Raw genomic sequence first — 55,901 nt, forward strand, 5'->3', positions numbered from 1 at the left:
AATTCCGTGGGCAGGCACCGGAGAATACAGTGAAGACGCCGAAAAGCCGGGCCGGTCATGGACCAGCCCGGCGTCTCCGGGGAGAAAACTACTTCACGTGCAGTGAGACGGCATCCGCCGCCTTCTTGGCCGTCTGACGCGCCAGGTCGGTGCTCTCGGCGGTCGTGAAGGCCACACCCATACGACGACGCTCATGGGCGACCGGCTTGCCGAAGATGCGGACGTCCGCCTCCGGCACGTTCAGCGCCTGGGCCAGGCCGGCGTAGGACGGGGCATCACCCTCCGTACCGCCGTAGATCACCGCAGAGGCACCCGGGGAGACCAGGGTCGTGTCGATCGGCAGGCCGAGGATCGCCCGGGCGTGCAGGTCGAACTCACTGAAGCGCTGCGAGCCCATGGTCACCATGCCGGTGTCGTGCGGGCGGGGGCTGACCTCGGAGAAGTACACGTCATTGCCCTTGATGAAGAGTTCCACACCGAAGACGCCGCGTCCTCCCAGTGCTCCGGTGATGCGGGCGGCGACGGAGCGCGCCGCACCCAGCGCCTCCTCGCTCATCTGCGCCGGCTGCCAGGACTCGACGTAGTCACCGTGCTGCTGACGGTGGCCGATCGGCTCGCAGAACCAGGTGGCGTCCTCGCCGGTGGCGGGGTCAACGGACCGGATGGTGAGCAGGGTGATCTCGTAGTCGAAGGGCACGAACTGCTCGATGATGACGCGCTCGGACCGGACCCGGCCGCCGCTCATCGCGTACTCCCACGCCGGGGCGATCTCCTCGGAGTCACGGATGTAGGACTGCCCCTTGCCCGAGGAGCTCATGACCGGCTTGACTACGCACGGGATACCGATCTGGCGGACGCCGTCCTCGAACTCCTCGTAGGTGGAGGCGAAGACGTGGCGCGAGTTCGGCAGGCCGAGCTCCTTGTCCGCCAGGGTGCGGATGCCTTCACGGTTCATGGTGAGCTGGGTGGCGCGGGCGGTCGGAACGACGGTGGCCAGCCCTGCGTCCTCGACCTCGGCCAGAGCATCTGTGGCCAGGGCCTCGATCTCCGGGACCACGAAATCCGGGCGGACCTGCTCGACGAGGGCACGGACCGCCTGCGGGTCGGTCATGTCGATCGTGTACTGGAAGTCAGCGACCCGCTGGGCGGGAGCTCCGGTGTACCGGTCGACGGCGTGTACCTCCACGCCGAGCCGCTGCAGGGCGATGGTCACCTCGCGGCCGAGTTCACCGGAACCCAGGAGGAGGACTTTCGTGGCGTTGGCGGCGCCCGGAGTGCCGATGGCGTCGGGAGTGTACACCGTGTTCCTTTCAGGAGGGTGGCAGTTGTCGTCACCCGAACGGTACCCCCAGGGGCTGGTCAACCACGAAACAAACAGACATTCCGGGCACCGACGGGGGATAGTTCCCCACACCCGGTCACAGCCTGTCGGGAATAGATCCGGGGACGCCAGAGTTGAGCGTGGTGTAATCAACTTCGACCGACGGTCCCGGGTTTTACCGGGACAGACAGGACAGCACCATGAGCACTCTCCGCCTCGACCCCTTCGCCCCGCTCGACCATGTCGCCCGCGGATTCTTCGGCACCCCCGCCGACCGCACCCCGCGCTTCATGCCGATGGATCTCGCGAAGTCCGAGGAGGGCTTCACCCTCACCGCCGACCTCCCGGGTGTGGACCCACACTCCGTCGACATCGACATCGACAACGGACTCCTCACCATCTCCGCGGCACGGACCACCGGCCCGGCGGACGCCGAGCGGGACGACGGCACCACCTGGCTCGCTGCCGAGCGCTTCTCCGGCACCTACCGCCGCCAGGTCGCCGTCGGGGACACCGTGGACACCAGCAGGATCTCCGCGGACTACGCCGACGGTGTGCTCACCGTGACCCTTCCGGTCGCCGAGCGGGCGAAGTCCCGCCGCATCGAGGTCTCCCACCGCGGTGACTCCCCCGCCGAAATTCCTGCCGGCGAGTAAGTAACACCCTCTGACGAGGTGCCGATAGTCCGGGTGAGACACACGACATCTCAGTGAACGACCCGGCCGCCCCCACAACTGCGGCCGGGTCTTTTTTTCCTGTTCAGGGCCGGTTCCGCAGCTCCACCGACACATCGCTGACCGCTGCGGCGAACTCCGCGTCGTGACAGGTCCACAGCACCGCCGGACGTTTCTCCCCCACCCCGAGAGCGCGGTGGTACTCCCCCGCCGCGTAGCCCCGCAGGACGCGGGCGAGCCAGCGGTGCCCCGGCGCATCCAGGCCGACGGTCGGCTCATCGACGAGCAGCAGCTCGGGCCCCCGGACCAGTGCGGCAGCCACCGCCACCATCCGTCGGGCGGCACTGGGCACGTCCAGGGGGTGGACGTCCGCCCACTGCTCCAGCCCCACCCATTCGAGGGCGGCGCGCGCATGGGCGGCATCCGTGCCCACCATGAGTTCCCGGAACACCGACCGCTTCGAGAACGCGGCGTCCATCCCGGTCGGCGCCCACCCCGGAGTCGGCGATGACGGCGCGACCAGGCGTCCGGTGTGCGGGAGCAGCCCGAGCACGGCGAGCATGAGCGTGGTCTTGCCTGAGCCGTTCGGCCCGGCGAGGTGGGTGACCTGCCCGGCGCGGGCGACCAGCGTCGCGTCCAGGATGAATGACCCGTTCGTTGCGGTGAACCCGGCGTCCAGCACCGGCTCCCCGGGGGACGCCGGTGTCATCTCCGGCAGCTCCGGTCCCGGTGCCGGGGCAGGCGTCAGTGTTCCGTCGACCAGAGCGAACTGCTCGTCAGCCAGGACCGCCAGTGGTGTGGCGACCCGGTCGTAGACGGTCACGTCCCCGGCGAACCGGCCCAGGGTCTCCACCAGCGTGTCCACTGCCGCAGCGTCCAGCCCGTCGGTCGGACAGTCGAGGACCAGCGCCCCGGGGTCGCGCAGCAGTGCCGCCGCGACAGCGACCCGGCGCGTCTGCCCGGTGGACAGTCGCGACGGGTCCCGGTCGATGATCTCCCCCAGCCCCCAGAGGTCCACGGCGTCGTCGATGCGGGACGCCATGACCTCGCGGGGAACCCCCTGCTGCTCCATCCCGAAGGCGAGCTCCTCGCGGACGGTCGGGCGCAGCAGGGTGATGTGCGCTGCGGCGTCATTCCCGACCCACGCGGCGCCGGACGACTCGGCCGCGGCCCAGGCGTGCTCGGACAGGCCTGAGCCCGAGGTCCCCCAGATGTAGCTCACTCGAAGCGGATCTCCTTGGGCACGGACTTCAGCGCATTGGAGACCGGGCAGGTCTCCTTGGCCCAGCGGGCCTTCTCACGGAGCGCGTCGTCGTCGAGACCGGGGACCTCACCGCTGACGATGAGGGTGATGCCGGTGATCCCGCCCTTGTCCGGGTCGAAGGTGACGGCTGCCCGGGCATCGAGGGTGTCGGCCGGGTGGCCGTCCTCGGCGAGTCCGTTGGACAGCTGCATGAGGTAGCAGGACGCCAGGGCGGCGCCGAGGAGTTCCTCGGGGTTGGTTGTGCCGCCGGTGGCCTCGGTGCGGGCCTTCCAGTTGATGTCGACGGTGGCGATCTTCGACGTGTCCAGGCTGGCCTTGCCGGAGCCGTTGAACAGGTCGCCTTCCCAGTGTGCGCTGGCCTTGCTGACAGTTGCCATGATCTGTCTCCCTCTGTGGTGTTCTCGGTGGTTACGTACCCTGACCAGGGTACGCGTCACATCACCGCGAGGACAGCGGCGAGGACGGACGCCACGATGAGCAGCCACCGGCCGATCCGTTGGACCGGCGGGTCGGCGACCGGGACGAGCACGGTGCGTGTCCCCGTCTCCCCGATGCCGGTGCGCTGCAGCGGGCGGGCGCGGTTGCCGGCGTCCACCACCAGACCGACGACCAGCGGGAGGACGCAGGACGTCCGGGCACGCCAGCTATCGGGGACGCCACGGCTGAGCTGGACCTGACGGATCGTCCGCCAGCGGTGCTGCGCCATGGGGAGCAGGCGCACCACCGAGCCGACCATGTAGACCAGCGGGGCGGGGATGCGCAGCTGCAGGTCACGCATGAGATCGTCGGCGTTGACGAAGGAGAGCAGCAGCAGGCCGGAGACCGTCATCGCGGCGAAACGCAGTGAGAGGTCGCCGGTGGTGGCCCAGCCGTCGTCGGCGAAGGGAACGTAGATCAACGCGTAGGAGACCGTCGCCGGCACGGAGATCACCAGGGCGGCGAGCAGGGCGCGGCGGTGGCGGCGTCCTGCACACAGGGCCATCACTGCGGCGGCGATGAGGAAGATGCCGCTGACCACGGGTTCATGGGCGACCATGACCACGACGACCGCGCAGATCGCGGCGGTCAGCGGGGTGAGGGGATTCATACGTCCGCCGGATCGAAGGTGCGTCGGGTTCGCAACGGGAGGGCACGGTAGACCGCGAAGACCAGCAGGAAGATGATGACCTTGTCGATCGGGTCGGAGGTCCAGGACTGCAGGAAAACGGCGCTGGTATTGGAGAAACCGAGGGATTCGTAGCCGGAGACGAGCAGGCCGGTGCCGGTGCCCGCGGTGCCGCCGAAGATGAAGTTCGCGACCGGTGCGGAGACCAGGCCGGAGAGGAAACCGAGGACCAGGCCGGTGATGACGACCTTCCACCAGGAGGACTTCCACAGCTGACGGATCAGGCCGACGGCGAAGCCCATCATCGCGTAGCCGGCGGCGAAGCAGATGATCGTCGGGTTGAACGCGCCCCAGACGAGGGACGAGAGACCGCCGGTGGCCAGACCCGCGGCGGGACCGGCGAGCACGGCGACGAGGACAGTGCCGAAGGAGTCCAGGTAGAGCGGCAGGGGCAGACCCATCGTGCCGACGACCTGGCCGACGACGATATTGAGCACCAGGGCAACCGGGATGATGCTCAGGGTACGCACCGGCAGGGTGGGGACCACCGCGATCAGGGAGAGGATCGTGGGAACCAGGAAACCGACGAGGGCGATGGCCGTGGAGCGGGAGTCCGCGACGGAGGAGAAGTCGGAGTCGTCCGGCTGGCTGAGGACGAGCCAGAGCCAGGTGATGACGAACAGGGCCACGCTGATGCTGATCAGCGTGATGCGGACAGGACGTGACAGAGGGCGCACAGGTGGGCTTCCTGGGTTCTACGACGGGGTTTCCGGCGCAGGGCGCCGGTGCGGCGCTCCCCTATGTCACCTCGGGGACGCCGCGCTGCTGTGTTGACGTGCTCATTCTGCCGAGTGCGGGTCACCAGGGCAAGGCGGCGGCGACCGGTGGGCAGTCGCAACCACCTGGACGCCGCCGGCCGCCGTCTCTGGACCGGTTAAGTCGATTCACCGTTACCCCCACTGACCTGTGCCTTCGCAGAAATCTTCCGGAATGGGCGGCAGGCGAACTTGACAGACCAAGCGGTCTACTGGTTCTCTTGGGCACCAAGCAGTCGACGAGAGTCGAAGTTCCCCTCCTGGAGCCCCGGACGAGGCGGAACCTGCGGGCAGGCCCCCACGGACCTGATTACCGCAGCATGCAGGCCTGTTTCACCAGACCATTCCCGGGGCTTTCGCATACCCAGTGCGAACCCCGGGGGCGGGCAGTCACGGACACGGCACGCATGTGACTCACGTATCGACGGCGAGACCCGTTCAACCACACGTGAAGGATCACAAGTGACCGCACAGATCAACGCCACCGTCGCCGGGGTTCCGCGCATCGGCCCGAAGCGCGAGCTCAAGAGGGCCCTGGAGACCTACTGGAAGGACGCCTCCACCGGGCGCAACCTCGCCACCGTCGCCACCCAGCTGGTCAACCAGCAGGCCGACCAGCTCACCGCCGCCGGCCTGGACTCCGTCCCGACCATCGGCCGCAGCTTCTACGACGCCATGCTCGACACCTCCGCCCTGCTGGGCGCCCTGCCGGCCCGCGTCGCCGACATCGACGACCACGACAACGACGGCCTGCCCGCCTTCGTCGACCGTCTCTTCGCCGCCGCCCGCGGTACCGCCGAGCTCCCGGCATCCGCCATGACCAAGTGGTTCGACACCAACTACCACTACATCGTCCCCGAGCTGGCCGCGGACACCGAGTTCCGTCTCGATGACGCCGCCCTGCTCGCCGACCTCCACGACCAGATCACCCGCGGCACCGCCGCCCGCCCGGTCCTCATCGGCCCGCTGACCTACCTGGCCCTGGCCCGCACCACCGACGGCTCCGACGCGCTGACCCACCTCGAAGAGGTCTTCGACGCCTACGCCCGCCTGCTCCCCCGCATCGCCGAGCGCGGCGCCGCCTGGGTCCAGTTCGACGAGCCCTACCTGGTCACCGACGTCGACGCCGACGAGGACCGCAAGGCTGACCTCCTGGCCCGCACCCGCGCGGGCTACGGGAAGCTCGCCGCCGCGACCGACCTGAACATCCTGCTGCAGACCTACTTCGGTGACGGCGACCTCGCCATCAAGACCCTCACCGGCACCGGCATCGCCGCCTTCGGTGTCGACCTGGTCACCGGCCGCACCGATGAGCGTCAGGCCGACGAGACCAACATCGCCGACGCCGACCTGCTCCCGTCCTGGACCGGTGCCGAGCAGCTGCTCGCCGGTGTCGTCGACGGCCGCAACATCTGGCGCACCGACCTGGCCCGCGCCCTGGAGACCCTCAAGGCCCTCGCCGCCCGCGGCCCGGTTGGCGTCTCCACCAGCGCGTCCCTGCTGCACGTCCCCTACTCCCTGGCCCAGGAGACCAGCCTCGACAACGATCCCGAGCTGCGCAGCTGGCTCGCCTTCGGCGCCGAGAAGATCGCCGAGGTCGCCCTGCTGGACCGCGCCCTGCGTGGCGAGGAGTCCGAGGGTGACGACGCCGCCGTCGCCGAGGCCCACGCCGCCGTGGCGTCCCGCAAGAACTCGGAGCGCACCCGCAACGCCGCGCTGCGTCAGCGCACCGCCGCCATCACCGAGGCCGACCGCCACCGCAATCCCTTCGACCAGCGTCGTGAGGTCCAGGAGCGCGAGCTGAACCTCCCGCCGCTGCCGACCACCACCATCGGTTCTTTCCCGCAGACCACCGAGATCCGTGGTGCCCGCGCCAAGCTGCGCTCCGGTGAGTTCACTGCCGAGCAGTACCACGACGCGATGGTCGCCGAGGTCAAGGACGTCATCGACCGTCAGGAGGCCCTGGGCCTCGACGTGCTCGTCCACGGTGAGCCCGAGCGCAACGACATGGTGCAGTACTTCTCCGAGCAGCTCGAGGGCTACCACTCCACCGATCTGGCGTGGGTCCAGTCCTACGGCTCCCGGTGCGTCCGTCCGCCGATCCTGTTCGGTGACGTCACCCGCCCGAAGGCCATGACCGTCGAGTGGTACAAGATCGCGCAGTCCTTCACCGACAAGATCGTCAAGGGCATGCTGACCGGTCCGGTGACCATGCTGGCCTGGGCCTTCGTCCGCGACGACCAGCCGCTCGGCGAGACCGCCGACCAGGTCGCCCTGGCCCTGCGCGACGAGATCGACGACCTGGTGGACGCCGGTGCGAAGATCGTCCAGGTCGACGAGGCCGCACTGCGTGAGCTGCTGCCGCTGCGCCGCGCCCAGCAGCCGTACTACCTGGAGTGGTCCGTCGGATCCTTCCGCCTGGCCACCTCCGGTGTCGAGGACGTCACCCAGATCCACACCCACATGTGCTACTCCGAGTTCAACGAGCTCATCGGCACCATTGCGGACCTGGACGGCGACGTCACCTCCATCGAGGCCTCCCGTAACGGCATGCAGGTGCTGCACGCCCTCAAGGACTCCGGCTTCGAGCTGGCCGTCGGCCCGGGCGTCTGGGACATCCACTCCCCGCGCGTCCCGGAGCAGGCCGAGGTCGACAAGCAGCTCGCCGACGCCCTCGAGGCCGTGCCGGCCCGTCAGTTGTGGGTCAACCCGGACTGCGGTCTGAAGACCCGCGGTTGGGAAGAGACCACCGCCGCGCTGAAGGTGCTCGTCGCCGCCGCGCAGAAGGCCCGCGCGTCCGTCAACGCGTAACGGCCGTTCGGCAGAACCCCACCGCTTCCGGTGGGGTTCTTCGTCGTCTTCGGGCAGGTCAGCGCGTAGCGTGGAGTGTGACGCAACACACTGGAGGTAGTCATGTCACTCGCCGACCGCATCATCACCGGCTCCACGCTCGACGCGGTGGTCTACGCCGACCATTCCGGGACCATCCGGCTGTGGAACGACGCCGCGGTCCACATGTTCGGCTGGTCCGCCGAGGACGCGGTCGGCCAGTCGCTGGAACTCATCATCCCGGAGAAGATGCGGGGCGCCCACTGGACCGGTTGGGACCGGGTCATGGAGACCGGCGTGACCAGGTACGGCCGGGAACCGTTGACCGCCCCTGGCGTCCGGAAGGACGGAACCCGCGTCTCCCTGGAGTTCTCCATCGTCATGCTGAAGGACGCCGAGGGTCGCGTCGAGGGTGTGGCCGCCGTGCTCCGTGACGTCACGGCACGGTGGGAGAAGGACAGGGAGCTCAAGCGCCGGGTCCGGGAGCTGGAGAGTCAGCTCGCCGGGCAGGGCAGCTGATCAGACCTCGAAGTTGCTGAACAGCAGTGTGGCGAGCGCCAGCCCGAGCACGATGTTGAACAGGGTGGCCGCAGCGAAGACCGCTACAGGCTTCATCCCTGCCTCCCGCAACGCCTTCGCCTCGAACTCGAGACCGACCGAGACGAAGGCGAGAGTCAGGAAGTAGTCCCGGAAACCCTTCACCGCACTGTCGACACCATCGAGGTCCGCCTCCGACAGGAACTCCGCCGCGACGGTCACGGCGACCGACGCTGCGATGAACCCCAGGACGAACTTGGGGAACCGGTGCCAGAAGTCGATGGCCCTGATCCTGGGAGCACTCTCATCGCGCTCCACCCTGAGAGCGAACCAGGCGGTGAGCGCGACCGCGACCACACCGATCAGGGCGTTCTGGGTGACCTTGACGATCGATGCGATCTGCAGCGAGTCCTCCCCCGCCGGTGCACCGGCCGCCGAGACAGCAGCCGTGGTGTCGATGTTGCCGCCGATCCATACACCCGCCACCGCCGGGGACAGCCCCAACAGGTCAGCCAACCAGGGCAGGATGGAGATCGAGGGCAACTCGAAGGCGATGACCATCGTGGCTGTGTAGGCGAGGTGTTCCTTCTTCGCTTTCACCGCGCCGGCGGCGGCGATCGCCGCGCTCACGCCGCAGATCGAGACCGCCGAGGAGGCCAGGGCGTAGTTGAGTGCGTTGGCGTTGCCGATCTGGCTGAGGCCGGTGTAGATGTAACTGCCGAGTCCGGGGCCCAGAGCGTAGGCGGCGATGGCCGCCACCCCCATGGACATGTGTGCGGACACGCGGATTCCCGTGATGATGACCGGCCAGGCGAGAGGAAGGCGGACGCGGAAGAAGACCGCCACCGAACTCATGCCCTGTCCCCGGGCAGCCTCGACCAGGTCAGGTGAGACCGCCTGGAGACCGACCACCGCGTTACGCAGAATCGGCAGGACAGCGTAGAACACGACGATGATCACCGAGGGCAGGGTGCCGATGCCGACGAGTGGGATCATCAGGCCGAGGAGGGCGAGCCCCGGATTGGTCAGACCGATCGCGGGCAGGGCGTTGGCCACCGGTGCCAGGGGCCGGTAGTTGGTCACCAGGACGGCGAGCGCCAGCGCGATCACGGTCGCCAGGATGATCGCCTGGACGACCAGACTCGTGTGTTGATAGGAGCGGAAGAGGATGTCCTGCCACCGCGCATCGAGGAATTCGCCCACAGGGTTCCTACCCGGGACTCGAAACAGACCGAACTGTCTCTAACCGGGAATCACCTTTCCCTGCGCCTGGCGCGGCACACGAGAGTTCCATTCAGCCTGAAAAGTCGCCCACTGCGGGCTGCGGCTGCTCCGGGGTCAGCGGTCGATGGCCGCGTCCACCGCTCTGGCGACCCGCACCGTGCGTTCGACGAGAGTGCGCAGGACGCCGACGTCCACCTTGGCGAGACGGGTGATGTGCAGACAGCCGGTCGTCGCACGGTGCGGGCCGGTGACGCGGTCGAGTACCTCGGCGTACGGGGTGTCCGACGGGGACATCGCGGGGGCCTTGACCTACATGGACGTCAGCGTCCTGCGAGGTTGGCGAGGTTCTCGCCGACGAGACGCTGCGTGGTCCATTCGTCCTGCGGCGCTGCACCGATCGACCGGTAGAAGGCGATGGACGGCTCGTTCCAGTCCAGCACCGTCCACTCCAGGCGGGTGTAGCCACGGTCGACGCAGATCCCGGCGAGTGCTTTCAGCAGTGCGGTACCGTAGCCGTGTCCACGGTATTCCTGGTGGACATAGAGGTCCTCCAGCCAGATGCCGTGGCGTCCGGTCCAGGTGGAGTAGGAGAGGAACCACAGGGCGATCCCGCGGATCTGGCCGCCCTGCTCCACCACATGCGCGAAGGCCTGCGGGGTCTCCCCGAAGAGGGTTTTCGTGAGCATCTCCTCGGTGTTCTCCACCGCGTCCGGCTCCTTCTCGTAGACGGCGAGGGCACGGATGCAGTCGAGGATGCCGGGGACGTCGGCCGGGCGGGCGCGGCGCACGACAGCGCCGTCGAGGAGGGTGGTGGGGGCAGTCATGTGGCTGATGCTACGCGTGGCGCGAGTGGGAGCAGCGGCGGGCTTTTGCGTGTTTTATACCCTTTGTACTTTTTATACTTTCTCACGGTGAATGATGTGCTCTGGTCGGCCTCGCGGGACGTCAACCGACAAGAGGCGGGAGAGGAGCAGGTAGAGACGTCAGACGCCCACAGTGACGGCGGCAGTCAACCGGTCCAGGTCCTGCTCCGTCAGTCCCAGACCGTCGGTGGCGTACCCGCGGATGCCGCCGAACAGGGTGTCGACCTCGGCGAGAGCGGTACGCAGGTACTCCTCCCGCACGCCCAGCACGGGCAGCAGTGCGTCGGGATCCCCGCCCTGCTCAGCGAAACGGTCGAGCACCGGCTGCAGTGCGGGCAGCAGGTCTGTGTTGGTGCGCAGGTAGTCCTCGGTGACGGCGTCCTCGTCCACCCCGAGCAGCAGCATCAGGGACGCCGCGGCCCAGCCGGTGCGGTCCTTGCCGGTCGTGCAGTGGAAGAGGACGCCACCGGTGTCCACGTCATGTCCGGTGACCTCGGCAGGTCCGGCGATCCCGAGGAACAGTTCCCGGTAGCTGCGCAGGGCACTCGGCAGGGTCACGATGTTCCGGTAGGTGCCGGTCATCCGCTCCACTGCCGCACCACCACCGAGAATCTCGGTGAGGCGACGGGGATCGGCCAGCACTTTCGCCAACTGTGCGCCCGTCGTTGCGCCGGAATCAGCCAGGACGTCGAGGTGGACAGTGGTCATCCCGTCCGGGAGCAGGTCAGGATGCTTCTCGATCTCGGCGGTGGTGCGCAGGTCAATGACGCGGCGGATGCCGAGGTCACCGAGAGCGTCACCACCGGCGGGTTCCAGTCGACTCAGGTCGACGGAGCGGAACAGCACCCCCGGCGCGATGACCGTGCCGTGGCCGGTGCGGTGACCACCGAGGTCACGGAAATTGGGGAGTCCGGGGATGTCCATCGGCGTCCTCTCTCGGGAATCAGGCACTGGGTCCGGAGCCTACCCGGGTGCACGACAGAGATGCCGCTCAGGCGCGGACCATCTTCACGATGCCCACGACCGTTCCGCCGAGCAGGAGGACCAGGCCGGGCAGAAGAATGACCAGGATGTTGATGTCGGTGAGCATGCCGGCAGCGATGCCGAGGTAACAGACCACCAGCCCGGCATTCAGCCAGACCATCATCTGTTCACCGACGCGGTACATCGCCTGGGCGTTGCCCTCCGTGAACTCCTTCGGATAGTTGAAGATCCGTGGGCGCGATGAGAGCCAGTGACATCCACCGATGCACGCCAGCATGATCAACGAGAGCCACAGGATCGTCGACTTCGATCCCCAGTCGTCGGCGTCCCCACCGGTGCCGAAGTGGACGGGCACCGTGTCCGGCATGCCCGGGTAGCGGACGAGCACCCACACGGTGACGGCTGCGGTGGCTACCAGGACCAGTCGGCGGAGCCATACAGTGACCGGCCCGGTGGTGTGCGTCCGCTCCGGGCGCCCGGACCCGTTCTTCACTTTCGCCGCTGCTCCGCTCGCCATATTCTCAGGCTAGCAGGGGGGATAGGAGGTCAATGGCTGTCTGACGGCTGCCTCCGGACCGCCCGGGCTCCCCGCAATGTCGGCATCTTGGGGTCTGAGGATGGAAATCCAGCGCAAAACCATCCTGCGATCCCAAGATGCCGACATCGGCGGAAGGGAGAAGCAAGCTAAGCACTCAGCGGTACGTCCCGCAGGTCCTTACGCAGGATCTTGCCGGTGCCGGACTTCGGGATGACGTCCGTGAACTCGACCATCCGGATCTTCTTGTACGGTGCGACCCGCTGCGCCACCCACACCATCAGCTCCTCCTTGTCGATCTCCAGTACATTGCCGTCCAGACCGACCTGCGGCACGACGAACGCCCTCGGTACCTCCTCACCGTCAGACTCCCTGCGGTAGCCGACGACCGCGGCGTCCGCGATGGCTTCGTGGCTCATCAGCAGCGCCTCGAGTTCCGCCGGCGCGACCTGGTAGCCCTTGTACTTGATGAGCTCCTTCGACCGGTCGACGACGTACACGTTGCCCTCGTGGTCGTACTGGACGATGTCACCGGTACGCAGCCAGCCGTCGCGCATGAGCGTGACCTCGGTGGCCTCCTCGTTGTTGAGGTAGCCCAGCATGACCTGCGGACCTCGGATCCACATCTCGCCGGCGTCGGACCGCTCCCCCTCGTTGCCCGGCGGCAGAATCTCGGCGAAGTCCGCATCGGTGAGGTCAACGACCTTGCACTCCGTGTTCGCGACCGGCAGGCCGATGGATGCCAGCGGAGTCTCACCGCGGGTGGACACGTGCGTCACCGGGGACGCCTCGGTCATCCCGAAGCCCTGCAGCACAGCGACCCCGAGCCGCTTCTGGACCGCATCGGCGAGCTTCTCGTCGAGCGCCGCCGCACCGGAGAGCACGGTGGTCAGCGAGGAGATGCCGTACTGGTCGACCAGCGGGTGCTTGGCCAGCACCACGGCGATCGGCGGGGCGACGAAGGTGAAGTCGATGTCGTGGACCTGGTGCAGTTCCAGGAACCGCGGCAGGTCGAAGGCCGGCATGGTGACGATGTGCAGCCGGTTGTACAGCGAGGTGTTGAGCAGCACGTTCATCCCGTAGATGTGGAAGAACGGCAGCACGCACATGATCGTGGAGTCCGGCGTCTGACCGTTGGCCATGAGCAGCGGACCACACTGGACGATATTCGCGACCAGGTTCCGGTGGCTGAGCTCCACGCCCTTGGGGACGCCCGTCGTGCCGGAGGAGAACGGCAGTACCGCGATGTGGGTGGCCGGGTCGAACGCCACCTCCGGTGCGGCATGACCCTCCGCCAGCAGGGACGCCAGTCCGTTCGCCTCATCGGCGAGGTCGATGACGGCGTCCTCGGCGAGTCCGGCGTCCTTCGCTCCCTCGACACCGGCGGTCCCGAGCGCACCGACGGTGAGCATGAGGGACGCCCCGGACGCGGTGACCTGCTTGGCGATGTCCTGGGCGGTGCCGAGGGCACCGACGGTGGTGACGGTCGCCCCGGCCCGCATGATCCCGTGGAAGGTCACGACGAAGGCCAGGGAGTTCGGGGCGTGGAGCGCCACGACATCGCCGACGCCGAGTCCTCGGTGGGCCAGTGCCCCGGCGAAGGCGTCCACCTGGTCGCGGAGTTCACCGTAGGTGGTCACCGATCCGGTGGCCGAGTCGGTGACGGCGACCCGACCTTCTTCCTCGGGAGTCAGGCCTGCGAACAGCACGTCATAGACGCTGACCTCGGGAATCTCGATGGTGCGGTGGGGACTGGGGACTGGCACAGGGGCTCCTCGGGCGTCGGGCACGGTTGGCGCGTTTCAGTTTTGAAACGAGACTAGCCCCTTGGGCCGGCTCCGTCAGCCGAAGGTCCGCAGCGGATGCCGTCCTTCCGCGTCCAGGCCATCCAGATGGGCGTGCTCATTGAGCGACCGCAGTGACAGCCGGGGCGCCCCGTCGACCCCGGGCTTCACCCCCAGCACCGTCACCGACGCATTGAGCACGGTGGAGATCAGGTCACTCCAGGACGCCCCGGGCAGTGTCTCGGCGACACAGGCCGCGATCGGACCACCCGAGCTCACGACCACCACGGAATCGGCATCCAACGCCAGGTCGGCGGCGGCGAAGAGTCCGGTCCGGACGGTCTGCCGGAAGTCCCCGAACTCGGGTCCGGTCGTCCACTCGTCGATCGCGTCCGTGAGCGCCCGGTTGACCTCGTCAACCTGGGCGCGGGGCAGCTTGCCGGCCTTCGCCCGCTTCAGTGCCTCGGTATGGCCCGGGTTCTCCCGGAACCAGGGGGTGAGGATGTCGCCGAAGCGGATCTCCTTCCAGGCGTCGTCGACGGTGGGCGTGACGGAATCCAGGGCGGCGGCGACGGCGGCGGCGGTGTCCCGCTGCCTGACCAGGGGACCGTGGATGACCGGGGTGTGGGCGGGGACCCTGCGTGCCAGGGCACGTCCGACGGTCTCCGCCTGGTGTCTCCCCAGGTCACTCAGTCGGTCATAGGCTTCCTCAAAGCCTCCGTCGGAGGCGTTGTCCAGGGCGTTCTGCCCGGCCTGCCCGTGCCTGACCAGGTAAATAGCGGACATGAATCTCCTTTCGATGCGGCCAGCGTATACGATCTGCCCCATGAGTGACTCAGGTAACACCACATCCTCCGACCGCGAAGCCCGCGCCGAGCGCCGCCGCGAGGGGATCCTCGCCGCCGCGCGGACGGTGTTCCTCCGCGACGGCTACCACGACGCGAAACTCACCGGAGTGGCCACCGAGGCCGGCTGCTCGGTGGGCACGCTCTACACCTACTTCGCCGACCGGGACGCCCTGCTCGCCGCGGTTCTCGCCGACGTGGAGAACGAGATGCGCTCGGCGGGCCACCAGGACCAACGACCCGACCGGAGCACCGGGGCCGGGGGTGCACGTCTCACCCCCGCCGATCAGATCAGTGCGACCAACCGCGCGTACCTGGCGTCCTACCGGAAGAACCGGTCGATCATGGCGCTCATGGAGCAGGTGGCCCAGGCCGACGAGAACTTCAGTCGGCAGCGGCTGCTGCGTGCGGACGGGTTCATCGACCGCAACGCCCGCGCGCTGGAGCGCCTGACCACGGAAGGCGCGATCACGGTGGAGGACCCGGAAATGACCGCGATGGCACTGTCCGCCGCCGTGTCGCGGATGGCGTACATCGTCTGGGTCGACGGCAGGTACCCCGACACCGACGACGTCTTCGAGCGGCTGTGCGCCACCGCGGACCGCATCTGGCTCGGAACTCTCGGACTCCCGGTGAACTGAATCACAGTTCATGTTAGGTTGGTCGCATGACCACCTACGATTTCACCGACCGCACCGCCGTCGTCACCGGCGGCTCTCGCGGCATCGGCTACGCCACCGCCCACCTCCTCGCCGCGTCCGGCGCGAACGTCTTCCTCACCTCGCGTATGGCGGAAGCCGCCGAGGAGGCCGCCGCACAGATCACCGCCGACCTCGCCGACACCACCGGAGCCGGCACCGTCACCGGACTCGCCGGCCACGTCGCCCACCCGGAAGCCGCCGCCGCAGTCTGCGCCGCCGCCGTCGAGGCCACCGGACGCCTCGACATCCTCGTCAACAACGCCGGGACGAACCCCGCCTACGGCCCCGTCGCCGACCAGGACCCCGCGCTGGTCGCCAAGGTCTTCGAGATCAACTCCACCTCTCCCCTGGTCTGGATCCGCGCCGCCCTCGACGCCGGACTCGGCGCAGAAACCACCGGATCGATCGTCAACATCGCCTCCATCGGCGCACTGACCATGGAGGACGGCATCGGCATCTACAACTCCTCCAAGGCCGCCCTGCTCCACCTCACGAAGCAGCTCGCCCGCGAGCTCGGCCCCCGCGCCCGGGTGAACTCGGTCGCCCCCGGCGTGGTCCGCACCCGCCTGTCCGAGGCCCTGTGGAAGGACCACGAGGACGCGGCCGCCGCCACCTCCCCGCTCGGCCGGATCGGTGAGCCCGCCGACATCGCCGACGCCGTGGCCTTCCTCGCCGCCCCCAGCTCCTCCTGGATCACCGGCACCAACCTCGTCGTCGACGGCGGGCAGCTCGTCGGCACCTCCAGCATCTCCGGAAAGTAGGCACCACCATGGACTTCAGCAACACCGAGCGCAGTATCGACTACCAGAAACGGCTCACGGCCTTCATGGACGAGTGCGTCTACCCCGCCGAGGCGACCTACCACGAGCAGATCGAGGCCTCCGGCGACCCGCACCACTTCCCCGCCGTCCTCGGCGAGCTCAAGGAGGAGGCGAAGAAGCGTGGCCTGTGGAACCTCTTCCACCCGCACGAGGGCGACGGCGTCCCCGCGCTGACCAACGCCGAGTACGCCCCGCTCGCCGAGATCATGGGACGCAGCATCGAGATCGCCCCCGAGGCCTGCAACTGCAACGCCCCGGACACCGGCAACATGGAGGTCCTCGAGCTCTACGGCACCGAGGAGCACCGGAAGAAGTACCTCGAGCCGCTGCTGCGCGGCGAGATCCGCTCCGCCTTCTGCATGACCGAGCCGGAAGTCGCGTCCTCCGACGCCACGAATATCTCCATGGGCTTCACCCGCGTCGACGGCGGCTACCTGCTCAACGGCCGCAAGTGGTTCAGCTCCAACGCCATGCACCCCAACCTCGGCGTCCTCATCGTCATGGGCAAGACCAGCCCGGACGCGGAGCGGCACCTGCAGCAGTCCATGCTCGCCGTCCCCGCGGACGCCGAGGGGGTGACCATCGTGCGCAACCTCCCTGTCTTCGGCTACCACGACCGCGAGGGCCACGCCGAGATCCTCTTCGAGGACGTCTTCGTCCCCGACAAGGACATCCTCGGCGGCGAGGGCATGGGCTTCCGTATCTCCCAGGACCGCCTCGGACCGGGCCGTATCCACCACTGCATGCGCTCGATCGGCATCGCCGAGCGTGCCCTGGAACTGCTGTGCCGCCGTGCCGAGTCCCGCACCACCTTCGGCAAGAAGCTCTCCGAGCGCGACAACATCCGCGACTGGATCGCCGAGGCCCGGATCAGTATCGAGTCCGCCCGACTGCTGACGTTGAAGGCCGCGTGGATGATGGACACCGTCGGCAACAAGGCCGCCCGCCAGGAGATCGCCGCGATCAAGGTGCTCGCCCCACGGATCGCCCTCGAGATCGTCGACAAGGCGATCCAGGTCCACGGTGGAGAGGGCGTCACCAACGACACCCCGCTGGCCGGCATGTACGCCGGGCTGCGCACCCTACGTTTCGCCGACGGTCCCGACGAAGTGCACCTCATGACCATCGCGCGGGCGGAACTGCGCAAGTACCGGTAGGAAGGACGCCATGACCGCGAAGAGCACCGCCTCCCCCTTCGACACCGTCGCCCTCACCGACTGGCTGACCTCCCTGCCCGACAGCGGGATCACCGGCCCGGTGGAACTCACCCGGATCGGTGCCGGCCAGTCGAATCTCACCTACCTCGCCACCGATGACATCGGGAACTCCGTCGTCGTGCGGCGTCCCCCGCTGGGACACCTCGCCGCCTCGGCCCACGACGTCCTGCGGGAGGGCAGGATCATGGCCTCGCTCGCGGACACGGACGTGCCGGTTCCGACCATCTACGGGGCGACCACGACCGCCGAGGAGGTTCCGGTCATCGCCATGTCCGTGGTGGACGGCACCTCACTGAACTCGCCGAAGTCCGCGTCCCTGTTGAGCCCGGACGCCCGCCGCGCCGCAGCCCTCGGCCTGGTGGACGCCATGACCGCCGTGCACCGGGTCGACCTCGAGGAGACCGGCCTGACCTCGCTGGCCTCCCACAAGCCCTATGCGCCGCGGCAGCTGCGCCGCTGGGCAGGCCAGTGGGACCAGACGAAGACCCGGGAGGCACCGGCCCTGGAGGCGCTCACCGGGCGACTGCGTGCCGCGGTGCCGGAGCAGTCCGAGACCGTCCTGGTCCACGGTGACCTGCACCTGGGGAACATCATCGTCGACGAGTCCACCGGGACGGTCAATGCCGTCGTCGACTGGGAGCTCACCACCCTGGGCGACCCGATGGCGGACATCGGTTCCCTGCTGGCCTACTGGCCGTCGGCGGACGGCCCGAACCTCCCCGGGTTCGACGCCGCACTCGCCGAGGGATTCCCCACCGCGGACGAGTTGGCCGACCGGTACCTGGAGAAGACCGGACGCTCCCGGGATGCCCTGAACTACTGGCATGTCCTGGGGCTCTGGAAGGTCGCGATCATCATCGAGGGCGTCCTGCGTCGGGTCCGGGACACGCCCGAGAACGAGGCGACCTCCGGCGCGCCGACAGCCGCGGTGGCGGACGACCTTATCGAGCGGGCGACCCGCATCGCCGACGCCACCGGACTCTGACCGGCACGGTGCCAGTTCATCGAAGGTTCACCCGGGGATAGTGGGCGGGGTTACACTGGCGGGAAGTCCTCAGACGTCTCAGGAGTCCGTGATGACCGACCCGAACCAGAACCAGCCCCCGCAGAACCCCGGAAACTGGAACCCGAACTCGGGTGGCTGGAACCAGAATCCCTACGGTTCGCAGCCACCGCTGTACGGCCAGCCGGGTCAGCCGGGGCAGGCGCCGATGTACGGCGCACCGGGCCAGCCGGGCCAGCCTGGTCAGTCAGGCGGCGGCAACGGCGGCAGCGGGAAGCTCGTCGCGATCATCGTCGGCGCCCTGGTCATCGTGATCATCATCGCCGTGGTCGCCATTTTCGCGCTGCGTGGCGACGATGACGACGACAACGACACCGCCCCGGACAACAGCACCAGTTCCGCACCGCTCGACGATTCCCTCGGGGACACCGGTGGTTCGGACAGCACGGACGACCCGTACGGATCGGATGATTCGTCCGGCACGGGTGGTGACGGGAGCCTGCCGTCGCAGTGGAGCGGTATCGTGCCGGCCTCCGTCGAGGAGTACCTCACCGAGTGCTTCGACACCAGCTTCAACATGAACGATGTCGAGTCCTCGGAGCAGAGCGAAGTAGACGGCACCAGCTGCTACCTCGACGGCCCCGCCCCGCTCTCCGGCCAGCAGGTGGACATCCTCGCCGAGGACGCCCGCATCATCTACCTCCAGGACGCCCTCAACGGCGACGTCCCCGGCGCCTCCGGCACCGTCTTCGACCAGAGCGGTTCCGTGACCGTCGGCATCTCCGACGTGGAGTCCAGCGGTCCCACCCTGTTCTACCTGGACTCCGATTCCTCGGTCTCCGTCGAAATCATCGAGTTCAACGACGAGAACGAGGCCCGGGACGCCGCCCGGGAGCTGGGGCTTCTCTAGCCCCCTTCTCTAGGCGGTCACCTGCAGCGGGACCGCCTTGAGGTCCTTGCGCAGGATCTTTCCGGTGTTGGACTTCGGGATCGCCTCGACGATGTCGACGTAGCGGATCTTCTTGTACGGGGTCACCTGCTCGGCGACCCAGCCCATGAGTTCCTCGGCGTCGACCTTCACCGGTGACCCCTCGCGCACCTGCGGGACGATGAAGGCCCGGGGGACCTCCTCACCGTCGGACTCCCGCAGGACACCGACGACACCGGCGTCGGCGATATCCGGGTGGGAGAGCAGCAGGGCCTCGAGCTCTGCCGGGGCCACCTGGTAGCCCTTGTACTTGATGAGTTCCTTCATCCGGTCGACGACGTAGACGTTGCCGTCGCGGTCGAGGTCCACGATGTCGCCGGTCCGCAGCCATCCCTCGGGGGTGATGGTCCGCGCGGTGGCCTCCTCGTTGTCCAGGTAACCGACCATGACCTGCGGTCCACGGATCCACAACTCACCGGACTTCGAGCGCGCCTCCGGGTCGTCACTATCCGGGGCGGTGATCTCGGGCAGGGAATCATCGGAGACGTCGACGACCTTCGCCTCGGTATTGGACACGGGGTGCCCGATGGACGCCGCCGGGGTCTCACCGAGAACCGCACAGTGGGTCACGGGCGAGGTCTCCGTCATGCCGTAGCCCTGCGCGACAGTGGACCCGATACGTCCGGACACGGAGTCCGCGAGATCACCGTCGAGTGCGGCCGCACCGGAGACCATGTGCTTCATGCTGGAGAGATCGTACTCGGCGACCACCGGGTGCTTCGCCAGGGCGACGGCGATCGGCGGGGCGATGTAGGTCAGGTCCACCCGGTACTTCTCGATGGCCGCCAGGAACTTCACCAGATCGAAGGTCGGCATGGTCACCAGGTGCATCCGGTGGAGCAGCGAGGCGTTGAGCAGCGAGTTCATCCCGTAGATGTGGAAGAACGGGAGCACCGCAAGCATGGTCCAGTCGTGGTCGACCCCGGAGACCTCGAGGGTGACGCCGATCTGGTACATGTTCGCGACCAGGTTGCGGTGGCTGAGCTTCACACCCTTGGCCATGCCGGTGGTGCCCGAGGAGAAAGGGATCACGGCAATGTCCGTGGCGGGGTCGAGATCGACCTCCGGTGCCGGACGACCCTCGGCGATGAGGGACGCCTGGCCGGCCTCGGGATCGTCGAGGACGATAACGGATTCCGCGGGGAGACCGGCGGACGCGGCACCGGTGATCCCGGCGTCCCCCAGGGCCTTCATGGTGAGCAGGTGGGACGCACCGGCCTGCTGCAGCTGCTTGTCGATATCGGAGGGTATGAGCAGCGAACCGAGAGTGGTGACCGTTCCCCCGGCGCGCATGATGCCGTGGAAGGCGACGGCGAAGGCGAGGCTGTTCGGCGCGTGGAGCCCCACGACCGACCCCTTCCCGACGCCGCGGGCGGCCAGTGCTCCGGCGGTGGCGTCCACCATGTCCTGCAGTTCCCCGTAGGAGACTTCCTGACCGGTGGCGCTGTCGGTGATCGCCGGGCGGGCGCGCTGGTCCTCGGTGAGCGACCCGAAGAGAGTCTGGTAGATGGTCTCGTCGGGAATGACGATCTCGGGGAAACGGCTGGGTGTGGTGGACACGGAGACTCCTGTTCTGACGTGAGCTGAATCACTGTTCATTTCACGCCAATATAGGCCCACTTGCTTCCGAGGGCAACGATCTCCCGATTACCGGTCTGCCGGCGCCCCCAGCGCATCCCGGAAGCAGGCGAAGACCTCCGCCGTATCGAGTGCGGTGAGGATCCTCGCATTCGCCGGGCGTGCCCAGTACGGGCCGACCTCGCCGACCTCGCCGTTCTCGCCGGTGCGCCCCTCCCCCTGCGCCGTCCCGCCGGGCCAGTCCGCCACCGTGGTGCCGCGCAGCAGGTCAGACTCCGCCTCCACCCGCACCGTGGCGTCCTGCAGCTCCGCGTCGACCGCACCGCACAGCACGGTCGCCGCCGCCAGGTCGTGGATCTGCGCGACGTAGCCGACCCCCACCGACTCGTGGAACTCCATGTAGAACCGGAGCACCTCATCGAGCAGGACCCCGACCTCCGGAGACGCGATGGAGACCCATTCCCGCAGTTCCGACGGGGTCAGCAGCACCCGCTCGGTGACGTTGAGCGGACAGATCACGGGCGTCGGGGCGTCCTGCGGCCAGTTGTCCAGGCAGTACGCCAGGGCATGCGGGTCCGACCAGGCGTTCCACTCCGCGGTCGGGGTGGTGTTGCCCGGATAGAGGAACGCCCCGCACATCAGCGTCACCTGCGTGTCCCGCAGCAGATGCGGGGCATGCTCCACCGCCCACGCGAGGTTGGTCGCCGGCCCGATGACGAGGATCTTCTCCGGGGACGCCGCCTCCCACGCCGCCACGGCCTGTGCGGCGCTGCCTTCCTCTTCCACCACCGGAGCAGCCGGAATGTGGTACCCCAGTCCCTCCGGCCCGTGGGTCTCGGGCGTCGTCGTCAACGGCAGCACCCGCGGCCGGGACGCGCCGACGGTCACCGGCACCTCCGGGGTGCCGGCCAGCCGCAGCACCTCGGCGGAGTTCCGGGCGGCGGTGGCAGCCGTCGTGTTCCCCGCGACCGTCGTGACGTGCAGATCGAGGACGCCGCGCCGGTGCAGCGACGCCAACCACAGCAGGGCGAGCGCGTCGTCGATCCCGGTGTCGACGTCCGCGACGAGACTAGTCATTGTCGACGAGATCCCAGCCGCGGGCGAGGAAGTCCTGCTCGGACTCGTCGATCCACGCGTGGATGAGGGACTCGGCGTCCTCCCGGGAATCGACGATCCGCCGGTAGTACTGCTCCTCGCCGTACCCGTGACCCCACATCACCGACCAGCGGGTGCCCAGGTGCCGGTCGGCGGTGATGTAGTCGCCGAGCACCACCTGGTCGGCGACCTGGAACCAGTCCAGGTCCGGGGCGTAGTTCATCGGCACCGCGACATGCACCTCCACCTCACCGACGTTGAAGACATTGCCCACCGAATCGGAGAGCTGCCAGCGGGTCGTCTCGTCCGGCACGGTGCCCTCGGAGATGTCCTCCCACTCGCGGTCGAGCAGAACCGTGGCGTCCCCGGCCATGAAGCCGGTGAGCAGGTCCACGATGTCCTCCACGGTGCTGCCCGGATCGACCAGGGAAAGTCGTTCGCCCTCGGCGAGCCGGTGGACGATCCAGCGGTGGTCACCGATGCCGACCTGGACCTCCCGCACCCCGTCGACCGGTGCGGGGACGCCGCGCCCGGTGGGCTCCACCGACAGCACGAATCCCTCGGTGCCGGCGATGACCGCGGACTCGAGTGTCGCCCGGAGCGACTCCGGTGTCGCCGAGGCGACCAGTCCGCCGCCGCGGACACTGAACCGGCACAGTGTCGGGGGCGCACCGGGTGCCAGACCGCTGGCGTTGACCCACACCCGCCCGTTCTCCTCGAGCATGCACACTCCCGTGGTCGCGGCGTGCAGGATGAGGTCGGCGAAGGTGTCGTCGTGGATCTCCGCGGCCAACGGCACAGTGACCTTGAGGATCGCCCCTCGCGGACGCACCGGGTACGGGTCAAGGTCCATGTAGAGGTGGGACGGCGGGTTCTCCGGATCCTCGGCGGCCTGCAGGGCACGCCGGTTCATCCACGCCGCGAGGTCATCGAGGACCTGCGGGGTCGCCGGGGTCGCCGGGGCCTCGGCATCGCGGGGTGCGCCGGAGGCGATGTCGGCGAACTCCCCCGCCGCAGCGGCGAAGTCCCGGGCGGTACGGAACTCCCCGGGGGCGTCATCGAAGTCCTCGGCGCGGAAGAAGAGGAAGGTCACCGGCTGGGGCTGCGTCGGTGCGGTGGTGGGGGCGGTGCCGTCGAGCGCGTCCACGGTGACGTCCGTCTCCTCCCACTCCAGGTCGAGGAACTCCTCGCCGTCACCGTTGATGAACAGGGACAGCACGTCGATGAGGTACTCCACGGACACGACCGGGTACTCCAACGCCATGATGCGGTCACCGGACCGGTGTTCGATGATCCAGCGTCCTCCCGGGGTACGGGCCGCCTGGACGAACACCACCCCGGGCACCGGGGACAACGCCGGGTCCACCGGTTCGATGACGATGAACGGGCGCCCGTCGGGCCCCTCGTTCGCGGCGATGTCCGCGCCGAGCGCGTCAGTGATGCTCTGGCGGCTGACGTGCAGGGTCACGGCGTCCTGCGAGGTCCGCATCCGGCAGTCGGTCGGCCCGCCGGTGGCGTTGACCAGCACATCGCCGACCGTTCCGCCGGCGATGTCGTAACCGACGAGGCAGAGACGGTTCGCCACCGCCAGGACGACCAGTGCTGCCACGGTCTCCGCGGTGCTGTCATCATCCTCGATGAGGACGCCCGCGTCTGTCGGGGAGGAGTGGTCGAAGAAGCCGAGGACACCGGGAATCTGCTGGATCTCACCGGCCAGTTCGACGAGATCCTGCTGCTCCTGCTCGTCCGGGACGCCGACCGCGGTCCGCACGAGTTCCGGCGGCCGGTAACCGACGCCGACGGCGGACGGGGCGATGAGCAGGAATCCGATGGCCATGCCGCCAACGCTAACAAAACCCCGGGTCGGTCACCGGGACCGCCCGGTCGGCAACGCGCGCTGCCGCAGCCGGGTGAGCAGCTCCACCGCCTCCTCGGCAGGCAGGTCCCGGCCGACCATCCGCACCGGCCCTGGCACCAGGTCGAACCGTACCGTCGACAGCCCCAGCATCCGCCGCAGCGGGCCCCGCCGGTGGCTGAGCTCCTGGACGTGCACGGGGTCGATGACGGAGACCGACCGGCGCCACCGGCCGCGGTGACAGACCAGGGCTCTGTCCGTGGATGCATCTCCGTCCCCACCGACGAGGATCACGCCCTGGCGCGTCCGGTCGAGCGGGGAGACCCACCGGGCGGACGCCGGGCTGCGGTAGACCCGGACTCCCCCGGTGGAGCCGGCCCCGTCGGGTACTCCGTCAGGACGCATCAGAGCCTCGACCTCTCCGCGGTCCACCGGCCCCAGGTGAGCGGCCAGGGCGAGTGCCTGGTCCAGCGGGCCCACCGGGAGGACAGCGGTGGTCGCCCCGTCCTTCCCGGGCTCGCCGTATCCGGCGATGTCCACGTCGACCTTCCACCAGTCCAGCATCCGCCACAGCAGCGGCTGGGAGATCTGGGCAGCATGGATCCGGTCCAGCGGAACCGTCTGCCGACGCCGTTCACTGAAGCCGAAGGTGATGCCCAGCAGGTGATTGTCAGAGGTGGCGGTGAACCGCCAGCTGCGGTTGAGTAGTCCCCAGATCCACGGGCCCAGGCCGGCGACCGCAGGCAGGAGCAGTGCCAGCCCGGCGGGCGTGGCGACCGAGACCAGGACGGCCAGCACGGTCGCCGCGGTCGGGCCGGTCAGCGCGGCAGCGACGATCGACCGGGTGACCGGGATCTCCGGGACGACCACGGTGCCCTGGTCTGCATCTGGTCGGGGCTCGTCGGGTGCGGGCACGTCCGGCCGCCTGCGCACCCTGCCCAGCAGGGTGTCCCGCAGCTGCTCGGCCTGGACGCGCGGCAGATACTCCACACTCACCGCACTGTCCGCGCCACCGGCGGTCTCGACCTTCACTCCGGCCAGCCGGAACAGCCGGGGTGCGAGCGGTTCCACCAGGTCCACGGCCTGCACCCGGTCGAACCGGGCGGTGCGCAGCTGCGTCGACAGCACGCCCCGGCGCACCGAGATCTCCTCCTCACCGACCCGCCACCGGGTCGCCCGCCACCACGGCCAGGACAGCAGCCAGCCAAGCATGAAGACGACGACCAGCACGACGAGCGCCGCGGGGATGACGACGACACCCGGCAACGGGGAGTCCTCGATCCGGTCCCACGCCCAGCGCAGCGTCTCGGCCTGCTGGAACAGGATCACCGCGGCGACGCCGACGAGGGCCGCCCACATCCGCAGCAGCGGGCTCAGCGGATGGACGCGCTGCCACCCCCCGTCGCTCACAGGCCGCTCATCCTCTCCCGGGCGGCGACGGCGAGGCGGTCGCGCAGGGCGTCCGCGGTTGCGGCGTCCAACCCCACCACCTCGGAATCACTGGTGGAGGACGCGGTGTGCAGCTTCACCCTCTTCACCCCGAACAGCCGCTCCACCGGACCGGCGGTGACATCGACATACTGGATCCGTCCGTAGGGCACGACGGTGATCGTGCGCCACAGGCGTCCACGCGTGATGAGCAGTTCATCGGTGGTCTCCGCCCAACGGCGGTTGCGCGCCTGGGCCGGCAGCAGCCACAGCTGCCACACCAGAAGGACGCCGAGAACAGCCGCACCGGCCCAGAATCCCGGATCGACGACAACAGCGAGGATGACGCAGGCGGTCAGCGGAATCAGCGTCCACGGCAGGATGCTGAGCATCTGGGCAGGCAGGTAGCCCCGGCTCACCGGGGTCATGTCGGTCATACGATGAGCTCGGCGGAGACGTCCTCCCAGCGGTGGTCGAAGAATCCTCCGTCTTCGCCGGCGGAGTACTGGCCGAGGACCTGGGAGATGTAGCCCAGCGCGTTCTCGTCGTCCAGGACCTCCTGGTCGAGCCGGAAGTGCCGGTTCGAGGTGCGGTACTCCACGATCCAGCCGGCACCGGTCAACGCGGCCTGGACATAGCGGACGCCGGGCACCGGGGACGTCGAGTCATCCCCGTGGACCTCGACGACGACGAAAGGGATGCCGTTGTCGGCGCGGCGCCGTCGGTCGACGTCCTCCCCCAGCACCGCCAGGATGCTCGCCCGGTCGACGTGGGTGGTGACAGTGTCCAGCGAATCACGCATCCGCAGCCCGGAATCGCCGCCGGTGGGATTGACCCACACCTGCTCCATGTCGTCGACCATGCAGATTCCCAGGTCCGCAGCCTTGATCTGGATCTGACGTCCGGTCTCGTCCCCGGTGGAGAACGGCACGCCGACATGGAGGACGCCGCAGGTGGGTGTCACCGGGAATTCGGAGATCGACAGGAAACGGAACGCCGGAGGAAGGTTCGGGTCGTGTGCACCGAGGTCGGCGTGGTGGTTGATCCAGTCGGCGAGGTCGATGATCGGGGCCGGGGCGTTGGCTGCGGCCGCGTCCCAGCTGTCGAAGCTGCCGGTGCCGGAGAGGGCGGAATCCATGGTGGTCGCGTTGTCTTCGGCCACCAGACTGTTCATGTGCTCGTTCGCCAGTGTGAGCAGGGCATTGTCCGGCAGGTAACCGTCCGGGGTTCCGGTGTCGGTCGTGGGGACGAAGAAGAGGAAGCCGAAGCTCACTGGTGGCCCTCCTGAGGAAGCTGTAGGGGCGGGCGGACGTAAGACGAAATATGTTGGGGTACCCGACCATCCTAGGGTGTGACAGCACTCACGGGTGGTTCAAACCTCCGGGGGTGTCACAGTAGGGGTGATGTGGACTCAGGGTTCTCTCCCTCCTACCACCCACGGCCTCCGCCGGTCCCCCACAAAAGCCGATCCCCCACGACATGCACCGCTGAACGGGACGTCTGTATGCGGGGAGAATGGTACCCAGGTCACACATCAGTCGATGTCAACGTGACAGCGGCCCGGGACATACCGGAGACAACATGACGTCCGCATCGCTGAAATTCGTGTCAGAGCAGCGCATGAAGCACTTTTTCACCGGAGCCTTCTACGACGAGCTGCAGGCCATCGCACTCTACGATCGGGACCGCCGACTCGCCGCAGCATTCTTCCAGGATATCTCCATCCTGGAGATCGCCATCCGAAATGCGATCGACCGCGCCCTGTCAGACAGATCCGGTGCAATGTGGTTCGCCAGCAGCCGCATGAACCGGGGCGCCCGCACCACCCGGCAACTCTGCGACACCTGGGCGAGATTCCCGGCCGGATTCCGTCAGCCTACGGAACACAGTGGAACCATCAGAGGTCGACTGATCTCCACCTGCATGTTCGGCCTGTGGGTCTCCATCCTCGATTCCGGCGGCGGCACCGGACTACCTGAACCGCGCGACCTTGCCAGACACGACGAGATCCGGGACCGGAAACTGCTCCTCGCCGCTTTCCCCGGCGGTCAGCTGGTGGCTACCGCAGAGCACGGTGCGGCCGGAAAACTCACCGGGTCATGGGTCCATGAACAGGTGAGGAAGACCCACCTGTTCCGCAACCGGGTCGCCCACCACGAACCGCTGATCCTCGACTGAGGTAATGCCCGAACCCGTCCGCACGGTGCGCTTATCCGAGGTCTCCGCCACCGACGATGTCGGATATCACTCCCCTGATCAATGTACGGATACGATGACCTGCCTTTTGTCGATAGTCCTGCGCGCCGAGGGGCGGTATCCGACACGTCGAAAGCTCAGGGCTCCGCCAGCCGCTCCATCAGCTCCCCGGCGTCGAGGCACTGCGAGGTGGGGATCAGGATGTTCTCCCCGTCCATCGTGAACGACACCGCCCGGCGCGCCAACGCCGCAGAGCGTGAATCAGTCCCCTCTCCCATCTCCGGGACGATGAAGCACCGGTGTCCGGCGCGTCCCCGCGTCCTGCCGACCGGAATCACCGGGCAGGCGGCGTCCCATCCCCAGCCGCCGGACGCCATGACCCGGGCGACCGCACGGGCGCCGCGGGGTATCCCGAGCGCGCGGGCGATCTCTCCGTAACCGGTGACCTCACCGTCCGCGATGACTGCGAGGACGGCCCCGACCTGCTCCTCCAGTGGAGAATCAGGCAAGCACGTCATGCCGGACGATGGTCTCGTCGCGGCCCGGGCCCACACCGATGTAGGAGATCCGGCAGCCGGACAGCTCCTCGAGACGCAGGATGTAGTCGCGCGCCTTCTCCGGCAGCTCCTCGAAGGTGCGGCAGCCGGAGATGTCCTCGTCCCAGGCGGGCATGGTCTCGTAGACCGGCACGGCGTGGTGGAAGTCGGACTGGCTCATCGGCATCTCGTCGAAGCGCTGACCGTCGACGTCGTAGGCCACGCAGATCGGGATCTCACCGATACCGGTGAGCACGTCGAGCTTGGTGAGGAAGAGGTCGGTGAAGCCGTTGACGCGGGAGGCGTAACGGGCGATGACCGAGTCATACCAACCGCAGCGGCGTTTGCGGCCGGTGTTCACGCCGACCTCGCCACCGGTGGTCTGCAGGTACTCGCCCCACTTGTCGAAGAGCTCGGTGGGGAACGGGCCGGCGCCGACGCGGGTCGTGTACGCCTTGATGATGCCCAGGGAGCTTGTGATCTTCGTCGGGCCGATACCCGAACCCACGCAGGCGCCGCCGGCGGTCGGGTTCGAGGAGGTGACGAAGGGGTAGGTGCCGTGGTCCACGTCGAGCATGGTGGCCTGGCCGCCCTCCATGAGCACCGACTTTCCCTCGTCGAGGGCCTGGTTGAGCACCCGCTCGGCGTCGATGAGCATCGGGGTGAGGCGCTCGGCGAAGCCCATGAAGTACTGGACGATCTCCTCGGGGTCGATCGCCTTGCGGTTGTACAGCTTCACCAGCATCTGGTTCTTCTGGTTCAGCGCGCCGGTGACCTTCTGCCGCAGGATCGACTCATCGAGGAGATCCTGGGCGCGGATGCCGATGCGGGAGACCTTGTCGGCGTAGGTCGGGCCGATGCCGCGACCGGTGGTGCCGATGGCCCGCTTGCCGAGGAACCGCTCGGTGACCTTGTCGAGCACCTGGTGGTACGGGGCGACGAGCTGGGCGTTCGCACTGACCTTCAGGCGGGAGGCGTTCGCACCGCGGGCCTCGAGGCCGTCGATCTCCTCGAACAGGGCCTCGAGGTTGACGACGCAGCCGTTGCCGATGACCGGGGTGGCGTTCTCACTGAGGACGCCGGCCGGCAGCAGCTTGAGTTCGTACTTCTCGCCGCCGACGACGACGGTGTGGCCGGCGTTGTTGCCGCCGTTGGGCTTGACGACGTAGTCGACCTTGCCGCCGAGGATGTCGGTCGCCTTACCCTTGCCCTCGTCCCCCCACTGGGCACCCACCACGATGATTGCTGTCATTGTTGTTCGTCGCTCCTCGACGGTTCAGCGTATTTGACCAAAGAAACAGTCTAGCCTGCCGCTAAGGTATACGCCATGGCAACAGTGGTTCTGGCGTGTGGCGTCCTTCCTCCTTCCCTTCAGGACGCGGTGCATGACACCGTCCCGGACCCGGTGACGCTCTCCGGGGTCCCCGGCCGGAAGGAACTCAAACTCCTCGACGAACTGGCCGCGACCTACCTGCCGGCGGATTCCACCCCCTCGCTCGACGAGATCGCCGCACAGCCCGATGTGCCGCACCAGGCGTCCCCGGTCAGCGCTCCCCAGGAGCCGGATGAGCCGGTACGGGTCGTGGTCGTCGGGTCGGACGCCGCGCTCGCGGCCGTGGTCACCCGGCTCATGCGGATCGACGCCCTGTGGATCTCGGTGGGATTCGTGCCGACGGACGCGACGTCCTCCATCGCGACGGTGTGGGGGTTGGACGCCGGGCAGTTGCCGGGCGCCGCGGCGCTCGACACGGCGCTGACCGGCGCGGCGCAGCCCACTGCCCTGATCCGGGACGATACCGGCACCGTCACCCTCGGCTGCGCGGAGATCTTCCATGCCGGATCTACGATGGTCGGTGAGGTGATCGTGGACTCGGAGACCCTGTTCCTCAATGATTCGTCGGTCAGGTGGAACGGTCGGCCGGGACCCTACGGAGCACGTTTCGTCCCGACGACCGGTGCGCCCGGTCTGGCCGCCACGCCGCTGACCACACCCTCGACGCAGGACTCGGTGGCGGCACAGCATCCGCCGAAGAAGCGGCTGTTCGGGCTGCTCGGCGGGACGGCGCAGCCCGGCGGTGTGGACCCGGACACGGTGCTCACCGGTCGTGCCCTGCAGGCCGGTGGAGAGAAGCTCACCGTGGTGCGCGACGGGGTGGCCCATCCGCGGCCGGTGAGTTCAGTGACCTTCTACCGGCACCTGCGCGACGGCCAGTTCGTCCGGCGGTAGCTCAGCCCGGCTCAGTCCGCCGGACGGACCATGGTGATGTGGTCGATGCCGGCCTCGTCGAAGATCTCGCCGACCGGGGCGAAGCCGACGTTGACGTACAGCTGCCGCGCATGGAACTGGGCGTGCAGCATCATCGGTTCATTCCCATGCCGCTCGATCACCGCTGCCAGCAGGCGGGACGCCAGCCCCCGGCCCCGGTGCTCCGGGTCCGTCACCACGCGGCCGATGACCAGGTGCGCGGTCGGAAGACCGTCGATGATCTCGGCGTCCTCGTTGCGCAGGACGCGCAGGTAGGTGGTGGGGGCGGTAGGGGCCGCGTCACCCTCCACCCCGGTCCACCAGTGCTCGGTGGTCGGTTCGAGGTCGCGTCCGTCGAGTTCCTCGTCATCACACTGCTGCTCGCGGAGGAAGACCTCGGTGCGCAGCCGGGCGATCGCGTAGACCTCCTCCGGGGTGAGGTCGGTCCAGGGTTTCATGGTTACGGTGTCGGTCGGGCGGTCCATCTGTCTATGATGACCGACGCAACTGAATATCCGACAACCAACCGACACGGGGTGTCCCGGGCAACAGGACCCGGGGCTGAGATCACACCCGCCGAACCTGACCTCATTCACATGAGCGGAGGAATGTCTGTGCCCACGCCACCTGCCGTGGCGGTGACGGTCGACCATGTCGACCTCGCCTACCCGAAGAGCCCTGCCGTCCTCACCGACGTGCACCTCACCGTCCCAACCGGAGAACATCTCGCCGTCATCGGCCGCTCCGGCTGCGGGAAATCCACCCTGCTCCACCTCATCGGTGGTCTCCTCGCCCCGACCGCGGGCGAGATCAGTGTCCTGGGGGACACCGACCCCACCGCCCGTCTCTCCCACTGCGCACTGATGCCCCAGGGCGACAGCATGTTGCCGTGGTTCTCGGTCCGTGACAATGTCGCCGTGCCGCTGCGCAACCGGGGCGTGTCCCGGCGTGTGGCACGGGGTCGCGCCACTGCGATGCTGGAGCGCTGCGGTCTCGGCGACTGGGCCACGTCCCGACCGTCCGAACTGTCCGGCGGTATGCGTCAGCGCGCCGCCCTGGCCCGGGCGCTGCTGGCCGACAAACCGGTGCTGCTCGCCGATGAACCGCTCGGTGCCCTGGACGCCATCACCCGCGGCGAGATCCAGGACTGGCTGTCTGAGTTGCTCACCGGCACCGGCGCCACCCTCGTCATGGTCACCCACGATGTCGATGAGGCGCTGCTGCTCGCCGACCGGGTGATACTCCTGGCCGACGGGGCCGTCGCCGGAGACTGGCCAGGCTGGTTCTCCCGGCGCGCCGGGCGTCCCCGGTCGGAGATCCTCGCCGACCCGGACTTCGCCGCCGCACGTGCGGAGATCCTCCGCTGCCTGGGTGGCTACGGGGAGGCCGTGGCATGACGCGTCTCCGACAGCAGGTCCTCCCGCCACTGGTCACGGTGGTCCTCATCGCTGCCGCATGGGTGTTCGCCACCACCGGCGGACGCACCGAGGACTACATCCTGCCCTCCCCCGGATCCGTGTTCGCCGCACTCGGTGACAACTGGTCCGACCGCCTTGGACCTGCGACCTGGGTGACCTTGGCCGAGACCCTGGCCGGTATGGCGCTGGGTATCGCTGCGGCACTGCTCATCGGTGTCGCCGCCGGACTACTGCCGGTGGTGGGCAACGCCTTCTCCCCGCTGCTCGTGGCGTCCCAGTCAATCCCGACGATCGTCATCGGCCCGGTGTTCACCATCGCCCTGGGCTACGGCATGGCACCGAAGGTACTGGTCGTCGCCCTGGCCTGCTTCTTCCCGGTGGCGATGAACCTGCTGTCCGGGATCCGCTCGGCCGACCCGGTCCTCATCGACACCATGCGCAGTCTCCACGCCTCCCGCTCCGCCCTGTTCTGGCGGGTCCGTTTCCCCTCCGCCCTGCCGTCGGCCTTCGCCGGGCTGCGGATCACCGCCACCTACGCCCCGGTCGCCGCCGTCTTCTCCGAGTACACCGGCTCCACCGACGGCCTCGGATACCTGCTGCTGCAGGCCGTCCCCCGGCTTCAGACGGACTTCGTCTTCGCCCTCGTCATCGTCCTCACGGTCATGTCCGCAGCCCTGCTGCTCACCGTCACCGCCCTCGAACGCCTCTGCTGCCCCTGGAACGCACCACGGCAGCACCGGAAGGAATCATGAAGAACCGTATCCTCGCCTGCGCCGCCGCCACCCTCGTCGCGGCCACCACCGTCTCCCTCGCCTCCTGCTCCTCGGACGCAGACAGCAGCACGGACGCCGACCAGCTCAGCGTCCTGCTGGACTGGAACCCGAACCCCGACCACCTCGCGCTCTACACCGCCGACCACACCGGCGCCTACGAGGATCACGGCGTGGACCCGGAGTTCATCCTGCCGGGCAACACCGCGGACGCCGCCAAGCTCGTCTCCCTCGGCCAGGCGGACGTGGCCGTCAGCTACGAGACGGACACGATCCTCGCCGCCTCCCAGGGGCTGGACGTGGTCAGCGTCGGCGCGCTGATCCCCACCCCGTTGAACTCGATCATCACGAAATCCGACTCCGGCATCCGCACCGCGAAGGACCTGGCAGGGAAGACTGTCGCCGGGTCCGGCACCCCGTCCCAGCAGGCGTCGATGGACTACATCGCACGGACCGCGGGCATCGATCCGGACAGCATCGAGATGCCGAATGTGCAGCAGAACCTCAACCAGGCACTGCTCAGTGACCAGGTGGACGCCATCGCCGGCGCCTACCCGAACATCGAGGGTGTGGAGCTGGCGGAGAAGACCGACATCACGGTCCTCTCCCCCGAGGAGCTGGGTATGCCGGACAACGCCGAGCTGGTCATCATCGCCAACCCCACCCGCCTGAAGGAGGACGCCGCCTACGCCGACCGCGTCCGTGGCTTCCTCGCCGGTACCGCCGAGGGGCAGGACGCCGCTCTGGCCGACCCGGATACTGCGGTAGACGCGATGACTCCGGAAACGAAGGGCGCCTATGACCCGGACACCCTGACGAAGATGGTGGACGCCACGGTCGCGGTACTGCGGAAGGACGGAACTGCGCCGCTCTTCGGTGTCCAGGACCCCGCCGACTGGGCGGAGTATGCCGACTGGATGCGGGACAACGGGCTGCTCGACGGGCGAATCGACGGCGCGACGGCCACGACGGCCACGACGGCCACGACGAACGACTACCTGCCGGCGTAGGTCAGTCGTTCTCCGGGTCCTGCGGCTCATCATCTGCACCCCACACCTCCGGGGTCTGCCAGGGATGGTCGACCGTCGGCTTCAGCGCCGCCATTGCCGACTCGCGCGACATGCCGCAGATCTGCAGCGCGTCCACGATGATCGACCGGCACTGCCCCAGCACCATCATCCCGGACAGACCCGAGCCGTCGGCGATCGACAGGTCGGTGCGTCCCGCGATGATCTGGAAGCGTCGGGTCAGCTCCGGGATCTTCAGCAACTCCTGCCGGGTCTCCTTCGACCCACCCTCCTCGTACACCGCGCCGAGGTGTCCGAGGGTGTCCGCGATCTCCCTGATCGTCTTCGCCATCTCCGGGTCCGGGACGATGTGGTCGTCGACCATGATCTCGGCACGTCGGGCCAGCACCCGGGTATTGCGCATGACATTGTCCACCGGCACCAGCGCGCGGTTCAGCGATGTCGAATAGCGCTTCGCCGACCAGTAGATCGGAGACAGGGCGATGGTCTCGTCGCCACTGGTCATCGCCGCCTGCATCGCGTTGACCGCGGCCTGCGTCCCCCGGGCGGTCTCCAGTGCCTCACCGATCACCGTGGCGTCCCGGTCTTCGATACCCTCGGCAACATCGTCGAGTACCAGGGCCGCCTTCGAGATCAACCCGGCCATTTCCCGACGTACCGCCCGCAACGGGTTACGGGGGATCACCGCGAGGATGATCAGGCCGATGATCCCGCCGACCAGGGCGTCCACCACCCGGTCCAGAGCCCCCTGATCGCCCGGCGGAAGCAGTGTCGCCACCAGCACCGCAGAGCTCGCGGCCTGGGACGGGACGAGAATTCCCCGGTCGACGAAGGTGGCGAGCATGATCGCGACGAAGACGACGATGGTGATCTGCCACGGGCCACCACCGATCTGGGTGATGACGAGATCACCGATCGCGATGCCGATCGCCGCCCCGATGACGATCTCCATACCGCGACGCATGTGCTTTCCGCTGTTGATGCCGATACTGATCACACCGGCGATCGGGGCGAAGAACGCCTGCTCGTGACCGATGACGTCGGTAGCGAACCAGAACGCCAACCCGGCGGTCAGCGCGGCCTGGAGGGCGAAGATTCCCATCGCCCGCATACGTTGGATGCCTCGGCGCGGAGCGATACGCCGCAGCGATTCAGTGGCGGCGCGCACACCGGCGCTTGCCCGCCTGCGGTGCCGGAACCAGCCCTTCTGATCAGCCATGTCACCTATTCTGTCAGGTCTGCTCCCGACACCCCGCCGGTCACACCCGCAGATCCGCCCAGATGCCCGCGTGGTCGCTGCCCCGTACACCGACCACGCCGGAATCCTGACACGTCAGCCCGCGGACGAGGATGTGGTCCAGCCGCAGCACCGGCACCGGGGACGGTGTCCCGGCCCGCGGCCAGGTGGGCGCGGCGAACAACCCACCTCCGCAGTCGGTCATCTCCGCCGAACGGCCGGCGAGTCGCCGCAGCTCCGGGTGCGCGGTGGTGGAGTTGAAGTCCCCCGCCATGACCAGCGGTCCGTCCACGCCGGAGGCCCAGTCCCGCAGGTCGGCCATCTCGGTGACCCACCCGTCGACCAGGTGACTGTGTGCCGGGGCGTTAGTGTGCACGCCCATCATCGTCAGGTTCTCCAGCTCGACGACCGGGTTCTGGTGGCGGGTCAGGTGCAGGTCCGCCACGGACTCCGCGGTGGCCTCCGTCATCCAGGTCTCCCGGACCAGCAGCGCGGTCCCGCCACCGCGCGTCCTCGTGGAGACCGGCTGCAGCAGTTCGAGATCCGTCGCGTCCGCCACCGCAGACGCCTGGACGTCGGAACTCTCCGGCAGGACGACGATGTCGGCGTCCATCTCCCGGGCGGTCTGCGCGAGGAACTCATCCGAGGCCTGGTGGTACCAGGTGTTCACCGAGAGGATCCGGACCGTGTCGGCGTCCTTCTCCTCCGGCATCTTCTGCGCGACCCGGCTGAGTGCCCCGGGCACCAGCACCGTCGCGGTACACACCACCACCGCCGCCACCGTCGCGCCGACGGCTGCCCGGCGGGACAGCGTCAACCACACCAGTGCCGCCAGAGCGGCGACCAGCAGGGCCAGGCCCACCGGCCACGCCGACTGGAGGAAGGGCACGATCCACGACCCGGTCTCCGGCACCCGGTCGGTGAACACACCCCACACCGGGGCGGTCATCCACCCCACGCCGAGGGCCAGCAGGAACACGACACAGCAGAGCCCCGCACGCTTCCAGGGGAAGGTGCGGGGCGGTGCTGCCGGGGTGGCGTCCGGTACAGACAAGAAGCTACTTCAGCATCTCGTCGGCGGCATCCGGGTCGCAGTCGTTGACGAGGTTGAGGCAGCGGATGTACTCGTCCTCCTCGCCGATGGCACGGGCGACGACGGCGAGCATCATGATCGCGCGCAGCACGCCACGGTTCGGCTCATGGGACCACGGCACCGGGCCGGTACCCCGCCAGCCGTTGGAACGCAGGGCGTCCAGACCGCGGTGGTAGCCGGTACGGGCGCAGGCGTAGGCGGTGATCTTCTCGGAGGGAAGATCGCCCTGCTGCAGGTGGTACGCGGCCAGCGCGGCCCACACACCCGAGTCCTTCGGGTTCGCCACGGCCAGCGCCTCCAGCTCGCCCAGTGATTCGCCACCGGTGACGGCGGACGCCAGGGACGCCGGGAGTTTCACCTCCGGGTGCTCGGCACCGAAGAGGTCGCGTCCTTTACGGATCTGTTCAGCCATGCCGCTTACTTTGCCAGAGTGGTGCCGACGGAGTGGAGGTCGGTGCAGGCTTCGACGACGCGCACGCTCATGGCCTCCTCGGCCTTCTTGAGGTAGGAGCGGGGGTCGTAGACCTTCTTGTTGCCGACCTCGCCGTCGATCTTGAGGACGCCGTCGTAGTTGGCGAGCATGTGGCCGGCGATCGGGCGGGTGAAGGCGTACTGGGTGTCCGTGTCGACGTTCATCTTGATGACGCCGTAGCGCAGCGCCTCCTCGATCTTCTCCTTCTCGGAGCCGGAGCCGCCGTGGAAGACGAAGTCGAAGGGCTGGGAGCCCTCGGGAAGACCCAGCTTGGCCGAGGCGGCCTTCTGACCCATGTCCAGGACCTCCGGGCGCAGCTTCACGTTGCCCGGCTTGTACACGCCGTGGACATTGCCGAAGGTCGCGGCGAGGATGTAGCGGCCGTTTTCTCCGGTGCCCAGGGCGTCCACGGTCTTCTCGAAGTCCTCGGCGGTGGTGTAGAGGTTGTCGCCGGCCTTGGCCTCGACGCCGTCCTCCTCGCCACCGACGACGCCGATCTCGACCTCGAGGATGATGTTCGCTGCGGCGCAGGCCGGGAGCAGGTCCTTCGCGATCTCGAGGTTCTCGTCGATCGGGATGGCCGAGCCGTCCCACATGTGGGACTGGAACAGCGGGTTCTCGCCGGCCTCGACGCGCTTGCGGGAGATCTCGACGAGCGGCCGGACGTAGGTGTCCAGCTTCTCCTTCTGGCAGTGGTCGGTGTGCAGGGCGACGTTGACCCCGTAGTGTTTCGCGGCATGGTGGGCGAAGTGGGCCAGGGCCTCGGCGCCGGCGACCATGTTCTTCACGGCCAGGCCGGAGCCGAACTCGGCACCACCGGTGGAGAACTGGATGATGCCGTCGGATTCGGCGTCCGCGAAACCCTTGAGGGCGGCGTTGATGGTCTCTGACGAGGTGCAGTTGATGGCCGGGAAGGCGAAGCCGCTTTCCTTGGCCTTGTCGAGCATGTCCCGGTAGACGGCGGGGGTGGCGATAGGCATGGAGGTCCTCCCTAGGTGTCCTCTATTTGACGCATGGCTGCACCCCAGTATGCCCGTTTCGGCGTCAGCGGGTGGTGTCGGGTGTGTCTCCACTGATCTTCGCGGCCGCCTCCATGAGCATCCAGCCTGACAGCTGCACCGACAGGTCCCGTTCCGGCACCCCCAGATCGGCCCCGGCACCGGTGGCGATGGTGGATCCGATCCGGTTGCCGGACTGCGGCAGGGCGGCGTCGTCCATCCAGGAGGACCCGAACAGCGGCAGACCGTCGACCTCCAGGCGGTGGTGCCACACCGAGTCGGCGGACTGCATCACCAGCCGCTTCGCCAACTGACGGGTCGCCCGGCTCATCCGGTCGTCACTGGGCAGGTCGGTGACGACCAGGGCGAGGTAGCGGGCGAGAATGCCCTTGAACAGGCCACCGTCGCCACCACCGTTGCCGCTGCCACCCCGGCCGGTCCCCAGTCCGATGACGCCCTCCGGTGACGCCAGGTTCGACGCCACGGCCTGCACCAGCTGGTGGACGCGGGTGATCTGTTCGGTGCCGACCTCGCTCACCGCGCGCTGCGGGATCCCCGCCTCACGCCGCTGCGCCCGGGCGAGTTCGACGAGTGCCCCGAGAACGACGCCCTGGTTGTAGGTGTGGATCTGCGTGACGGGGTCCTCACCGTGCACACGCAGCCGCACCCCGTCCATGACGAGGCCCTCGGTGTTGATCAGGCGTGGGTAGATCCACTCCACCAGCTGCGCGGCGAGGTCGGTCCGCCCGGTGCGGGCGGCGAGGATCGCAGCCGGACCGTTGGTCGGGACATTGAAGAAGTTCTCGTCGACCTTCCACGGCAGGGCGCCGGTCAGCGGGTCGACGCCCTCGATGATCGACGCCTCGAGCCCCGGCAGGTAACGGACGGTCCCGTACTTCGGCAGGTCCTGCGCCCGGTGCATGGCCAGGGCCAGCCAGGTGCGGTCATCGTAGAAATCGTTGTAGGGCAGCGGCCGTCGGTTGCGGATCCTCATGCCACGGATGGTGCGGCGGATGGCGCGCAGCCGGAGCCCGGTGTCCCGGCGGGTCGCGGCGTCCACCTGGCAGTCGATGAAGTGGGCCTGCCACCAGTAGTGCCAGTGGTAGAAGAACTTGTCGCGGGTCGACGGCGGCCACGCGATGACCCCCAGGGTCGTTTTCGGGATCCCCCAGAGCCGGGACGCATGCCGTTCAAAGACGGCCTGCTCGGCCAGATCTGCGCGGTGGTCCCAGAGTTCGTCCATGAGTCAGTTTCTACCAGGCATTTTCCAGGTCGGCGTGCTGTCTGATCCAGGCGTGCATGGCGATGCCCGCAGCCACCCCCGCGTTGATCGAGCGGGTCGAACCGAACTGGGCGATGCTCACCGTCATCGACGCCCCTGCCTGCGCTTCCGCGGTGACACCGGGCCCTTCCTGCCCGAACAGCAGCAGACAGCGCTCCGGAAGCTCCGCGGTCTCCAGGGGCACCGATCCGGGGGTGTTGTCCACGGCGACGACGGTGAGGTCGTGCGCGGCGGCGTAGGCCATGACCGAGCCTGTGTCCGGGTGGTGCTCGAGGTGCTGGTAGCGGTCGGTGACCATCGCACCGCGCCGGTTCCAGCGCTTCCGGCCCACGATATGGACGGTGTCCACGGCGAAGGCGTTGGCGGTGCGCACGACGGTGCCGATGTTCGAGTCGTTCTCGAAGTTCTCGATGGCGATGTGCAGGGCATGCCGACGCGTGTCGATGTCGGCGATGATCGCCTCCGTGCGCCACCAGCGGTAGGCGTCCACGACATTGCGACGGTCACCGTCGTCGAGCAGGTCCGGGTCATATTCTTCACCGGTGGGACGCGGGACGCCGGGATTCTCGACCTCCCAGGGACCTACCCCGACCGGGTGCGGGAACCACTCGGTGGGACCGCTGCCCTCAGCCACGGGTCGGCTTCCCGGTGAGTCCCTCGACAAGGAGCAGCTGCGCGGCGACATAGGTCGCCATGACCAGGCCGTCCACCAGCCCGTCGAGGACGCGGATCACCGGCTTCTCCCCGGTGAGGAAGGCCTGCCGGGCGAGGATCAGTCCGTCGGAGAGGACGAAGAGGTTGCCGCCGAGACCCAGCGGCGTGGTCTCTCCTTCCTCTGCGGCGAGCACCGAGGTTCCCGCGAGCAGGGAACCGTAGCCGACGGCGGCAGGCAGGGCTGCAGGTGCGCCGGTCGCCGCAGTCACCACACCGGACGCCAGGACCGGTGCACGCAGGGCGACCGTGATCTTCCGCGGCCGATGTCCGGTGCGCCACAGCTCGGCGATGTAGGACACCTGGTTGAGCGCGAAGGCCGCCGAGCCGCGGTTGAGGTTGCGGGCGCGGACCCGGGAATCGTCGCTGCGACCGTCCGCACCCATGAGGATGATGTCGCCGACCCAGCCCCCGGTCAGGCCTGCGACCACGGTCGTGGTCGCCTTCCGCTGACCTCGCGCCAGCACGGTGCCGGCGAGCAGCGGCATCAGGGTGGGCTTGACGATCCGGGTGAGCCGGTCACCACGGCGTCCTGCCGCGGCGGCGGCAACGGACACCGCCCCGGCAGCAAGGTATGCGGTGCGCAGAGCGCGGGCGGTCGACACAACTAGGCCAGGCCGAGGTCGGACAGGCCGAGCAGGCTTCGGTACTCCACACCCTCGGCCTCGATGACATCCCTGGCACCGGTGGCCCGGTCCACGACGGTGGCCACACCGACGACGGTCGCGCCGGCCGCCCGGACCGCGGCGACGGCGGTGAGCGGCGAGTTACCGGTGGTGGTCGTGTCCTCGACGACGAGGACGCGGCGTCCCTCGATGTCCGGCCCCTCGATACGGCGCTGCATGCCGTGCTTCTTGGCCTCCTTGCGCACCACGAAGGCGTCCACGCCGTCGCCGGTGTGCATGACCGAGGTGGCCACCGGGTCCGCACCCAGGGTCAGACCGCCGACGGCGACATAGTCCCAGTCGGCGGTGAGCTCCCGCAGCAGCTCGCCGATGAGCTTCGCGGACTCACGGTGCAGCGTCGCACGACGCAGGTCCACGTAGTAGTCGGCTTCCTTGCCGGAGGAGAGAGTGACCTTCCCCCGGACGACGGAGAGTTCGGTGACCAGCTCAGCGAGCCGCTTCAGCTTCTCGGGGTTGACGGTGGGTGCGCTCATGGCGGGCTCCTTACGGTGACGTGTTCGACCACCGATAGTACGGGCCCGGGCGACCGGTCAGTTGTCGGGGTCCGTGACGTCCGGATCGACGACTTCCGGGTCGACGACGTCGTAATCGTCGGCGGAGTCGGCGGAATCACGGTCGGCACCGGCATGCCGCGCGTCCGGGCCGCGGTGGCGCCCCCGGGAGACCGTGCCGGTGGAGCCGGTGGAGCCGGTGGAGCCGGTGGAGCCGGTGGAGCCGGTGGAGCCGGTGGAGCCGGTGGAGCCGGTGGAGCCGGTGGAGTCGGTGGAGTCGGAGGAGTCGGAGAAGATCGTCGCGGACGTCCCGGCCCGCACGATCCGGGGCCCGTCGTCGTCGGAGGCGTTGGCCGTGGGCTCCTCCCCCAGTGCCGGGATGCTCGTCAGACCGTCCTCGGTGACGTCCTCAGGCCATGATCCGTCGAGATCGGCCTCGCCGTAGACCTGTCCGCGGGACCGGGTCGGGAACTCCACCGGATCGGAGGGGCGCTCGACCTTCGGATGCGTGGGCTCTCCCGGTTCTCCGGGCTCTTCTGTTTCGGCGGCGTCCCCGGTCCCGATGTCGGGTTCGACCTCGGGTTCCGGCGCGGCGGGAACATCCGGCACGGCCCGCAGGTGCCCGGGGCGCGCGGTATCCCGGTCCTCGCCCGCCTCCTCCGCAGCAGGCTCAGCGGCGGGATCGACCGAGACGTGCACCCCGGATGCCGGACGCGGACGCGTCGGATCAGCGACGGCGATATCGAGAGTCGCCGTGGTCACCAGTGGCGGCAGGACCCTGGCAGCGGAACCGAGCGCCACCAGGTGCGGCAGGAGCGCGTCCCACCGGTCGGCATCGGTTCGACGTGCGCACCGCGCCACCACCCACGCCCCCGAGAAGGCCACGTCGGAGACCGTCCCGGACAGTGCGGTCAGGGCCCCTTCGACACGACTGTCGAGCATCCGCCCGACGGCCCGGTTGTCCGTGGCATAGACCGTGAAGGGTGCCCGGTCGAGGTCGGCGTCGTGCCGCATTCCGGCCGGCATGGCGGCGGTGGTGGTGATGTGGACGTTCACCGGGGAGTACGCACCCCGACGCAGGGCGAGGAGGGTCGATCCTGCGACATCGGCGATATGCACCTGGTGACCGTCGAGGAACCCCGAGACCAGGTCACGGGCTGCCGGACCCTGGTCGGTCGCGGAGATCTCACGGATCAGGCTGACCGGCCATTCCGCGGTGAGGAAGGCGTCCTCCCGCGTGTACTCGAAGCCGTGGGCGGCTGCCCAGTGCCGACGCCCCCGACGGCCGGTGAAACCGGACGGTTCCGGGGCGGGCGCAGGGGTCGGCTCCGGCATCGGCTCGGGTGTGGTGTCCGTCCCGGACGGTTCTTCCTGGTCGAACGCCTCCTCCGGCTCAACGGCCGGAGACGGCGCCGCGGACGGCCAGGCAGCGGGCCTCACGCGGTCAGGTGACGGCGCCCCTGCCTCGTGGCGACCCGGTTCCCGATGTTCCCCCGGTGCCGCCGGTCGTGAGGCACGCAGGAACAGGCCCGCGGCCACGAGAAGCAGCACGAGCCCGAGAACGAGGGCGACAACAGCGAAAGGCATCAGGGCACAGTGTATGAGACCTAGACGTTGTCTGCGGCGTAGGCCTCATGGTCCAGGAGGTCGCCGACCTCGGTGACGGTGACCTCGTAGAGCCAGCCGGCCTCGTAGGGGTCCTCATTGATGATGCCGGCGTTGTCGGCGATCTCCTCGTTGACCGCGGTGATCTCACCGGAGACCGGGGCGTAGATGTCGGAGACCGACTTGGTGGACTCGACCTCGCCGAAGGGCTCGCCGGCCTCGATCTCGGTGCCGACCTCTGGCAGTTCGGCGAAGACGATCTCGCCCAGGGCGTCGGCGGCGATGTGGGTGATGCCGACCCGCACGGTGTCACCGGCGTTGATGTCGGTCGAGTTCACCCACTCGTGCTCCTCGGAGTACAGGCGGTCGGTGGGAAGTGCAGTCATGGTTCTCTCCTCAGTGTGGTTGGGTGCAGTTTACTTTTCGCGGCTGTAGAACGGCAGCGCAATGACGGTGTACGGGAAGTCCTTGCCGCGGATGTCGACGATGACGGTCGACCCTTCGGTGGCGGATCCACCCTCGGACGCGGCCTCGGTGGTGACGTAGCCCATGGCGACCGGGTGGCCGAGCGTCGGCGACAGCGCGCCGGAGGTCACCTCGCCGATCCGGTTGCCGTCGGCGTCCCGGATCTCGTAGCCGCCACGCGCGGCACGCTTGCCCTCACCGGCCAGGCCGATGCGGATCTGCGTCGTGCCCTGCTCCTTGGCGGCGATGATGGCCTCGCGGCCGACGAACTTGTCCTTGGACTTCGTCGCGGCGAGGATGCCGAGGCCGGCGTCCACCGGGGTCAGGTCCAGCGACAGCTCGTTGCCGTAGAGCGGCATGCCGGCCTCCAGGCGCAGCGTGTCGCGGGCGGCGAGGCCGCACGGGAGGACGCCGTACTGCTCGCCGGCGGCGAGCGCGGCGGCCCAGATCTTCGCGGGTGCTTCAGAGGGGACGCCGGTGGCGTCGTTGTCGACGAAGATCTCGAAGCCGTCCTCGCCGGTGTAGCCGGTGCGGGCGATGATCGCAGGGACGCCGGCGACGGTGCCCTGGAAGGCGGCGTAGTAGCCGAGCCCGGCGACCGCGGCGTCCACGGAGTTGTCGTCGCTGTGCGCACCGGAGGCCTCGGGGGCGTCGGTGACCTCGTCGACGATCTGCAGCATCACGTCGGCGGCCTTCGGGCCCTGCACGGCGATGAGCGAGATATCGGCGGTCTGGTCGACGAGGGTGACGTTGAAGTCCCCGACCCGCTCGGTGAGCGCGGCGAAGACCGCCGGGGCGTTCCCGGCGTTGGGGACGACCAGGTACTCCTCGGGGGCGAGCACGTAGGTGATGAGGTCGTCGATGATGCCGCCGTCCTCACGGCAGATCATCGAGTATTTCGCCTTGCCGACCTTCACCGCGGAGATGCGGGAGATCAGGGCGTGGTCGAGGAACGCGGCGGCGTCCGGACCGGTGACCCGGACCTCGCCCATGTGGGAGAGGTCGAAGAGGCCGACGGCCTCGCGCACGGCACGGTGCTCCTCGAGCTCCTTGCCGTACTTCAGGGGCATGTCCCAGCCACCGAAGTCGGTGAACTTCGCACCGAGTTCGGCGTGGACGGGATGGAGTGCGGTCTCGTTACTCATTGTTCTCCTCGATGTCGAAGGCCTCCAGCGGCGGGCAGGAGCAGACCAGGTTGCGGTCACCGTAGGCGTCGTCGATGCGGCGGGTCGCCGGGAAGTACTTGTCGCGGCGCAGCGTGTCGACCGGGAAAGCGGCCTTGGTGCGGGAGAAGTGGCCACCGGAGACGGCATCCTCGAAATCGTCGCGGACGACGGACTCCACGGTGAACGGCGCGTGGCGCAGGACCGAGTTCTCCACGGCGACGTCACCGGCGATGATCTCGTCGATCTCGGCGCGGATGGTCTTCATCGCGGTGATGAAGCGGTCCAGCTCGCCCTTGTCCTCGGACTCGGTCGGCTCGACCATGAGCGTCCCGGTGACCGGGAAGGCCAGGGTCGGGGCGTGGAAACCGAAGTCCATGAGCCGCTTGGAGACGTCCGCGGCGGTCACGCCGGACTGCTTGGTGAGCTCCCGCAGGTCCAGGATGCACTCGTGGCCGACGAGACCGTTCTCGCCGGTGTAGAGCGTGGGGACGGTGTCCGCGAGCTGTGCGGAGATGTAGTTCGCGTTGACCAGCGCCATGCGGGACGCCTCGGTCAGGCCCTCATCGCCCATCATCGCGATGTAGGTCCAGGAGATCGGCAGGACGCCGGCGGAACCGTAGGTCGCCGCGGAGACCGGGCGTCCTTCCTGGACGTCGGGGGCGACCGTCGGGTCGTTCCACGGGTCGGTCGGCAGGAACGGGATGAGGTGCTCGGCGACACACACCGGACCGACACCCGGGCCACCGCCACCGTGGGGGATGGTGAAGGTCTTGTGCAGGTTGAGGTGGCTGACGTCGCCGCCGAAGACACCCGGCTGTGCCAGACCGACCAGGGCGTTGAGGTTGGCGCCGTCGATGTAGACCTGGCCGCCGGCGGCGTGGACCTTCTCGCAGACCGCACCGACATGCTCCTCGAAGACACCGTGGGTCGAGGGGTAGGTGATCATGATGCCGGCGATCTGGTCGCCGTACTTCATGATTTTCGCGTCGAGGTCGGCGAGGTCGATGGAGCCGTCCTCGGCGTTCTTCACACCGACGACCTTCAGGCCGGCCAGTGCGGCGGAGGCGGCGTTGGTGCCGTGGGCGGACGCGGGGATGAGCACCAGGGTGCGCTGGTCGTCGCCGTTGGCGAGGTGGTAGCGGCGGATCGCCAGAAGACCGGCGAACTCGCCCTGCGAGCCGGCGTTCGGCTGGACGGAGACCGCGGCGTAGCCGGTGATCTTCGCGAGCCGCTCCTCCAGGTTCTCGATGAGCTCGAGCCAGCCGGTGGCCTGCTCGGAGGGGACCAGCGGGTGGATGCCGGCAAACTCCGGCCAGGTGATCGGCTCCATGGAGATCGCGGCGTTGAGCTTCATGGTGCAGGAGCCCAGCGGGATCATCGTGCGGTCCAGGGCCAGGTCCCGGTCGGCCAGGCGACGCATGTAGCGCATCATCTGGGTCTCGGAGGAGACGGAGTGGAAGACCGGGTGGGTGAGGATCTCATCGGTGCGCAGGATGCTGTCCTCACCACCGAGCGGGCCGTTCTCCGGCCCGAAGGCGGAGGTGTCGACCGTGGTGTGGGCACCGGCGATGACGCGGACCAGGGCGGCGATGTCCTCGTCGGTGGTGGACTCGCCGACGGAGACGCCGACGTGGGTCTCGTCGACGAGGCGCAGGTTGAAGCCCTCGTCGCAGGCGGCGGCGACGATCGAGGCAGCATCGGTGACCTCGACGGTGACGGTGTCGAAGAAGAGGTCGGACGCCAGGGTCAGGCCCTCACCGGTGAGGCCCACGGCCAGGGCGACGGCACGGCCGTGGACCTCGGAGGCGATGGCGCGCAGGCCGGCAGGGCCGTGCCAGACGGCGTAGAAGCTGGCGACGACGGCAAGCAGTGCCTGGGCGGTGCAGATGTTCGAGGTCGCCTTGTCGCGGCGGATGTGCTGCTCACGGGTCTGCAGGGCGAGGCGGTAGGCCGGGGTGCCGTCGGCGTCGACGGAGACACCGACGATGCGGCCCGGCATCTTGCGCTGGTACTCGGCACGGCAGGCCAGGAAGGCGGCGTGCGGGCCACCGAAGAACAGCGGGACACCGAAGCGCTGGGCGGAACCCACGGCGATATCGGCACCGGCCTCGCCCGGGGACTGGACGAGGACCTGGGCCAGCAGGTCGGCGGCGACGGTGACCAGACCGCCACGGTCGTGGACGGCGGCGATGACCTCAGGGAGATCGGCGCGGAGCTCACCGGTGGTGGCCGGGTTGGAGATCACGGCGCCGACGATCTCGCCGTCGAAGGCGGCCACGGAGGCGGCGTCCACGGTGGTGATGACCACGGGGATGTCGGCGGCGGCGGCGCGGGCGAGGGTGATGTTGAGGCTGGAATCGTGCAGCGCCTCGTCCAGCAGGACGACGCCGCCCTTCTTCGCGGCCTTCGCGTTCTGGCGGGCCATCATCTGGGTGGCCTCGGCGACGGCGGTGGCCTCATCGAGGAGGGACGCACCGGCGATCGGCAGGCCGGTGAGGTCCTCGACCATGGTCTGGAAGTTCAGCAGGGCCTCGAGACGCCCCTGGGAGATCTCCGGCTGGTACGGGGTGTAGGCGGTGTACCAGGCGGGGTTCTCGACGATATTGCGGCGGATGACCGCCGGGGTGACCGTGTCGTAGTAGCCGGCGCCGATGAGCTGCTTCTTCAGCGTGTTCTTGTCGGCGAAGCCCTTGAGGGTCGCCAGGGCGTCCTGCTCGTTGAGGGCGGGGGCGAGTCCGATCGGGGTGGTCTGGGCGATGGACGCCGGGACCGCGGCGGCGGCGAGGGCTGCGGTGCTCTCGTAGCCGAGGGTGTCGAGGATGGCCTGGGTGTCGGTGGCGTTCGGGCCGATGTGCCGACGGAAATGGGGGGCTGCCATGTCTTCTTCTTCCTGCGCAGGGCTGAACCCCGACGCACGGAGGGTGCTGTGGATGGTAGTCCTCCCCACTCTGTCGATGGTGCCTGAGAGCTTCAGCATGACCACGCTGGTGTGCTTTCTAGGGTGCCTTTCTCCTTCGGCGGCGGGTCACGGACGACGGTGACCTGCTCTTTCCAGAGTTGCCTCACCATGGCGGTACGGGTGCCTGAGAGTGTCTGACGGGGAGGTGTTTGCTCCTACGGCGGCCGGTTGGCGCCAGGATTCCCTGACGCCAGAGCCTGCCTCTCCCACCACGGTTGCGAGCGGCGCATGAAGTTGTGGATCGTGCTTGAGTTCGTGCGGGGTCAGTATAGCCGGTGCGGTGACGTGGAACACGCTGAACGGTGCCGCCGCCCCCGGGCGGTAACACGGACGATTGTCAGCGCTTCTGAAGCCAAGCGAGAAATCGTACGCACCTTCACACGATCGGACCCGTAAAACACCAGGTCACGGAATCTCGTCCCGACTGAAAAACGTACGATCCTCAGCAGATGTGCTGCGACCTCCGGAATCGTACGTCTTCCCCTGTCACGGTGGCTGACTGTCAGCCCCCGACCGACACCCTGCGCAGCTGGTACGACGCACTCGAGATCGTCCTGGTGATCTGGCTGGTCACCGGACCGGTCTGGCAGCTCTTCAGCCGACCGGCGGCAGAACACAGCACACCCCGGTAACAATGTAAGCATGACGAAACGACACCTCCGTAACCCCTTCTCCCGCTTGAGTACCCCGGAGCTGCCCACGGTCGGCCCCGGAGACACCGCCCTCGTCACCGGAGCCACCTCGGGCATCGGTCAGGCCACCGCCACAGCTCTGGTGAACGCCGGCTTCCGCGTCATCGGCACCTCGCGCGATCCGGGGTCCCTCAACTCCGTGGCGAACACCCCGGAGGGCGTCACCCTCGTGCCCCTCGACCTCTCCGACCCCGCGAGCATCGACCGGCTCCCGGGTGAACTGGAGAAGGTCAGGGCAGGCACCGTCTCCGTCCTGGTCAACAATGCCGGTGAGTCGCAGAACGGCCCGCTCGAGGAACTCCCCCACGACGCGATGACCCGGCTGTTCCAGATCAACGTCATCGGCCAGGTCGAGGTCACCCAGAAGATCCTGCCCGCCATGCGTGACCAGGGCCGCGGCCGGATCGTCTTCGTCGGTTCGATGCTGGGAAGCTTCCCGCTGGCGCACCGCGGTTCCTACGGTGCGTCGAAAGCCGCGGTGAAGGCCTTCGGATTCTCCGCCCGCCGGGAACTCCGCCCCTTCGGAATCGGGGTCTCCGTCATGGAACCCGGTGCGATCGACACCGGCATCTCACAGCGCCGGACCATCTACGTCGACAGGAACGGCCCCTACGCCGACGAATTCGCCACGATGCTGAAGAACCTCAACGCCAACGAGGCCGAGGGCATCTCCGCCGGGATTGTCGCCGACGAGATCATGGAAGCGGTCACCGACCCCCGGCCGAAGCCGCTGTACGCCGTCGGATCAAGCGCCGGCGTCGCTTTTCCGGCGTCCCGCCTGCTCCCGCGGGACGCCATGCACGGGATCATCGCGAAGCGGCACGGCATCTGACTCCGGCTCACCGTCCGGACGGCTCCCGTCGAAGCGACGGGAGTACAGCAGGTCACGCCAGGGAGATGAGGACACGGCCAGCAGTGCCGCCGCCATGCCGCCGGTGAACATGGACGCCCCGCTGATGACCGCCAACCACAACGGGCTTCCCCCGCCCGGCCCCTGCACGACCATGGCGGCCAGTCCACCGATGACGCCGACCCAGCTGAAGGCGATGAACATCCGGTTGACGGGATGGTGCCGCGGGCCGAAGTACGCGCGCTCGGTGCCCACCACACCGACCATGAACAGGAGCAGCTCGATGATGAAGAAGCCGTAGAACACGGCCGAGACATAGTCGGCGTCGAGGCGCTCGGCGACCCTGGTCATCGCGATGAGCATGAGGAAGGCCGCTGCAGTGGAGGTGAATCGGCGCAGCATGCACCTAGTGTGCCATGTCTACAACTCGAAAAGAACGTCCCCCGGTTCGCAGGGCTCACCCGGTAGGAGGCCCGTGGTCACGGCGTCCTGCTGCATGGCGATGACCGGCACCGACGGGTCGAAGCCGAGGCGTCCGAGCTGACGGGGTGCGTAAGTGGTGATCCGCTCCCCCACGGTCACCTGCTGTCCTTCGCTGGCATGCGGTGAGAAGCAGGTCCCGTCGAGCATGTCGGTGTCGATGCCGAGCTGGGTGTACACCGCGGTGCCGTCCTCGGTGACGATGAGGAAGAAGTGCGGCATGAGGCGCCGCAGCTCCCCGCTCACCGGGGCGACCACGGTGACGTGTTCCACGTCGTAGTCCGGGATCACGGCCACGCCCGCACCGAACGCCCCGGAGGCGAACCGGGGATCCGGGACAGACTCCAGTGGGGCCACGGTGCCGGGCATCGGGGTGACGACCTGGAGTACGGGGCCGTCAGGGACGACTGCGGGGGTGTCTGCATCGTCGTCTGCAACGGAGGTGGCGAAGGGTTCCATGGGGGACAGCATATGGTCTCCCCGATCACTTCACCTGACAAACGCTCGGATTAACGGGTTTCACACGCCGAGCGCGACCGGCAGGTGCCGGTTGCCGGCCCACTGGGACCAGCCGCCGACGAAGTGGCGCGCCCCGGACAGCCCGGCGTGCTCCATGAGAGCCAGGAAGAGTGCCGAATCCACTCCGGATCCTGAGTAGACGGCGACCTTCGACGGATCGACACCGTCCGGTCCACCGATCCCACGGCGTGCCAGCCGCTCTGCCACGATCTCCGGATCAGCGACACCACCGGTCTCCAGGAGCAGCTCGACCGGGAAGTTCACCGCACCCGGGACGTGCCCGGCGCGACGGTCGTGGGGTTCGCGGCGTCCGATGAACCGGCCCTCGCCACGGACGTCGACGAGCAGGTTGCCGGCCGCCACCCAGTCATCGAGCTCCTCGAGCTCGATGGTCGGCATGCCACCGGAGGAGATTTCGAAGGTGCCGTGTCCCCGCAGACAGCCGATACCACCGGCGACGTCACCACCGGCCGCCTCCCACGCGGGAGTGCCTCCGGAGATGATCTTCACGTCCTCGACCCCCGCCCAGCGGAGCACCCACCAGGCACGGGCGGCCCAGAACATCCGGCCGGTGTCGTAGATCCGTACCGGTACGCCCGGGGAGATCCCCCAGTCAGTGACGTAGTGCTGGAGCATCGCCGGGTTCGGCAGTGGGTTGCGGCCGGTCTCCGGGGAGGGCGTGCCGGCGAGCATGCGCAACGGGTCACACCAGAAGGCACCGGGGATGTGCTGCGAGACGTAGGCGTCCCAGGAGGCGTTGTCCTGCGGCGCCCAGTGGGAGTCGAGGATGATCATCCGGTCGCCGCGGGTGGTGGCGGCGAGAAGGTCGTCCGCCGAGAAGAAGGGGCTCATGCCCGCCATCTTAGGAGGACGGGGAAAGTTCTGCCGACCGGCTCGGACACTCTGGCGCCATGGACTTCGTCGATCCGTCAGTCAGGACGGTCTACTCGGTACTGGACCTGACCGGTGTGGTGCTCTACGGGATGATCGGTGCGACGATCGCCCGTGCCCGCAACTTCGACTTCGTCGGCATCATCTTCCTGGCGATCATCACCGCCCTTGGCGGCGGCATGGTCCGCGACGTACTCATCGACAACGGTCCCCCGGCGGCGCTGCAGGACATGCGCTGTTTCGGGCTCGCCCTGATCGGTGCGGCGCTGGCGACGGCCATCCACATGAACTCACGGTGGTGGGAGCTCTTCCGGGTCCACGGGGACGCCGTGGTGCTCGGCGTCTGGGCCGCGACCGGTTCCTCGAAGGCACTGGCCAACGGGCTTCCGTGGTCCTCCGCCCTGTTCCTCGGGGTGCTCACGGTCGTCGGTGGCGGCATGATCCGGGACGTGATGACCGGCTCGGTACCCGAGATCTTCGGCGGGGCGACGCTCTACGCCACCCCGGCGGCGCTGACCGCCGCACTGATGGTGGGGATCTGGTCGTTCAACGAGTCCGGGGTGTCCGGGGACGTTCCGGTGCTGTTCATCGGCATGATCGTCGCCCCGGTGCTCGGCGCCGGGATGATGATCCTGTCGTACTGGCGGGGCTGGAAACTGCCCGGCACCCAGGACCTGTCCTGGGCCGCACAACGCAAGCTGCAGCGTCCGATGACGCTCGCCCGGGACATGGCACGACGCCGCGGGCGGATGCGCCGGAAGAAGTGACCCGGCGTCGGCGTCACAGCCAGTCGCGCTCGCGGGCGATCCGCCACGCCTCGAAGCGGGTGGACGCCCCGGTCTTCCCCATCGCCGCGGACAGGTAGTTGCGTGTCGTCCCGGACGCCAGGTGCACCTGAGCGGCGATCTGCTCGACCGACCCGCCGCGTCCCGCCGCCTCGAGAACCTCCGCCTCCCGCTCGGTCAGCGGGGACTCCCCGGCACCGATCGCCGCGGCCGCGAGATCCGGGTCGAGGTAGCGACGTCCGGCGTGGACGGTACGCACCCCGGCCGCGAACTCCGCCGCGGTGGAGGTCTTGCGGATGAACCCGGGCACTCCGGCGGCAAGCGCCTGCCTGAGCTGACGGGGACGCCCCTGGCTGGTGACGATGAGCACCGCGGCGGTGGTACCGGTCGTCCTCTCCCCCAGCCGCCGTGCGGTCTCCACCCCGTCGATCCCGCCGAGCTGCAGGTCCATGACCACCACGTCGGCGGCGTGCCCGGCGTCCCACCAGTCCAGCAGTTCCTCGCCGGACCCGAGCGTGGCGAGGACGTCCAGGTCCTCCTCCAGCCCGAGCAGGGTGGACAGGGAACTGGCGACGAGCGCCTCATCGTCGACGACGACCACGGTGATCATCACGCCGCTCCTCTCAGGGTGACAGTGAAGAGGTTACCGTCACGTTCGGCCACCAGGGACGCCCCCGACGGCTCCGCGCGGCGCCGGATCCCGGCCAGCCCGGAGAGCCGCTCGATGTCACGCGCTACCCCGTCATTGGCGACGGTCACCGTGTCCGGGGTGAGGGTGAGCCGGACCCATGTGGCGTCCGCATGCTTGACCACATTGGTCGTCGCCTCCCGCACCAGCCAGGCGGCGGTCTCGCGCAGCGGTTCGGGCAGCGCTGTCGGATCCCCCTCGACCGTCAGGGTGATGCCCGCGGACTCCAGGAGCTGCCGGGAACCGGTGATCTCGGTGGAGAGGTTCACGGTGCGGTAGCCCTCGACCACGTCGTGCATCTCGGCGACCGACGCCTGCGCCAGCGACTGCAGTTCGGCGAGTTCGGCGTCCAACCGGTCGTCCCCGCGGGCGGCGAGCGCCCGGGCGAGTTCGGTTTTCACGGAGATCGCGGCGAGCCGCTGGCCGAGGGTGTCGTGGAGTTCCTGGGCGAAGCGGAGGCGCTCCTCACTGACCTGCAGGGCGCTCTCGGTGATCCGGGCACGGTCGAGCTGCTTGGCGATGTTCACGGTCCATGCCGAGAGCAGCGTCGTCATGAGGAAGAAGGGGATGAACAGGGACATCCACCACATCTCACCGATAACGACCGCGGTCACCACGGCGGCGACCACTGTGACGGGCCAGTGGTACGGCAGCCACGGCATCACCGCGAGCGGCATGATGAACAGCGACACCACGATGAGCGGCAGACCGCCGTCGGAGATCCCGTCGGATCCCGACAGCATCAGGAGAAGACCGACCACCCAGCAGGACGCCCCGAGGACCGTCGCCGTAGGCAGCAGCCAGGGCACCACGCGGCGCATCTCACGGCGTGGCGCGGTGGTGAACTCGGTGCGGAGTTCAAGGACTGCGACACCGGCGACGAGGAGGAGCAGGGACGCCACGATGTCGAGGGCCGTGAGCCACGCCGGCGGGTTCGCGTCGTTGTCGGTGAACGCGACGACAGCCACGATGTACAGGCCGAAGAACACGACCATCGCCTCGAGCGACAGCCGTGTGTAGACGGCGAGCTTGGCGCCACCGTCGAGGTCACGCCACATCCGGAAGGGGTTCACGGCACCCATTGTGTCAGTAACCCTCAGCTCCGGACGTCCCACTTCACGTACTTCGCGCCGGCCCACAGGCAGACGACCGCCCAGGCGGCGAGCATGACCATCATCGGCCAGGTCTCGGACAGGACACCGGTGAAGTCCAACGGGGCGGGGCCGTCCTCGGCGATGCGGTCGGTCATGGTGTTGCCGGCCCAGCCGTACTGGGAGAGGTCGAAGATCAGGGCGAAGGGGGTGCGTTCGATGATGCTGTTGACGCTGTCGGGGAACATCTGGCGGATGCTGCCCATCGAGGCGAACATGAGGATCATCACCGGAAGCGAGGTGATCTGGGCAGCCTCCGCGTTCTTCGTCATGCCGCTGGTCACCAGTGCCAGGCCGGTACAGACGGCGAGGCCGAGAAGGACGGCGACGATGATCGGGAGCACGTTCACCGGCCCCGGTGCGCCGAGAGCGACGAGGGCAACGGCCATGACGACGGTGAACAGGACGGTGAGGACTGCGCCGGGGAAGGAGAAGGCACCGAGGATCTCGGCGTCACGGGCCTCGCCGGTACGCAACCGCTTCATCACCCCTTCGTCGCGACGGGTCGTGGCCATCGACAGCACGATGTAGAACTGCACGAACATCAGGGCGAAGACCAGGAAGTACTCCAGGGCCATGGCTGCGGCGTCCGTGGTGCTGGCGTCGTCGGTCGCCCTGGTGACGAAGAACATCACCAGGCCGAAGCCGAGCGGGAAGACCGCGGCGTTGATGAGCAGCGTGCGGTTGCGGGCGAACTGGAGTGTCTCGGCGCGGGCGAGTGAGGTGGTCCGGGTTGCGGTGGTCATGACGGGTGGTCCTTTCTAGTCGGTCTGGGCGTCCGCACCGGCGATGCGGTGGAAGACGCGCTCGAGGCTGGCGGGGCGGGCGGTGAAGTGGTCGAAGGCGATGCCCCGGCCGGCGGCCCAGTCGAGGAGCCGGTGCGTGTCCTCCTGCAACCGGGTGGTCTGGATGTGCAGCCGGTTGCCGTCGCGGCTGACGAGGGCCCCGGGAAACTCGGGGAACTCGGGAAGGCTCTTCACTCCGTTGCCGGGCAGGGTCGCGGTGATCTCCGCACCTTCGGCCGCGACGAGGTCGTCGAGGCTGCCTTCGACGGCGATGCGTCCGGCGTGCATGATCGCGATGCGGTCGGCGAGCCGTTCCGCTTCCTCGAGATAGTGCGTGGTGAGGACCATGGTGACGCCGCGGGCCTTGAGCCCGGCGAGCAGTTCCCAGGTCCGGGCGCGGGACTCGGGGTCCAGTCCTGTGGTGGGTTCGTCGAGGAAGATGACACGGGGGTCGTTGAGCAGGGCGCAGGCGAGGTCGAGGCGTCGCTGCTCGCCGCCGGAGAGGGAGCCGACGCGGGTGGTGAGCCGGTGGGTCAGGTCGACCTCGGCGAGGACCTCGTCGGTGGGACGCGGGGTGGAGCAGGTGCCGGCCCACATGCGCATGGTCTCGGCGACGGTGAGTTCCTTGGGCAGTCCGCCGTTCTGCAGCATGATGCCGAGGTCGGGGCGGACGAGGTCGCGGTCGGTCTGCGGATCGTGGCCGAAGATGGCGACGCTGCCGTCGGTCGCAGCGGCGAGCCCCTCGATAACTTCGAGGGAGGAGGTCTTTCCTGCGCCGTTGGTACCGAGGAGGCCGTAGACCTCGCCGCGGTGCACGTCGAAGCTGATGCCGTCGACGGCGGTGTAGGCGTCCTTCTTCTTACCGGCGGGGCGGTAGGTGCGGGTCAGGTCCCGGACCCGGATGACGGGATCGGTGGCAGTTGCTGTGCTCATGACTCCGATCGTGCCGGGGACGCGTCGACGCTGGTAGAGGCGTTTGTCACCGGTTGTCGCGCATCTGTCACGGGGTTTGTGTGACAGGTGTCATGTCAGAACGGGGCCATGGACTCCTTCCCCTCGGACGCCGGGCAGCGGCGCCCCTCCACAGGAAAAGTCCTCACCATCTGAGGTGCGCCGGGAAACCCGGCGCGTACTTCAGATGGTGAGGACTTCAGGGTGCACCGTCAGGACGGACGGCGTCAGGCCTCGTGGGCGACAGCCTCGATGACCAGGGAATCCACCCCGTCGGCGAGGTGCGGGTCAACATCGACCTGCACCGTGTCCCCGTCGTGGACCTCACCGGCGAGCAGCTTCTTCGCCAGTGCGTCCCCGATCGCCTTCTGGATCAGGCGACGCAGCGGGCGGGCACCGTAGGCCGGCTCGTAACCACGCTCGGCCAACCAGCTCTTCGCAGCCTCGGTGACCTGCAGGTCCAGGCGACGGGCGGCCAGCCGCTCGGCGAGCTGACGGACCTGGATCTCCACGATGGACTTCAGCTGTTCGGCGGACAGGGACTCGAAGATGACCACGTCGTCGAGACGGTTGATGAACTCCGGCTTGAAGGCGTGCTTCACCGCGTCCATCACCTCCTCATCCGTGCCACCGGCACCGAGGTTCGAGGTGAGGATCAGGATCGTGTTGCGGAAGTCCACGGTCCGGCCCTGGCCGTCGGTCAGGCGTCCTTCGTCGAGGACCTGCAGCAGTACGTCGAAGACATCCGGGTGCGCCTTCTCGACCTCGTCGAACAGCACCACGGTGTACGGGCGGCGCCGCACGGCCTCGGTGAGCTGTCCACCGGCGTCGTAGCCGACGTATCCGGGGGGAGCACCGACGAGACGCGCCACAGAGTGCTTCTCGCCGTACTCGGACATGTCGATGCGGACCATGGCGTGGTCGTCGTCGAAGAGGAACTCCGCCAGCGACTTCGCCAGCTCGGTCTTACCGACACCGGTCGGCCCCAGGAAGAGGAAGGAACCGGTCGGCCGGTCCGGGTCGGCGACACCGGCCCGGGAACGACGCACCGCGTCGGAGACCGCGGTGACGGCGTCCTTCTGACCGACGACGCGGCCACCCAGCACCTGCTCCATGGCGAGCAGCTTCTCGGTCTCGCCCTGCAGCATCTTGCCGGCGGGGATGCCCGTCCAGGCGGCGACGACCTCGGCGATGGTGTCCGGGGTGACCTCCTCGGTGAGCATGCGCTCCTCCTCTGCCTTGGCTGCGGACGCCTCGGCTCCGGCGAGCTCCTTCTCCAGTTCCG

At 68.4% G+C, this 55,901-nt stretch carries 57 protein-coding genes and 1 riboswitch (1 of these 58 running past the window's edge); of the genes, 16 read left to right on the plus strand and 41 right to left on the minus strand.

What is annotated here, in order from left to right; genetic code table 11:
* Positions 1–88: 88 nt before the first annotated feature.
* On the minus strand, positions 89–1,300 hold the full coding sequence (purT, locus tag CVA01_RS03260) for a formate-dependent phosphoribosylglycinamide formyltransferase (RefSeq protein ID WP_014008975.1): 1,212 nt from the start codon (positions 1,298–1,300) through the stop codon (positions 89–91).
* A 221-nt stretch (positions 1,301–1,521) separates the two neighbouring features.
* On the opposite strand from purT, the gene CVA01_RS03265 reads away from it, so the two are divergent.
* A complete protein-coding gene (locus CVA01_RS03265) occupies positions 1,522–1,977 on the plus strand; it encodes an Hsp20/alpha crystallin family protein (protein ID WP_014008974.1) in 456 nt (151 codons plus the stop codon).
* 103 nt (positions 1,978–2,080) lie between these two features.
* On the opposite strand, the gene CVA01_RS03270 is transcribed toward CVA01_RS03265, so the two are convergent.
* The 4 genes from CVA01_RS03270 to CVA01_RS03285 are packed head-to-tail and all read right to left on the minus strand — an operon-like array spanning position 2,081 to position 5,101.
* Positions 2,081–3,217, minus strand: a complete 1,137-nt coding sequence (locus tag CVA01_RS03270) for an ATP-binding cassette domain-containing protein (protein ID WP_141328613.1) — start codon at positions 3,215–3,217, stop codon at positions 2,081–2,083.
* Positions 3,214–3,636, minus strand: a complete 423-nt coding sequence (locus CVA01_RS03275; protein WP_141328615.1) for an OsmC family peroxiredoxin — start codon at positions 3,634–3,636, stop codon at positions 3,214–3,216. Before CVA01_RS03275 ends, CVA01_RS03270 begins: the two co-directional genes overlap by 4 nt.
* A 56-nt stretch (positions 3,637–3,692) precedes the next feature.
* The gene (locus tag CVA01_RS03280; RefSeq protein ID WP_041629766.1) at positions 3,693–4,346 is read right to left on the minus strand and encodes an energy-coupling factor transporter transmembrane component T family protein; all 654 of its coding nucleotides are present in this window, start codon (positions 4,344–4,346) and stop codon (positions 3,693–3,695) included.
* Positions 4,343–5,101 carry an ECF transporter S component gene (locus tag CVA01_RS03285; RefSeq protein WP_141328617.1) on the minus strand — a complete coding sequence of 253 codons (759 nt, stop codon included), beginning with the start codon at positions 5,099–5,101 and terminating at the stop codon, positions 4,343–4,345. Before CVA01_RS03285 ends, CVA01_RS03280 begins: the two co-directional genes overlap by 4 nt.
* A gap of 540 nt (positions 5,102–5,641) precedes the next feature.
* Between CVA01_RS03285 and metE the strand changes: the two genes are divergently transcribed.
* A complete protein-coding gene (gene metE / locus CVA01_RS03290; protein ID WP_141328619.1) occupies positions 5,642–7,990 on the plus strand; it encodes a 5-methyltetrahydropteroyltriglutamate--homocysteine S-methyltransferase in 2,349 nt (782 codons plus the stop codon).
* A gap of 102 nt (positions 7,991–8,092) precedes the next feature.
* Entirely contained in the window at positions 8,093–8,527 is a 435-nt protein-coding gene (locus tag CVA01_RS03295) for a PAS domain-containing protein (protein ID WP_141328621.1), read from the plus strand.
* Here the strand turns inward: CVA01_RS03295 and CVA01_RS03300 are convergent, their stop codons facing one another.
* The 7 genes from CVA01_RS03300 to CVA01_RS03330 all read right to left on the minus strand — a co-directional run bounded on the left by CVA01_RS03300 (position 8,528) and on the right by CVA01_RS03330 (position 14,721).
* Positions 8,528–9,748, minus strand: a complete 1,221-nt coding sequence (locus tag CVA01_RS03300) for a putative sulfate exporter family transporter (RefSeq protein ID WP_141328623.1) — start codon at positions 9,746–9,748, stop codon at positions 8,528–8,530. It abuts the gene before it with no gap.
* Positions 9,749–9,883: 135 nt separating this feature from the next.
* On the minus strand, positions 9,884–10,063 hold the full coding sequence (locus CVA01_RS03305) for a hypothetical protein (protein ID WP_218024557.1): 180 nt from the start codon (positions 10,061–10,063) through the stop codon (positions 9,884–9,886).
* 26 nt (positions 10,064–10,089) lie between these two features.
* Positions 10,090–10,593: a GNAT family N-acetyltransferase gene (locus CVA01_RS03310; protein WP_141328625.1), complete on the minus strand. Its 504-nt coding sequence runs from the start codon at positions 10,591–10,593 to the stop codon at positions 10,090–10,092.
* Between the two features lie 159 nt (positions 10,594–10,752).
* On the minus strand, positions 10,753–11,556 hold the full coding sequence (locus CVA01_RS03315; protein WP_141328627.1) for a tyrosine-protein phosphatase: 804 nt from the start codon (positions 11,554–11,556) through the stop codon (positions 10,753–10,755).
* A 67-nt stretch (positions 11,557–11,623) separates the two neighbouring features.
* The gene (locus CVA01_RS03320; protein WP_244938119.1) at positions 11,624–12,133 is read right to left on the minus strand and encodes a DUF1648 domain-containing protein; all 510 of its coding nucleotides are present in this window, start codon (positions 12,131–12,133) and stop codon (positions 11,624–11,626) included.
* Between the two features lie 167 nt (positions 12,134–12,300).
* The gene (locus CVA01_RS03325) at positions 12,301–13,917 is read right to left on the minus strand and encodes an AMP-binding protein (protein ID WP_141328629.1); all 1,617 of its coding nucleotides are present in this window, start codon (positions 13,915–13,917) and stop codon (positions 12,301–12,303) included.
* A 75-nt stretch (positions 13,918–13,992) separates the two neighbouring features.
* Entirely contained in the window at positions 13,993–14,721 is a 729-nt protein-coding gene (locus CVA01_RS03330) for a histidine phosphatase family protein (RefSeq protein ID WP_170209680.1), read from the minus strand.
* Between the two features lie 40 nt (positions 14,722–14,761).
* Between CVA01_RS03330 and CVA01_RS03335 the strand changes: the two genes are divergently transcribed.
* The 5 genes from CVA01_RS03335 to CVA01_RS03355 all read left to right on the plus strand — a co-directional run bounded on the left by CVA01_RS03335 (position 14,762) and on the right by CVA01_RS03355 (position 19,432).
* Entirely contained in the window at positions 14,762–15,421 is a 660-nt protein-coding gene (locus tag CVA01_RS03335; RefSeq protein ID WP_141328633.1) for a TetR/AcrR family transcriptional regulator, read from the plus strand.
* Between the two features lie 26 nt (positions 15,422–15,447).
* Positions 15,448–16,242: an SDR family oxidoreductase gene (locus CVA01_RS03340; RefSeq protein WP_141328635.1), complete on the plus strand. Its 795-nt coding sequence runs from the start codon at positions 15,448–15,450 to the stop codon at positions 16,240–16,242.
* A gap of 8 nt (positions 16,243–16,250) precedes the next feature.
* Complete coding sequence (locus CVA01_RS03345; protein ID WP_141328637.1) at positions 16,251–17,459, plus strand: acyl-CoA dehydrogenase family protein; 1,209 nt, start codon at positions 16,251–16,253, stop codon at positions 17,457–17,459.
* 10 nt (positions 17,460–17,469) lie between these two features.
* Complete coding sequence (locus tag CVA01_RS03350; RefSeq protein WP_141328639.1) at positions 17,470–18,504, plus strand: phosphotransferase family protein; 1,035 nt, start codon at positions 17,470–17,472, stop codon at positions 18,502–18,504.
* A gap of 91 nt (positions 18,505–18,595) precedes the next feature.
* Positions 18,596–19,432 carry a hypothetical protein gene (locus CVA01_RS03355; protein WP_141328641.1) on the plus strand — a complete coding sequence of 279 codons (837 nt, stop codon included), beginning with the start codon at positions 18,596–18,598 and terminating at the stop codon, positions 19,430–19,432.
* Between the two features lie 9 nt (positions 19,433–19,441).
* Here CVA01_RS03355 and CVA01_RS03360 read toward each other — a convergent pair whose 3' ends face one another.
* From CVA01_RS03360 to CVA01_RS03385, 6 genes are read right to left on the minus strand one after another with little or no spacing between them, the layout of a single operon-like run.
* A complete protein-coding gene (locus CVA01_RS03360) occupies positions 19,442–21,109 on the minus strand; it encodes an AMP-binding protein (RefSeq protein WP_373862657.1) in 1,668 nt (555 codons plus the stop codon).
* Between the two features lie 48 nt (positions 21,110–21,157).
* Positions 21,158–22,165 (minus strand): nucleoside hydrolase, encoded by a 1,008-nt coding sequence (locus CVA01_RS03365; RefSeq protein WP_141328645.1) that lies wholly within the window; start codon positions 22,163–22,165, stop codon positions 21,158–21,160.
* The gene (locus CVA01_RS03370) at positions 22,158–24,020 is read right to left on the minus strand and encodes a hypothetical protein (protein WP_141328647.1); all 1,863 of its coding nucleotides are present in this window, start codon (positions 24,018–24,020) and stop codon (positions 22,158–22,160) included. Before CVA01_RS03370 ends, CVA01_RS03365 begins: the two co-directional genes overlap by 8 nt.
* 30 nt (positions 24,021–24,050) lie before the next feature.
* The gene (locus CVA01_RS03375; protein WP_244938120.1) at positions 24,051–25,448 is read right to left on the minus strand and encodes a PH domain-containing protein; all 1,398 of its coding nucleotides are present in this window, start codon (positions 25,446–25,448) and stop codon (positions 24,051–24,053) included.
* Positions 25,445–25,894 (minus strand): PH domain-containing protein, encoded by a 450-nt coding sequence (locus CVA01_RS03380; protein ID WP_141328649.1) that lies wholly within the window; start codon positions 25,892–25,894, stop codon positions 25,445–25,447. The genes CVA01_RS03375 and CVA01_RS03380 overlap by 4 nt, the downstream gene beginning before the upstream one ends.
* Positions 25,895–25,899: 5 nt before the next feature.
* Positions 25,900–26,739 carry a hypothetical protein gene (locus CVA01_RS03385; RefSeq protein WP_141328651.1) on the minus strand — a complete coding sequence of 280 codons (840 nt, stop codon included), beginning with the start codon at positions 26,737–26,739 and terminating at the stop codon, positions 25,900–25,902.
* Between the two features lie 347 nt (positions 26,740–27,086).
* On the opposite strand from CVA01_RS03385, the gene CVA01_RS03390 reads away from it, so the two are divergent.
* Positions 27,087–27,644: an Abi family protein gene (locus CVA01_RS03390; RefSeq protein WP_170209681.1), complete on the plus strand. Its 558-nt coding sequence runs from the start codon at positions 27,087–27,089 to the stop codon at positions 27,642–27,644.
* Positions 27,645–27,799: 155 nt separating this feature from the next.
* Here the strand turns inward: CVA01_RS03390 and CVA01_RS03395 are convergent, their stop codons facing one another.
* Both CVA01_RS03395 and CVA01_RS03400 read right to left on the minus strand, forming a co-directional pair.
* Positions 27,800–28,180, minus strand: a complete 381-nt coding sequence (locus tag CVA01_RS03395; protein ID WP_141328655.1) for an MGMT family protein — start codon at positions 28,178–28,180, stop codon at positions 27,800–27,802.
* Entirely contained in the window at positions 28,164–29,450 is a 1,287-nt protein-coding gene (locus CVA01_RS03400; RefSeq protein ID WP_014008946.1) for an adenylosuccinate synthase, read from the minus strand. Before CVA01_RS03400 ends, CVA01_RS03395 begins: the two co-directional genes overlap by 17 nt.
* Before the next feature lie 75 nt (positions 29,451–29,525).
* Between CVA01_RS03400 and CVA01_RS03405 the strand changes: the two genes are divergently transcribed.
* Positions 29,526–30,425: a hypothetical protein gene (locus CVA01_RS03405; RefSeq protein WP_073884406.1), complete on the plus strand. Its 900-nt coding sequence runs from the start codon at positions 29,526–29,528 to the stop codon at positions 30,423–30,425.
* Between the two features lie 11 nt (positions 30,426–30,436).
* Here the strand turns inward: CVA01_RS03405 and CVA01_RS03410 are convergent, their stop codons facing one another.
* Positions 30,437–30,928, minus strand: a complete 492-nt coding sequence (locus CVA01_RS03410) for a GNAT family N-acetyltransferase (protein WP_082796513.1) — start codon at positions 30,926–30,928, stop codon at positions 30,437–30,439.
* 123 nt (positions 30,929–31,051) lie between these two features.
* Between CVA01_RS03410 and CVA01_RS03415 the strand changes: the two genes are divergently transcribed.
* Genes CVA01_RS03415 through CVA01_RS03425 form a run of 3 tightly spaced genes read left to right on the plus strand, consistent with a single transcriptional unit; the run spans position 31,052 to position 33,641 of the window.
* Positions 31,052–31,840: an ABC transporter ATP-binding protein gene (locus CVA01_RS03415; protein WP_170209694.1), complete on the plus strand. Its 789-nt coding sequence runs from the start codon at positions 31,052–31,054 to the stop codon at positions 31,838–31,840.
* Entirely contained in the window at positions 31,837–32,613 is a 777-nt protein-coding gene (locus CVA01_RS03420; RefSeq protein ID WP_041629758.1) for an ABC transporter permease, read from the plus strand. Before CVA01_RS03415 ends, CVA01_RS03420 begins: the two co-directional genes overlap by 4 nt.
* Positions 32,610–33,641 (plus strand): ABC transporter substrate-binding protein, encoded by a 1,032-nt coding sequence (locus CVA01_RS03425; RefSeq protein WP_141328657.1) that lies wholly within the window; start codon positions 32,610–32,612, stop codon positions 33,639–33,641. The genes CVA01_RS03420 and CVA01_RS03425 overlap by 4 nt, the downstream gene beginning before the upstream one ends.
* 1 nt (position 33,642) lies before the next feature.
* Here the strand turns inward: CVA01_RS03425 and CVA01_RS03430 are convergent, their stop codons facing one another.
* From CVA01_RS03430 to gcvP, 12 genes are all read right to left on the minus strand, one after another.
* Positions 33,643–34,878, minus strand: coding sequence for an FUSC family protein (locus CVA01_RS03430; protein ID WP_141328659.1), 1,236 nt, complete (start codon positions 34,876–34,878; stop codon positions 33,643–33,645).
* A 40-nt stretch (positions 34,879–34,918) separates the two neighbouring features.
* Entirely contained in the window at positions 34,919–35,950 is a 1,032-nt protein-coding gene (locus CVA01_RS03435) for an endonuclease/exonuclease/phosphatase family protein (protein ID WP_244938121.1), read from the minus strand.
* A 4-nt stretch (positions 35,951–35,954) separates the two neighbouring features.
* Positions 35,955–36,401, minus strand: coding sequence for a DUF3151 domain-containing protein (locus tag CVA01_RS03440; RefSeq protein ID WP_014008938.1), 447 nt, complete (start codon positions 36,399–36,401; stop codon positions 35,955–35,957).
* A gap of 5 nt (positions 36,402–36,406) precedes the next feature.
* Positions 36,407–37,441 (minus strand): class II fructose-bisphosphate aldolase, encoded by a 1,035-nt coding sequence (gene fbaA / locus CVA01_RS03445; RefSeq protein WP_014008937.1) that lies wholly within the window; start codon positions 37,439–37,441, stop codon positions 36,407–36,409.
* A gap of 64 nt (positions 37,442–37,505) precedes the next feature.
* Positions 37,506–38,702, minus strand: coding sequence for a glycoside hydrolase family 76 protein (locus CVA01_RS03450; protein ID WP_141328661.1), 1,197 nt, complete (start codon positions 38,700–38,702; stop codon positions 37,506–37,508).
* A gap of 10 nt (positions 38,703–38,712) precedes the next feature.
* Complete coding sequence (locus CVA01_RS03455; protein WP_081465714.1) at positions 38,713–39,426, minus strand: TrmH family RNA methyltransferase; 714 nt, start codon at positions 39,424–39,426, stop codon at positions 38,713–38,715.
* The gene (locus CVA01_RS03460; RefSeq protein WP_141328663.1) at positions 39,368–40,057 is read right to left on the minus strand and encodes a lysoplasmalogenase family protein; all 690 of its coding nucleotides are present in this window, start codon (positions 40,055–40,057) and stop codon (positions 39,368–39,370) included. The genes CVA01_RS03455 and CVA01_RS03460 overlap by 59 nt, the downstream gene beginning before the upstream one ends.
* Before the next feature lie 2 nt (positions 40,058–40,059).
* Positions 40,060–40,611 carry an orotate phosphoribosyltransferase gene (gene pyrE, locus CVA01_RS03465; RefSeq protein WP_014008933.1) on the minus strand — a complete coding sequence of 184 codons (552 nt, stop codon included), beginning with the start codon at positions 40,609–40,611 and terminating at the stop codon, positions 40,060–40,062.
* A gap of 57 nt (positions 40,612–40,668) precedes the next feature.
* Positions 40,669–42,216: a TtfA family protein gene (locus CVA01_RS14845; protein WP_170209682.1), complete on the minus strand. Its 1,548-nt coding sequence runs from the start codon at positions 42,214–42,216 to the stop codon at positions 40,669–40,671.
* Positions 42,217–42,236: 20 nt separating this feature from the next.
* Positions 42,237–42,620 carry a glycine cleavage system protein GcvH gene (gcvH, locus tag CVA01_RS03475; RefSeq protein WP_014008931.1) on the minus strand — a complete coding sequence of 128 codons (384 nt, stop codon included), beginning with the start codon at positions 42,618–42,620 and terminating at the stop codon, positions 42,237–42,239.
* Positions 42,621–42,650: 30 nt separating this feature from the next.
* A complete protein-coding gene (gene gcvT, locus CVA01_RS03480; protein WP_141328665.1) occupies positions 42,651–43,844 on the minus strand; it encodes a glycine cleavage system aminomethyltransferase GcvT in 1,194 nt (397 codons plus the stop codon).
* Complete coding sequence (gene gcvP, locus CVA01_RS03485; RefSeq protein ID WP_141328667.1) at positions 43,837–46,743, minus strand: aminomethyl-transferring glycine dehydrogenase; 2,907 nt, start codon at positions 46,741–46,743, stop codon at positions 43,837–43,839. Before gcvP ends, gcvT begins: the two co-directional genes overlap by 8 nt.
* Positions 46,744–46,803: 60 nt before the next feature.
* A riboswitch (glycine riboswitch) is annotated at positions 46,804–46,930 on the minus strand.
* Between the two features lie 385 nt (positions 46,931–47,315).
* On the opposite strand from gcvP, the gene CVA01_RS14850 reads away from it, so the two are divergent.
* Positions 47,316–47,456, plus strand: coding sequence for a hypothetical protein (locus tag CVA01_RS14850; protein ID WP_158307479.1), 141 nt, complete (start codon positions 47,316–47,318; stop codon positions 47,454–47,456).
* Between the two features lie 10 nt (positions 47,457–47,466).
* Positions 47,467–48,348 carry an SDR family oxidoreductase gene (locus CVA01_RS03490; RefSeq protein WP_081465713.1) on the plus strand — a complete coding sequence of 294 codons (882 nt, stop codon included), beginning with the start codon at positions 47,467–47,469 and terminating at the stop codon, positions 48,346–48,348.
* Here CVA01_RS03490 and CVA01_RS03495 read toward each other — a convergent pair.
* The 3 genes from CVA01_RS03495 to CVA01_RS03505 are packed head-to-tail and all read right to left on the minus strand — an operon-like array spanning position 48,262 to position 50,217.
* Entirely contained in the window at positions 48,262–48,768 is a 507-nt protein-coding gene (locus tag CVA01_RS03495) for a hypothetical protein (protein WP_014008927.1), read from the minus strand. The two genes, CVA01_RS03490 and CVA01_RS03495, sit on opposite strands and share 87 nt — an antisense overlap.
* An 18-nt stretch (positions 48,769–48,786) precedes the next feature.
* Complete coding sequence (locus CVA01_RS03500; protein ID WP_244938122.1) at positions 48,787–49,305, minus strand: PTS sugar transporter subunit IIA; 519 nt, start codon at positions 49,303–49,305, stop codon at positions 48,787–48,789.
* A 60-nt stretch (positions 49,306–49,365) separates the two neighbouring features.
* A complete protein-coding gene (locus tag CVA01_RS03505; protein ID WP_307723353.1) occupies positions 49,366–50,217 on the minus strand; it encodes a sulfurtransferase in 852 nt (283 codons plus the stop codon).
* Positions 50,218–50,276: 59 nt separating this feature from the next.
* Here CVA01_RS03505 and CVA01_RS03510 point away from each other — a divergent pair, with 59 nt between their 5' ends.
* Positions 50,277–51,023, plus strand: a complete 747-nt coding sequence (locus CVA01_RS03510; protein ID WP_141328673.1) for a trimeric intracellular cation channel family protein — start codon at positions 50,277–50,279, stop codon at positions 51,021–51,023.
* Positions 51,024–51,036: 13 nt separating this feature from the next.
* Here CVA01_RS03510 and CVA01_RS03515 read toward each other — a convergent pair whose 3' ends face one another.
* The 5 genes from CVA01_RS03515 to clpB all read right to left on the minus strand — a co-directional run.
* Positions 51,037–51,651, minus strand: a complete 615-nt coding sequence (locus CVA01_RS03515) for a response regulator transcription factor (protein WP_141328898.1) — start codon at positions 51,649–51,651, stop codon at positions 51,037–51,039.
* Positions 51,651–52,811 carry a sensor histidine kinase gene (locus CVA01_RS03520; protein WP_141328675.1) on the minus strand — a complete coding sequence of 387 codons (1,161 nt, stop codon included), beginning with the start codon at positions 52,809–52,811 and terminating at the stop codon, positions 51,651–51,653. Before CVA01_RS03520 ends, CVA01_RS03515 begins: the two co-directional genes overlap by 1 nt.
* A 14-nt stretch (positions 52,812–52,825) precedes the next feature.
* Positions 52,826–53,626 carry an ABC transporter permease gene (locus tag CVA01_RS03525; protein ID WP_141328677.1) on the minus strand — a complete coding sequence of 267 codons (801 nt, stop codon included), beginning with the start codon at positions 53,624–53,626 and terminating at the stop codon, positions 52,826–52,828.
* Positions 53,627–53,641: 15 nt separating this feature from the next.
* Entirely contained in the window at positions 53,642–54,598 is a 957-nt protein-coding gene (locus CVA01_RS03530; RefSeq protein WP_141328679.1) for an ABC transporter ATP-binding protein, read from the minus strand.
* A gap of 245 nt (positions 54,599–54,843) precedes the next feature.
* A protein-coding gene (clpB, locus tag CVA01_RS03535; RefSeq protein ID WP_141328681.1) for an ATP-dependent chaperone ClpB crosses the window boundary here: on the minus strand, positions 54,844–55,901 show its final stretch. It continues 1,525 nt past the right edge of the window; the window shows 1,058 of its 2,583 coding nt (coding positions 1,526–2,583); its start codon lies off the right edge, out of view; its stop codon occupies positions 54,844–54,846.

It is taken from the genome of Corynebacterium variabile, from assembly GCF_006539825.1.
Classification (GTDB): domain Bacteria; phylum Actinomycetota; class Actinomycetes; order Mycobacteriales; family Mycobacteriaceae; genus Corynebacterium; species Corynebacterium variabile.

What these genes read in the sequence shown, in the direction of transcription:
- CVA01_RS03510 (WP_141328673.1), top strand. Translation starts at nt 50,277, where the DNA reads ATGGACTTCGTCGATCCGTCAGTCAGGACGGTCTACTCGGTACTGGAC.
- CVA01_RS03295 (WP_141328621.1), top strand. Translation starts at nt 8,093, where the DNA reads ATGTCACTCGCCGACCGCATCATCACCGGCTCCACGCTCGACGCGGTG.
- CVA01_RS03525 (WP_141328677.1), bottom strand. Translation starts at nt 53,626, where the DNA reads ATGACCACCGCAACCCGGACCACCTCACTCGCCCGCGCCGAGACACTC.
- CVA01_RS03320 (WP_244938119.1), bottom strand. Translation starts at nt 12,133, where the DNA reads ATGGCGAGCGGAGCAGCGGCGAAAGTGAAGAACGGGTCCGGGCGCCCG.
- CVA01_RS03335 (WP_141328633.1), top strand. Translation starts at nt 14,762, where the DNA reads ATGAGTGACTCAGGTAACACCACATCCTCCGACCGCGAAGCCCGCGCC.
- CVA01_RS03520 (WP_141328675.1), bottom strand. Translation starts at nt 52,811, where the DNA reads ATGGGTGCCGTGAACCCCTTCCGGATGTGGCGTGACCTCGACGGTGGC.
- CVA01_RS03305 (WP_218024557.1), bottom strand. Translation starts at nt 10,063, where the DNA reads ATGTCCCCGTCGGACACCCCGTACGCCGAGGTACTCGACCGCGTCACC.
- CVA01_RS03345 (WP_141328637.1), top strand. Translation starts at nt 16,251, where the DNA reads ATGGACTTCAGCAACACCGAGCGCAGTATCGACTACCAGAAACGGCTC.
- CVA01_RS03340 (WP_141328635.1), top strand. Translation starts at nt 15,448, where the DNA reads ATGACCACCTACGATTTCACCGACCGCACCGCCGTCGTCACCGGCGGC.
- CVA01_RS03400 (WP_014008946.1), bottom strand. Translation starts at nt 29,450, where the DNA reads ATGACAGCAATCATCGTGGTGGGTGCCCAGTGGGGGGACGAGGGCAAG.
- CVA01_RS03515 (WP_141328898.1), bottom strand. Translation starts at nt 51,651, where the DNA reads ATGATCACCGTGGTCGTCGTCGACGATGAGGCGCTCGTCGCCAGTTCC.
- CVA01_RS03455 (WP_081465714.1), bottom strand. Translation starts at nt 39,426, where the DNA reads ATGTCGCCGCGCAGCTGCTCCTTGTCGAGGGACTCACCGGGAAGCCGA.
- CVA01_RS03490 (WP_081465713.1), top strand. Translation starts at nt 47,467, where the DNA reads ATGACGAAACGACACCTCCGTAACCCCTTCTCCCGCTTGAGTACCCCG.
- CVA01_RS03265 (WP_014008974.1), top strand. Translation starts at nt 1,522, where the DNA reads ATGAGCACTCTCCGCCTCGACCCCTTCGCCCCGCTCGACCATGTCGCC.
- CVA01_RS14845 (WP_170209682.1), bottom strand. Translation starts at nt 42,216, where the DNA reads ATGCCTTTCGCTGTTGTCGCCCTCGTTCTCGGGCTCGTGCTGCTTCTC.
- CVA01_RS03500 (WP_244938122.1), bottom strand. Translation starts at nt 49,305, where the DNA reads ATGGAACCCTTCGCCACCTCCGTTGCAGACGACGATGCAGACACCCCC.
- CVA01_RS03380 (WP_141328649.1), bottom strand. Translation starts at nt 25,894, where the DNA reads ATGACCCCGGTGAGCCGGGGCTACCTGCCTGCCCAGATGCTCAGCATC.
- CVA01_RS03415 (WP_170209694.1), top strand. Translation starts at nt 31,052, where the DNA reads ATGTCTGTGCCCACGCCACCTGCCGTGGCGGTGACGGTCGACCATGTC.
- CVA01_RS03405 (WP_073884406.1), top strand. Translation starts at nt 29,526, where the DNA reads ATGGCAACAGTGGTTCTGGCGTGTGGCGTCCTTCCTCCTTCCCTTCAG.
- CVA01_RS03420 (WP_041629758.1), top strand. Translation starts at nt 31,837, where the DNA reads ATGACGCGTCTCCGACAGCAGGTCCTCCCGCCACTGGTCACGGTGGTC.
- CVA01_RS03280 (WP_041629766.1), bottom strand. Translation starts at nt 4,346, where the DNA reads ATGAATCCCCTCACCCCGCTGACCGCCGCGATCTGCGCGGTCGTCGTG.
- CVA01_RS03360 (WP_373862657.1), bottom strand. Translation starts at nt 21,109, where the DNA reads ATGAACAGTGATTCAGCTCACGTCAGAACAGGAGTCTCCGTGTCCACC.
- CVA01_RS03440 (WP_014008938.1), bottom strand. Translation starts at nt 36,401, where the DNA reads ATGGCTGAACAGATCCGTAAAGGACGCGACCTCTTCGGTGCCGAGCAC.
- CVA01_RS03315 (WP_141328627.1), bottom strand. Translation starts at nt 11,556, where the DNA reads ATGGACATCCCCGGACTCCCCAATTTCCGTGACCTCGGTGGTCACCGC.
- CVA01_RS03430 (WP_141328659.1), bottom strand. Translation starts at nt 34,878, where the DNA reads ATGGCTGATCAGAAGGGCTGGTTCCGGCACCGCAGGCGGGCAAGCGCC.
- CVA01_RS03395 (WP_141328655.1), bottom strand. Translation starts at nt 28,180, where the DNA reads ATGACGTGCTTGCCTGATTCTCCACTGGAGGAGCAGGTCGGGGCCGTC.
- CVA01_RS03505 (WP_307723353.1), bottom strand. Translation starts at nt 50,217, where the DNA reads ATGAGCCCCTTCTTCTCGGCGGACGACCTTCTCGCCGCCACCACCCGC.
- gcvH (WP_014008931.1), bottom strand. Translation starts at nt 42,620, where the DNA reads ATGACTGCACTTCCCACCGACCGCCTGTACTCCGAGGAGCACGAGTGG.
- CVA01_RS03370 (WP_141328647.1), bottom strand. Translation starts at nt 24,020, where the DNA reads ATGGCCATCGGATTCCTGCTCATCGCCCCGTCCGCCGTCGGCGTCGGT.
- CVA01_RS03275 (WP_141328615.1), bottom strand. Translation starts at nt 3,636, where the DNA reads ATGGCAACTGTCAGCAAGGCCAGCGCACACTGGGAAGGCGACCTGTTC.
- pyrE (WP_014008933.1), bottom strand. Translation starts at nt 40,611, where the DNA reads ATGAGCGCACCCACCGTCAACCCCGAGAAGCTGAAGCGGCTCGCTGAG.
- CVA01_RS03530 (WP_141328679.1), bottom strand. Translation starts at nt 54,598, where the DNA reads ATGAGCACAGCAACTGCCACCGATCCCGTCATCCGGGTCCGGGACCTG.
- gcvT (WP_141328665.1), bottom strand. Translation starts at nt 43,844, where the DNA reads ATGAGTAACGAGACCGCACTCCATCCCGTCCACGCCGAACTCGGTGCG.
- CVA01_RS03390 (WP_170209681.1), top strand. Translation starts at nt 27,087, where the DNA reads ATGAAGCACTTTTTCACCGGAGCCTTCTACGACGAGCTGCAGGCCATC.
- CVA01_RS03495 (WP_014008927.1), bottom strand. Translation starts at nt 48,768, where the DNA reads ATGCTGCGCCGATTCACCTCCACTGCAGCGGCCTTCCTCATGCTCATC.
- CVA01_RS03355 (WP_141328641.1), top strand. Translation starts at nt 18,596, where the DNA reads ATGACCGACCCGAACCAGAACCAGCCCCCGCAGAACCCCGGAAACTGG.
- CVA01_RS03425 (WP_141328657.1), top strand. Translation starts at nt 32,610, where the DNA reads ATGAAGAACCGTATCCTCGCCTGCGCCGCCGCCACCCTCGTCGCGGCC.
- CVA01_RS03410 (WP_082796513.1), bottom strand. Translation starts at nt 30,928, where the DNA reads ATGGACCGCCCGACCGACACCGTAACCATGAAACCCTGGACCGACCTC.
- CVA01_RS03310 (WP_141328625.1), bottom strand. Translation starts at nt 10,593, where the DNA reads ATGACTGCCCCCACCACCCTCCTCGACGGCGCTGTCGTGCGCCGCGCC.
- CVA01_RS03330 (WP_170209680.1), bottom strand. Translation starts at nt 14,721, where the DNA reads ATGTCCGCTATTTACCTGGTCAGGCACGGGCAGGCCGGGCAGAACGCC.
- fbaA (WP_014008937.1), bottom strand. Translation starts at nt 37,441, where the DNA reads ATGCCTATCGCCACCCCCGCCGTCTACCGGGACATGCTCGACAAGGCC.
- CVA01_RS03450 (WP_141328661.1), bottom strand. Translation starts at nt 38,702, where the DNA reads ATGGACGAACTCTGGGACCACCGCGCAGATCTGGCCGAGCAGGCCGTC.
- CVA01_RS03350 (WP_141328639.1), top strand. Translation starts at nt 17,470, where the DNA reads ATGACCGCGAAGAGCACCGCCTCCCCCTTCGACACCGTCGCCCTCACC.
- CVA01_RS03365 (WP_141328645.1), bottom strand. Translation starts at nt 22,165, where the DNA reads ATGACTAGTCTCGTCGCGGACGTCGACACCGGGATCGACGACGCGCTC.
- gcvP (WP_141328667.1), bottom strand. Translation starts at nt 46,743, where the DNA reads ATGGCAGCCCCCCATTTCCGTCGGCACATCGGCCCGAACGCCACCGAC.